Origin of the sequence: Photobacterium sp., from assembly GCF_033720175.1 — a bacterium.
Taxonomy (GTDB): Bacteria; Pseudomonadota; Gammaproteobacteria; order Enterobacterales; family Vibrionaceae; genus Photobacterium.
In genome coordinates this window covers 1-57,671 of sequence record NZ_JAWWDA010000022.1, presented here as the reverse complement: position 1 = coordinate 57,671, position 57,671 = coordinate 1, and the positions used below count along the sequence as shown (strand labels likewise).

Here is a 57,671-nt window from a genome sequence, read left to right as displayed (position 1 = left end):
GTGATCCGCAGTAGCCATGTCGAGCAGGCATTAATGAACCAGGAAAAGCGTGTCAGCCGATTAAAAGATCAGGTAATGCAAAGTTTTATGAACGGTACGACCTTGATCGATACCCAAGGTGATGCCGTCGGTCAGATCAATGCATTATCGGTGATTGCAACCTCAGACTATCAATTTGGCGCACCGAATCGCATTACTGCCACTACGGCGTTTGGTGAAGGTGATGTGTTTGATATTGAGAGAAAAGTAAAGCTTGGTGGCAGTATCCACTCGAAAGGAGTCATGATCTTATCGGCCTATCTAGCATCGATTTTTGGTAAAACCGCCAAAATACCATTGTCCACGCACCTTACATTCGAACAATCGTACGGTGGCGTTGATGGTGACAGTGCATCAATGGCGGAATTATGCGCCATTGTTTCGGCATTTTCTCAGCAACCGTTACGTCAGGATATTGCCATAACGGGCTCGATGAATCAGTTCGGCGATGCCCAGCCTATTGGTGGGGTAAACGAGAAAATAGAGGGGTTCTTCGATGTTTGTACGATTAAAGGACGCCAGTCAACGCAAGGGGTGATTATTCCTGAGTCGAACGTTCACAATCTGATGTTGCGAAAAGATGTGATTGAAGCCGTTGAGAAAGGTGAATTTCATATCTGGGCAATCGGTCATGTGACGGAAGCGATTGAGATCCTTACCTCAAAATCGGCAGGCACGTGGAATGAAGAAGGCGGCTATGCCAGCGGTTCTATCTATGGCATCGCCCAGGCAAAATTGAATGCCTTAAGAAAATAACGCGATAGCGTGGTTGAGGCTGCCTAGCCGGCAGCCTTTTTTACAGTGTAAATTCTATATACCGTTTGGCATTTATTATATAAATTCACAATATTAATGAGCAGTTTCTAGTGATAGGTATTTATGACCAACGGTTATGAATGTCTTGATTATGCTATGACGTCGGCCCCTGCAAAGCAGGGACGGAGTAAAGGAGTATTACTTAGTCAGGTATTAACGGGCATCAGCTGGTAGAAGGAAGAGACCGGTCGGGTTAATCGTCAGGTAGGCATGGTCTGACAGACCGGCATCAAACTGCGAAGAGTTCAGTTGCAACAATAATTCCTGATCATGCCACATTACTGCCACTTCATACATTGAGCCCATATACACGACATTGTTGACGATACACTGCTGACAAGGCTCGCCCTCGTGTGCCAGTAAAATAGCTTCCGGACGCACACCGATCTGATAATCGCCCGTGGGGTTTCCACGGATCACTTCCGGATCCGCCGCAATACGATAGCCATTAATATTCAGCTGCTCACCGTCAAAACTGCCTGAGAAGATATTGGCATCCCCCATGAAGTTTGCCATGAACATCGATGCTGGCGACTGGTAGAGATCGCCCGGTGAGCCTTGCTGCATGATCTCGCCATCATTCATTACAATAACGGTATCAGAGACCGCAAACGCTTCGGTCTGATCATGGGTAACGTATAGTGACGTGATATTAAAACGTTGCTGCAATTCACGAATGGTTTCACGCATACTGCGGCGTAAGTTGGCATCAAGGTTACTCAGCGGTTCATCAAACAGCAGTACTTTAGGTTTAAGCACCAGTGCTCGCGCCAATGCCACGCGCTGCTGCTGTCCACCAGAAATCTGGTCAACAAAGCGATCGCCCATCCCTTCCATGTCAACTAGTTTTAATGCGTCGTCGACCCGCTGTTTAATTTCAGCAGCAGATAATTTCAGCATTTTCAGGCCATAGCCCACATTCTCATGCAGCGACAGGTGGGGGAATAGTGCATAAGATTGGAATACCATACAAATATCACGCTGTTGTATCGAGGTATTGGTAACATCTTCATCGTCAATGAAAATTTGACCGCTGGTGGGCTTTTCCAGCCCTGCCACTAAACGTAGTACTGTGGTTTTACCACAGCCGGATGGCCCTAGCAGGGTTACTAAGCTGCCTTTTTTGATCTCCAGATCAAGGTTGCCAATAACCGTATTGTCACCAAAGCGCTTGCAGACATTTTTCAGAACTACAAAGTTGTCGTTTGCCATAAGAATTATCTCCAATCGTTAGTCTTGGTTGTTGGCTCGTGAACGGGATACGCGGGCTTCGCCCACGAGGGAGTCAAAGATCAAAATAATGGCCAGCATGACAAAGATCAGTACGGAACCATAGGCGATAGCAATACCGTATTCCCCATCTTCAACACGGTTTAAGATGTACGATGTTGCTACTCGGGTTTCAGGCGTAACCAGAAATATGATTGCACTTACCGTGGTCATTGCGCGGACAAAACTGTAGATCAGCGTTGACAGTATTGCCGGGCGTAGCAATGGGATCAGAATATGAGTAATGGTTTTAAAGGAGTTGGCACGTAAGCTCAACGAGGCTTCATCAAGCGACTTATCTAGCTGGCCTAACCCCGCGACACCGGCACGAATACCTACAGGCACGTTACGCATTACCATCGAAATAACGACGATAGCGGCCGTACCTGTGAGGTAAACCGGCGCATCGTTGAACGCAAGAATGTAAGACACACCGGCAACGGTTCCCGGTACGGCAAAACACAGCATAGTGGCAAACTCGATCACTTTCTTGCCATGGAATTGCTGCCTGACAACGATATAGGCAATCAATAAGCCGAAGAGCGCAGTAAGAGGAGCTGCGATACCTGCATAGGTCATGGTGGTCAGCAGTGACGGCCATGCGCCTTCACTCATACCCATACCGAATAGGTTGATATAGTTATTCAGCGTCAGGCTGTAATCTACCCCCCAGTTTACGGTAAAGCTACCGAAGACGATGCTCCCGTAAAGCAAGATGTTGAATGCCATCCATAAATACAACACTCCCGAGACACCATGCTTGAGTGATGGCGGCAATGGCTGTACATCACCCCGGTATGATTTACCTGAAATCGTGACGTAAGAACGCTTACCAATCCAGACATACTGGATGACGAAAATAGCCAGTGAGAACAATAGCAGCACCGCACCTAAAGTACTTGCTGAAGCATAATCGAGTTGCGCGCCGGCGATGTAGAAATAGATTTGGGTTGCCAGTACGTCAAAGCTGCCACCGAGAACCAGCGGGTTACTGAAATCAGCAAGTGACTGAACAAAGATGATCAGAAAAGAGTTTGCCAGTGCGGGTTTAAGCAGTGGCATCACAATCTTAAAGAAGGTCTGGTAGCGGTTAGCGCGTAAGGTATATGATGCTTCTTCCAGTGACGGATGCAGTGATTTCATTGCACCATCAAGGATCATAAAAGACATTGGCGAGAATGCCAGCACCTGTGCCATCCAGATCCCGGTAAAACCGTATAACCAGTTGGTTTGCTGTAAACCAAACCAGTCAACCATCAGCTCAGTAATATAACCTGAGCGGCCGAGCATTAAGGTGACCCCCAAACCGACTACAAATGGTGGTGTAACGATAGGGAGAATGGAGAAAATTCGGGCAAGGAACGCAGAACGTTTAGCAATTCTGGTGGTGTAAATTGCGAAGACCAAACCAAAGAAAGTCGCAGTAATCCCCACGGATGTACCCAGTGTGATGGAGTTGAGGATGATCTGAACGATCTGAGATCGCGTCAGAATATCGACAAACTGCCACATTACAAAATCACCCATATCATCCTGGAACATCGGAACAAAAATGGCGATGCTCGGATAAATAATGAAGATAGCGATCAGTGAGACAATACTGACCAGCGCGCCAATAACAAAGACGTCGCCACCTAAGTATTCAAGGCGAGCCAGTGCCAGGGTCATCACACAGCAGAGGGCGATGAACAAGATAATGCTGGCGTAGCCTAAGCCTTGCTCGGTATACCAAGATGAGAGCAAGGTAAACAACATGCAAAAACTGGCGTAAATAATATCAAAGTGATGGCGTTGCTTGGCGTATTTGTCTTGTGCCTGAAAAGGCCTGATTAATAATACCAGAGGCATGGCAAACCATAGCCACGAAATGTTCATGCCACTCCAGCCCATCGCGTCTTTAAATTCTTGAGACGTCGACTCGAAAACACCGTAATCGAGGGAGAAAGAGGGCAATAACACAAAGGCTCCGATCAGCGCGATAATCCAGTAAAAAATAGGATCTCGTTGCGCTGAACTTTGGAGCTGTCTTGAGGTTGATTCAGCTGCTAAGTCATTCATGGTTAATTACCAAAATCGAGTTATTTAATTGATGTTTCACTAATTTCAGGGTGTAAGCTGCCCCAAGAAAGTTCTTGTTCTATTTAGTGTTACTAGTGTTGGAAATATTGAGCAGCGCCAGGCACTGCTCAATGATTACAAAGGTATTATTCGCCCATCTTAACCACGTTGACCCACTTGTTGATCAGACGCTTACGCTCGTCAGATGAACCATAGGTTTCCATGTCGTAATTGATCAGGGAAAGCTTGGTTGGATCGAGTGCGTTAGGAGATTGCTCGGCCAGAGTATTGGTTAAGATTTGGAAAGACTTACCTTCTTGCCATGCTAATTGCTGGCCTTCTTTCGACAGTACCCAGTCAACAAACAGCTTGGCGTTGTCTATATTGCGCGCGCCTTTAATTATGCTGACACCGCCAATTTCGTAGCCCGTTCCTTCACAAGGTGAGATTAGCTCCAGTGGTGCACCTTTTGATTGTTCCAAAGAATAATCGTGTAAGAAGCCGATACCGATAGCTATTTCGCCACGGGCAGAGTTACGGGAAGGGGTTACACCAGATTTGGTGTATTGCGAGATATTTTTATCGAGCTCTTTGAAGTAATTAAATGCCTTATCTTCATCCCAAAGCTGGATGAAAGTAGCAAGTGCGGTATAAGCTGTACCGGAGCTTTGTGGATCGGCGATTTGAATTTCTTCTTTGTATTCGGGCTTGGTTAAATCACTCCAGCAGCGTGGAATTTCTAAGCCTTTCTCTTCTAAGCGCTGTGTATTGACCCCAAAGCCTAAAATTCCCATATAGACCGCAGAAGAGTAGTTGCCTTTGCGCTTGGCTGGATCTTTGAAGTTTTCCATGATGTTTTCAAGCTGAGGTGATTGATATGCCTGCAGCAAATCCATTTCCCCCGCCTGCGATTGGGGATCCAATGTACCGCCATACCAGACATCGGCACGAGGATTTTTCTTTTCAGCTTCAATTTTCGCAAATGTACTCCCCGAACCGTTGCGAACAAATGAGGTTTTTACATCATATTTTTCAGAAAAGGCTTTGGTTTCAGCTTCACACATGGCGTTAGTTGCACTGCAATAAACAACCAGACGGCCTTCTGCCATTACTTGTGGAGCAGCAAATGTCGATCCGAGTATACAGGCAGCTAACAGGCTGCGTTGAGTTCTAGCTTTCATCATTATTTCCTCTGCTTTTTATTATGAACTCAATGCCGAGATCGGTGGTAGGTGACATTGAGCTATTACCGCAACCCTGCGGTAAATCGAGTTATATTCATTCGGTGCCAGCTACTTATATGCGACAGACACAGAGCGCTGTTGTGCTTTAACAAAAGGCAAGATCAGCAGGCCAATCGAGGCCGCGGCGAAGGTAATAACGCAGAAGAAGCCTTCCCAGCTGAATTGTTCGATAACCAGTGACATCGGGTAACTCGCCAGTGCTGCACCCAAATAGCCAAACAGACCGACAAATCCGGTGGCGGTCCCGGCGACATCTTTATGCGAGCATTCGGCTGCAGCCATACCAATCATCATCTGTGGCCCGAACACAAAGAAACCGATAGAGAAAAAACAGCTTGATAGCACCGCAATATTATCCAGCGGGGTGAGCCATAACGCTGCGACGGAAATAAAGATACCCAGTGCAAAAATCAGGTTCATCGGGGCACGGTTACCGTGAAAAAAGCGGTCGGAGCCCCAGCCGCCAAATAACGACCCGAGAAAACCACCCACTTCAAACATCGACACCGCGGCATTGGCTGAGAACAGGCTAAAGCCATGGCGTTCGGTTAAATAAAGGTTGCCCCAGTCGTTAATGGCAATTCGCACCACATATACCAACAAATACGAACTGCAAAGCAGCCAGATGTATTTATTGCCGATGACATACGTTTTTAATATTTGGCGGAACGATAGCCCATATCCTTCCTGTTCCTGCATCAGCTCTAGTTGATCGTTACGCCATTGTCCGACCGTCGGTAATCCCATGGTGGAAGGTTTGTCTCGCATCCGAAAGCACAAGATCAAACCGACGAAAATGCCAACGGTACCGGGGATAATAAAGCCGTATCGCCAGCCCCATGTAATGGTGGCAAAACCGATGATCAGCGGAACTAAAGCGCCACCTAAGTTGTGGCAGGTATTCCAAATTGACCACCAGAATCCACGTTCAGAACGGGAATACCATGTGGTGAGCAACTTTGCACAGGGTGGCCAGCCCCAACCCTGAAAAAAAGCATTCAATGTCCACAATATGGCGAACATTGTGAGCGATGAGCTTAAGCCAAAAGCAATGTTGATGATCCCTGTGGTTATCAAGCCTAATCCCATAAAGTAACTCGGGTTGGATTGGTCGCTGACCATGCCAGAGACAAACTTGGATATGCCATAGGTGATATAGAACAGGGTGCCGAGAAACCCGATGTCTGAATGCTCTAAGCCAAGATCGGCCAACATAGCTGGCATGGCAAAGTTAAGACTTTTACGGGTGAAATAAAAAACGCCATAGCCGATATACATCGAAAACATCAAATGCAGTCGCCAGTGTTTATACGTGGCATCTATCTGCTGTTGATCGGTAATCGCTTTTACAGGTTGTTCTGATACTAGAAAACCCATCATTCGGCGCAGTCTCCCTGTTGCACTATACCCAAGTGACCTCACTCTGAATCCTGCATCTTGAGGTCACTTGGGTATAAATACTACGGTAAGAATTGGCAGAAAGAATGAGACAGGTTTTTAAATGACTAAGAAGAATTCCTAGTTTGGCTAACTGGGGTTTATTTTTGTGGGCAAGGTAACAATAATCCGCGTGCCTTTGTTTGAATTGAGTTCGCTTCCAGCCCGGATATGGGCGTTGTCATTGCTTTCTATTGAAAGGTGACCACCCAGCGCACTGACACGTTCTTCAATGCCTTTCAAGCCTTGCCCTTTGGTGCGCCAATTTTCAGGCAAGCCGCAACCATTGTCACGCAATTCAAGGCTGAAGCTTGTACCGGGCATCAGACTTAGCTGCACTTCAGTTGCCTGTGAGTGTTTAGTGGCATTGTTCAGTAGCTCTTGCACTATGCGATATAGGGTGACGGCGGTGATGTCATCGAGTTTATCGGCGGCAATTCCGATATTGATCTTAAAATCGATCTGACGCTCTGCAAACTTCATTTCATGTGCAAGCTGCCGTAGCGCATTTTCTAACCCCAGCTCATCGAGAATATGTGGTCGTAATTGGGTTAATAGCTGTTTGGTTGCGCTGTGTATTCGCATTGATAACGTATTGATGGCATCGGCAATAGTTTTGGTATTTTCTTCCTGGGTGGTGCGATCGGCCAGCATGGCCTGGATCTGAATCGCGGTAATATTCTGGCCAATTTCATCGTGTAATTCACGAGCGACAGATTTACGAATATTTTCTTCAACCTGAACCAGCTGCCGAGCGAGATCCTGTTTGTTAGTGAGCTCAGCGGCGAGATCCTGATTCGCTTGCTGTAATTTCTGTGCCAGCAAATACTGACGGCTGATCGCGATCCCCAGCCCTAGCCCGACCAGTGCTTGCGTGGTCATGAATATTTGTAGTTCTTGGTCGGTAGCAAACGATCCCGAGATCTGACGGGCGGTGGTCAGCAAAATACTGTTCATTACGGTGGCTAATACGCCCCCTTGCCAGCCATATTTATAGGCCATGAAAATGTTCGGTAGCAGTATGATCAACAAACCTAAAGGTTCCATTTGATCAAGCAACGTCAGCTCGGCAACCAGTCCGACCGTGAAAAAAGTGATGGCCCACAGTAATGCCGAAGGACGAAGCGTGACTTCCTGGTGTATCAATGCCGGGCTTAGCGGCACCCAGACTTTATGGTGGAGGTAGTCGTAAAGCAGATACAAGAAGGGCGTCAGCAATACTCCGCCAGTAATCGCGGCAATAGCACTGGAAAATGCGTAGTTAAGAGGGAGATCCAGCGGCTTGATCAACAGTAATATCATGCCTCCCAGCAGGATCCCATGTACCAATACCAATGACACCAGCGCCAGTAATTTTTGCCAATAGGTTTTCAGCTGTTGCCAGATATCCGCAAAGGGAATGGCGAGCAGATAGCTTAGAAAAGGGCACAATAAAAGCAAGATGTCTTGTTGTTGATCCCCTATCAGGTAGATCAGCCAACCCGAGATGATCAATTCACTGATGACAAACAATTTCCAGTAACGGCGTGCTGTCAGTACTAATACCGCGAGCTTAAGTCCGGTCGGCAGAAATAACCCGGCTAGCAATAAGTCGGGCGACAGGTAGCTGCTGATGCTCCACAGGCAGAACCAGCTGATGCTGTAGATGACAAAACTAAAGGCATACGAGAAATAGCTGCCGGCAAAAGGGTTGGCTTTATCCATTAGTAATGGATGCTCTTTTCACCAGCCTGATGGAAGCGGTATTCATGATTCTGCCAGTAACTTATGTTGAATGGCGAAGCGGATCAGATCGACGTTATTGGATAGTTCCAGCTTACTGAGAATATTGGCGCGATGAACATGAATGGTTTTATGACTAATGGAAAGCTCGACACCGACTTCTTTGACATCTTTACCCTGAATTAAGTAGTTGAAGACCTCTTGTTCCCGTTTGGTGAGTGCATTGAGGGCTTGCGGTTGGCTAGGGGCATTACTGAGGTTAAACAAGGCATCGGCACAGAGATAACGATCGCCTCGGGCGACGGTGCGAATAGCGGTCACCAGCTCGCCGGGGCCACATCGCTTTGACAGGTAACCACATGCTCCGGCTTCGATGGCTTTACTGACAAAAGAGGCCGAATCGTAAATACTCAGGATAATGGCGCGAAAGGCCGGTTTTGATTTGCGGAGTTTTTCTAATAATACCAGACCGCTTTCATCAGGCATGGAGATATCAATGACGGCAACATCAACGTCTGATGCTGACAGTGCGGCAAACGCCTCGCTGGCACAACCGAACTCCCCTCTGACTTCAATGTCATGCTCTACATTGAGTAACTGAGCAAAACCTGAACGTACCATGATGTGGTCGTCGACTAAGGCTACTGAAATCATTTTCACATCCTATGCTGTTATATCCGCATCGTCGCAAAACTGGCTGCAGCATTCAATTTACTGATGACATGATGTGATGACAATCGCGAAATCAATTCAATAACCTAAAGAAAAGCCGCGCTGTAAAGCGCGGCTTTTTTCGGTCTATTGTATAAAGCTCCGCGAGAAGATTTTAATCTTCGCTGGTTGAGCCAATTTGGTGGATAGACAAATCAGCCCCGTTATATTCTTCTTCGGCAGTTAATCGCAGGCCGACGGTTTTCTTAATCACGCCATAGACAATGAAGGCGCCAACCAACGCAACGATGATACCAGCGATGGTTCCGACTACCTGACTGGCTAGACTCACACCGCCTAATCCGCCAAAAGCTGAACTACCAAAAATACCGGCTGCAATTCCGCCCCAGGCACCGCAGACACCGTGCAGTGGCCAGACTCCGAGTACGTCGTCGAGATGTAATTTGTTTTGAATATAAGTAAAGAGCCAGACAAATAGCGCACCTGCAATGGCACCGGTGATAAGTGCTCCAATTGGGTGCATCAAGTCGGAACCCGCACAGACCGCAACCAGGCCAGCCAAAGGGCCGTTGTGAATGAAGCCGGGGTCGTTTTTACCGACAAACAGTGACGCGACAATACCGCCGACCATCGCCATCAAGGTGTTAACCGCCACAAGACCGCTGATCCCATCCATTGTTTGCGCTGACATAACGTTGAAGCCAAACCAGCCGATGGTCAGGATCCATGCACCCAGTGCCAGAAACGGAATATTAGACGGGGCAAAAGCAATCAGACGGCCGTCGCGATAGCGGCCATTCCGTAAGCCCAGCATGATCACGGCAACCAGTGCTATCCAGCCACCTACGGCGTGGACAACAACTGAGCCCGCGAAGTCATGGAACGGAGCGCCGAAAGTGGCGGTTAACCAATCTTGAAAGCCGTGGTTGTTATTCCATATCACGCCTTCAAAGAAAGGATAGACAAGGCCAACGATAAAGAAAGAGGCAATCAGCATCGGGTAGAAGCGGGCACGTTCGGCAACGCCACCCGATATGATTGCCGGAATGGCTGCGGCGAAGGTCATTAAAAAGAAAAATTTAACCAGTTCATAGCCATTGTTGGCACTTAGCTGCTCGGCACTGGCGAAAAAGGTGGTGTCATAGGCGACCCAGTAACCAAAGAAAAAGTAGGCAATGGCCGAAAATCCAAAATCAGCAATGATCTTAACCAGCGCATTGACCTGGTTTTTTTGCCGGACGGTACCGAGCTCAAGAAAGGCAAAACCGGCATGCATCGCCAGTACCATAATGGCACCCAAGAGAATAAAAAGGGTGTTTGAACTCTGAATTAATGTTTCTACTGCACTGTTAATGTTTTCCACAAACGTCTCCACATCCTTGGGGGTATATACCTATTACGCTAAATTATTCGTCATTTTAACTTGGCATTATTCCTGTTGAGCAACATTAAGCAGTTTTTATGCCATTGTGAACCAATATTGGGTGCGGGTATGGTGCAAATTGATTTTTTAGCATTTAAATCATTGTTTTATAATGATTTGCAGTATTACATATTGCACGTTTTTCGTGCGGTAGAAGATGGCGTTTCTGTTAAATCGTTATGGGTCAGAAAGCATTGATAAATTTTGGTGCAATATATTATTAGGTTGCACCGATTTAGTGCTTAATTGTTAGAGGAAGATTACCCTTCAATATAAAAACAATGTTGAAAAAAGTATTTACAGGACGGCGGATAGGGTTTACTGTCCATACGTCTGCAACTCAGACCTGATTATGTGATTTTGTAAGAACCCTTCGCACGTCCTGCTTCTCGCCAAAGCCAGCTGTAAAGAAGAACCCAAAAAATCATGGAAGAGATTTCTGTTCATTGCTGTCGTTACAAAAGAAAAACGATATTAAGCAGTGACGAGCTATTGAGTTAAGGTGATCACTCATAGTTGTGAAGAGATAAAGGTCAATGAGCTAAAAAGATACTTGCCACAAAAAAGTGACATTCACTGTTGTGGCCGGAAATAACTATTTACTCAATTTGATAGCCGCAAACCTACCGCACTCGATGCATGGTTTGGGTATAAGGAATAACAATGACTTCAGAAACCGGTATCATCCGCAGTTTTAACCCTAAAGAAAAAAAAGGGTTGATTACCAGCGATTTAGGTGGTGACATTTGCTTTGATATATCCAGTATTAGCAGCAATAACCAGCCAGTATCAGGCAGCCTTGTTGAATTCATCATGGATGACTCATCAAACAAGCTACAAGCGGTTGAAGTTCGCTTTATCTAACATAGATGTTTAGAAATAGCGGCGTAAATATAGAATGAAACGCACCACGTTTATTTTCTTTCAGCCGCTATCAAAAAGCTAAATAACGATTAACCGTTATTTAGCTTAAAGTCATTAAAAGGCTGCCGGAGCAAAACCTGTCACTTTCTTAATACCCATTTGACGACCAAGTGCTGTCATCGGGTGTACAACAACCAATCCTTTAACTGATTTTTTCAATTTACCCATATCAGCCTGCTCAGCTTTAGTCAGCTCACGCTTAAAGGGCAGTGATTTTAGATCAGCACCTTGGTCGTTTATCTGACGAGTTTGCTGACTTTTCATACTTGCGATCAGCTTAGTCGTTTTTGCTATCTCCAGCTTAGCTTGTCCCGCGATAGCCTTATCACCACGCTCTTCCGCACCTGCCAGTTTACGACGGAACTTATCTAATTTGTTGTTTAGCTGCTGAAGTTCTTGCTTTAAATTCATGTTGTTACCTTAAAATACACGCACACAACACCAAGCGATTCCGACATCATCTGTCGGCGTACTGTGTTGACCTTGTCGTTATTATAACAGAAAGTCTATCGCTCTCGTTACTGCAACATGATGTCATCTGGGAGTATTTAGACTTTTATCAGACATCTATATTCATTTAAATCAGAGGCAACATACTTTTTGTCACCATTATCTTCATCGTTTAACTAATCTGGAGTTGTTTACTCGTGAGGTTTTTCTAACAGAATGGTTAATTTTCAAGTGAGTTATCCGTTTAGATTGAACCTCGAACAACCTCTCCTTAATCGTATCATTCTTCGCTATGTTAATTGCTTTAGTTACAAGATCTTGGCTTGATGTTTTTTTTGGTTATTGTCAATTATTCAGCGGGTGCTTTTTCCACTTAGCTACCCGCAGGAAAAAATGCTCAAAGATCACCGCTTTTAATAAATGTTTTATGATTTTGTTAATAATCTCTGCACTGTTATAAGCAAAATAAGAGCAACCTAATTGGTTCACCTGTTGCCTGCTGGATAATCTATTTCCGTGATATAACGTGCAGTTTTATGTTTTAATTTGTTTTTATTATGGTATTTGTGATCTGGTTATCCAGTGTTAACTTTTTGGTTGATCTCTGTCGCTACTTTAACGCCAGGTGGTTAACCAATATTGCTGTGTCATATATAGTCCCTGCGTAAAATAACTAAGACTTACACGGAGGTTACATATGAAAAATACGATGAAGAGAGTATTCACTTTTACCCCTGTCGCTTTAGCCGTCTTTTTAGCCGGTTGTAATGACGACACAACAACAGAGGTTATCGCTCCTGAGTATCCGCAGGCACAGCTTAGCGCGCGCGCAGTAAATCTTATTAACTCTAGCGGATACCAATTTAAAGATCTCAACAAAAACGACAAATTGGATGTTTACGAGGATTGGCGTAAGCCCGTTGACGAGCGTATCGACGATCTGGTTTCCCAAATGACCCTAGAAGAAAAAGTCGGTATGATGCTTATCGATACCATGAATTCTGCGGCCTATGGCAGGGTGACCAGCAGTCACGTTGATTATATCGAGAAGCAGATGATGAACCGCTTTATCTTCCGCAACCCGATCCTGACTAAAAATGAGCTGGATGCGATGGATCCGGCTCTGCGTGATCCGGCGTCTGCCTCTGTCGGTGGTCGCGCCAGTGCCCCCATCTCTCCTTATGAAGCCGCCCAGTATATGAATATGGTGCAGGAGTTGAGCGAGGCCACTCGTTTGGGGATACCGGCGCTGTTCAAATCCAACGCCCGTAACCATAACGACCCTAATGCCAAACCTGGGATCAACGTTTCTGCCGGCGCATTCTCCGAGTGGCCGAAAGAGGCCGGTCTGGCATCTGCCTCTCTCGGCGAAGGTAATATGGAGCTGATCGGTGAGTTTGCCGATATCATGAATGCGGAGTGGAAAGCGATCGGCCTACGTGGCATGTACGGTTATATGGCGGACCTCTCGACTGAGCCGCGCTGGTACCGAGTTCATGAAACGTTTACCGAAGACTCAGCTCTGGCCGCTGATATTATGACCAGCCTTGTGACTCACCTGCAGGGTAAGAAAGTCGACTCCAACAGCATTGTGCTGACCATGAAGCACTTCCCCGGTGGCGGCCCGCAGTTCCTGGGTTTGGATCCGCACTATCTTGCCGGTCAGCACCAGAGCTATCCGACTGGGAATTTCGACTATCATGTTAAGCCCTTTAAAGCGGCCATCGACGCTGGGGTAGCGGCGCTTATGCCTTACTACGGGGTTGTCGGTGGCGGTGAGTGGAAGTTGGCTGATCTGGGACAAGGCGAGACCGTGGCGTCAGACGGAACCAATTTGTATGTAGGTACTGATAAGAATAGTGGAATCGATCTGTCGCTTGTCGATGTGACGTCTGAACGCGTTCAAAATACAGCACGTGTGCCGTATAACAAATACAGCACCACTGTCGGCACACCGGCAGGTAACGTTGGAGTCGCCTTCTCCAAAGGGATCTTGGATGATCTGTTGCGCGATGAGCTTGGCTTTACTGGTGTGATCAATTCTGACACCGGCATTATCAACGAGCCGAATGTGGGATTGCCTGATACCCAGACTATCCAGAATAACCGCGCCTGGGGTCTGCAAGACAAGACTAAAGACGAGCTGTTCCAGACCGCTATCAATGCCGGTACCGATGTCTTCTCCGGTTTCCACAAGAATGCTGATATCCTCAACGTGGTCAAGCAAGGCCTGGTCTCCGAGGACCGTATCGACGAATCAGTTAAGCGCCTGCTGAAAGTACAGTTCGAGCTGGGACTGTTTGAAAATCCATATGTGGATCCGGTGCGTGCAGAATATATTGTGGGCAACGAAAAGTTCCAGGATAAAGCCCGCGAGGCACAGCGCAAGTCTGTTGTACTGCTTGATAATAAGGATTCCTTGCTACCTCTGCCTGCTGGCGACGCCGCCGCGAGTAAGAAGCTCTATACACTAGGTGTGAATGAAGGTGTAGCCGAGCAATATGGCTACCAGACTGTAACCACAGGCGATGCTTCAGATCTTGATGCCCGTCCGAGTGCGGCTAATCACGACTATGCGCTGATCCGTGTTCGCGTGACTAACAAAGATACCGGCTTGTTGGTTTTCGGTGGTGCCGATTTCAAAGAAGTGGATGTGCTCGACTTCACCAGTATGGCGGCATCGAATACCTGGGAGATCAGCCCATCTCTGGCAGATATCCAAGCGGTGATGAGCGAAGTCGGTGCCGAGAATACTGTTCTCTCCGTCTACTTCCGCCAGCCGTTTGTTATGGATGGAGTCAGCGGACTGAAAGATGCCGGCGCTATTTTGGCTACCTTCGGTTCTAAGGATAATGCACTGATGGATGTTGTAACTGGTAAATTCAACCCGTCTGGTAAACTGCCATTTGCACTTGCTAATAGTGCCCAAGCAATTATTGACCAAGCGTCTGATGCTCCGGGTTATGCAGCGGCAGATACCCTGTATCCATTCGGTCACGGCCTGAGCTACTCCGAGTAACTATCGCCTTACACTGGAAGAGAATCGTGAATACCAGCGGCGCCAGAAATGGCGCCGTATTTTTATTAGGCAGAGTTTGTATCATCATAGCTGTTAAATAAGAGTTATTCCTCTGTCAGTTATCTATAGTGAAAATATTTTTTGAACTAGATCGACTTTTCAATTGTTTTTTTGGTCAACCAATTTGGTGTGTAGCTATAATACATCCAATGTTTTCAAACTGTACTAATCAAAAAAGTGGTTAGTATTACCATAGCTTAGCTATTGCTTTTAAATGTTAATATATTAGGAGTCAACTTGTTTTCAGGAAACCTGAACCAATTATCATTAATTTCAAGCTTGTCACCTAAGTTAATAGAAATTATTTCCCGTGTGAAAAATAGACTGGAAAGTAACGTTCATAACGGTACTTATCCTTTAGATGGGAATAACGTATTTTTTTTTGTCGTCAATGACAGAACAGAACACTTAGAAAAAAGACGGTCGGAAATACATCAACAATATATTGATGTACAAATCGTTCTTGAAGGTGAAGAAATGTTCGGTTATAGCCTCCATCCTTTTAATGAAATTGAAGATGATCTTTTGACAGAAAAAGATGTGGCGTTTAGTGAGGCCGTTGTCGATGAAAAATATATCACATTAACTAAAAATGACTTTGTGATTTTCTATCCCGGCCAACCACATCGACCATTGATTGCAGTGAAACAACCTGGACCAGTTAGAAAAGCGGTAATAAAAATAGATAAGTCACTAATTAACTAGGTAATAATATGAACCAAGAAATTTCTATTCTAAGCTGGAATGACAAGAATATTCCTCATAAATTATGGACAGAGAAACACGGCTCAGGTACACGCATTTTTATGAAAGTGATTAAAGATGTTGAACCGGAAATGTTAACACTTGAATTACCGTTCAAGCAGCACATTGTGAATGAGAGCTGGTCTGGTCAAGCAATGGCCGTGAGCAATGCTTTTGATGATGGTCAGTTATTTGCTCAAACAAGGGTACTGTTCAATCTGAATGAGGGGTGTGTAATATGGGCTGTAACTCATATTAAAATGCCTGATGGTAATAAAATGTCAGCGGATAAATTAACTTATGTTCCTGGAATGAAAGCATACAAAAATAAGTTGATAGCTAAATGATATTATAAATTAGGCTTTATATGAATGTTTGATTTATGATGACTATGCTAATTTAGAGTTCATGTTTAATTATTATCATGAACTCTTTTTTCTTTTGTTTGAATTTTTGGCTAATCATTTTGTGTTACCGCTAGATTACGCCTAAGTAACTTACTAATGGTAATAATATTGACTACGATAAACGTGGCCTCCATCAAGCTACCGCCGATAGAGCCGAGCAATAGGTTGTTAGTCAACCAACAAAGTGAATTAAACAAAATGAGTAAGCGCATATGGACGCCCTGAGCCTTAAATAAACCCCATGTGGCGACTGAAGCACCAACGAGTGTTAGCAGTTCATAATTGTGCTGGAGGTTAGAGACTCCCATTATCCACAACAAAGCAATAAACCCCCACATGACTTTGCTAGAATCAGTCCGGGTTGACACATAGCTTCTTACGGCACTTATTGCGCAACCAAAGGCTGCGGTCATCGCACCCATAAAGATAAAATGGATGCAAATAATGACCTGAAAAAAGGTTAAGTGAAGGCGGAATTTATTTCCATCCTGATGAAAGAATGCGGTGACACCAACAAAATAAGCAACTAAGCCTATACTTTGTGCAAGGTTGAGTTCGGGCATTTCAGGCATTGTTTATTACCTGATGCAGAAGGTATTGGAGACAGGTTTCAGGGCTTGTTAATATTGATGCAGAGGAAGGTTGGCAATAAGCTACAGCGGGTGTCATGGACGCCTGAGCAAGCATAATCACATCATATTTTGCTTCGATCGTACTAATATAGCGAGCAATGGTACGCGCATAGTTTTCGTAGTCTTCGGCAAAATAAAAAGCCCAGGCATCAGGGACGAGAGCTGAGTCGATGTGTGTCGAATGTGATCCTCTGACTTGCTCTAATAAATTCAGAGAGGGATCCAGCGTGCTGGCCACTGCTGCCAGTACTAATACGCGCTGATATTGGACTGTGGCTTCAGCCATCGGACGGTCAACACGCAATATACGGCAGCCATTTATCTGCGTTTCTTCTGCCATTGCGCCAATGGTAGAGCAGGTGCATACAATAACATCAACGCCTTGTTTCGCGATTGTTTCAATCGATCTAATGACATTGTTGCGAAGTTCCGGAGTAATACCCGTGGTCATCGCCTCTTTTAACAATTCTTCATGTAGATGATGGTTTACTTCTACGGTAAAGCTTCTATCCGTATTAGATAAATACTGGTTTATATAAGGTTTAAAAAGATTGATATTTGACGATAGAGTATGAAGAAAAGCAATTTTCATTTATTGCCCTTGCATTATTTTTATTGAGATTACGAGTAAGGCTTCCTGTAGGAAGCCTTACGGTTATTTTAACTGGCTAAGGTATATGTTTATTTAACCAGGTCAGCAGCTTCTCGTGCTAAGCGACCGATTTCGTCCCAACGACCTTCATTAATAAGCTTTTTATCAACCATCCAAGTGCCGCCGCAAGCAAATACGCGATCAATCGCAAGGTAGTCTTTCACATTATTAATATTCACCCCGCCTGTCGGCATAAATTGCACCTGTGTGTAAGGAGCAAGCAGGGATTTCAGCATATTGATACCGCCAGATGCTTCAGCAGGAAAGAACTTCAGCGTGGTAATGCCCATTTCAAGTGCAGCTTCAACAGTTGAAGGATTGTTAACGCCCGGTACGATATCAATGCCAATCTCTTGGCAGGCTTTTACCGTATTGGGGTTGAAGCCCGGTGACACGACGAAGGTCGCTCCGGCTTCTTTAGCGGCAATGGCCTGCTCACGGTTTAGCACCGTACCGGCACCAATTAACATATCTGGCTGAGATTCACGAAGGAGTCGAATGGCTTCAGCGGCAGCATCTGAACGGAAGGTGATTTCAGCCGCAGGCAGACCATTCTCGGCCAAGGCCTTGCCCAGAGGAACGATATCTTCTGCACGGTCAATGGCAATTACAGGGATTACTTTAATGGCAGCTAGTTGTTCAGAGACAGTACTCATTGTGTTACTTCCTTGGTTGTCTTCGTTGTTATGTTGAAATTGATTGATTCAGTGGCCGATACGGGAATAATTGCCCCTTTATGCTGAATCACAGTACCAGCAAGTTGATGGCCCTGAAGAGCGGATTCTTGCGGTGTTCTATTGGTGAGATACCCCGCTAGAAAACCCGCATTGAATGAATCACCCGCCGATGTTGTATCCACAACCTTAGCGACGGGGGTGGTGTCGATATGTACGGATTCGCCGGTTGCAAAGTTGACGTAGTGACAACCTTGCGCACCCATCTTGAGCACAACCTGGCCAACACCGGCACGCTGTAAGCGGCTCAATGTGCTATCGGACGTTTTGTCTCCCCATAGCGCCTGCTCGTCGTCATCGGTAACCAGAGCAAGATCCGTGATGCGCAGCAACTGCTCGTAGCAGGTACGGGCCTCTTCAGCATCTTGCCATAAAGCGGGGCGGTAATTGGAGTCAAAGGCTATCTCTGTGCCATTCTTTTTAAGATCTTCCAACAGTTCTAATAAGCGTTGACGATCGGCTGGAGGCAAAATAGCGAGGCTAATGCCACTGACATAAACCATATCAACACTGTGCAGATGCTCTTCTACCGTAGCAAACAAAGGGTGCTGGAGCATAAAACGAGCAGCCGATTGATTGCGCCAGTATAGGAAGGTACGTTCACCTTCATCGTCCAGCTGGATGAGATACAAACCTGGCTGACGGGCAGGATCGCGCAGTACACACTCGGTATTGACGCCTTCTTGCTGCCAGCGTGCCAACATGCCGTCGCTGATGGCATCAGATCCCAGCGCGCTGACATAATCGATCGCTACCGATTGCCCCGCGGTCCGCGCCATGTATACGGCGGTGTTAAGCGAGTCGCCACCGTAGCCCTGCTCCATGGCACCGAAAGGGGCACCATTGAGCTCAATCATGCATTCGCCAATAATTGCGATGCGTTTCATGCTACTTCTCCTGGCAACCTAAAGTAGGTTTTTGCGTTGTTGCAACAGATATCCTGTACCAGTTTGCCAAGCATAGCCAAGTCATTCGGCACTTCGCCATTTTGCACCCAGCCACCAATGGTATTACACAGAATACGGCGGAAGTATTCATGGCGAGTGTACGACAGGAAGCTACGAGAATCTGTCAGCATTCCGACAAACTGGCTAAGCAGGCCCAGCTGGGAAAGCTGCTCTATCTGGCGCTCCATACCGTCTTTTTGGTCATTGAACCACCATCCTGAGCCAAACTGGATTTTGCCGGCAATACCGCCACCCTGGAAATTGCCGATCATGGTCGCCATCATTTCGTTATCGCGAGGATTGAGGCAGTACAGAATCGTTTTCGGCAGTTCATTGGTGACGTCCATGTCATCCAGCAGCGAGGCGAGTTGGAAGGCAAACGGGCGGTCACCAATAGAATCAAAGCCACAATCCGGGCCAAGTAGCTTGAACATGCGGGTGCTGTTGTTACGCTGTGCGCCAATGTGCAGCTGCATCACCCAGCCGCGTTTGGCATATTGCTTTCCTAGCCAAACTTGCACCGCCGTACTGAACTGGTCAACTTCCTGCTCTGTTAGTCTCTCGTTGTTTAATCGACGTGTCAGCATGGCATTCAATGCGGCTTCAGCAGGTACTTTGCCGTAGCGGACAATTTCAATACCATGGTCAGCAGCACGACAGCCGTGAGCAGCAAAGTGATCAAGGCGACGGTCAAGTGCCGTCAGCAAATCAGCAAAGCAGGTAATGTGAACATCGGCGGCTTCACTTAGAAGTTGCATGTACTCAGCAAAACCCTCGAGCTCTATTTTGTACGCACGATCTGGACGCCAGCTTGGTGCCACTTCGACATCGAAGCTTTCGTCTTCGGCAATCGCTTTGTGGTGTTCTAGCGTGTGGATTGGGTCATCGGTTGTACCAGCCATCACCACATTCATTTGCTTCATGATGCCTCGGGCAGAGAACTCAGGGCTGGCAAGCATCTCATTACACTTGTGCCAGATACCTTCTGCGGTTGCGGGACCGAATAGCTGGCCGGTAATGCCAAACGGGCGGCGTAACTCTAGGTGAGTCCAGTGATAGAGGGGATTACCTAACGTCTGAGGAACCGTTTTGGCCCATGCCATGTACTTGTCAAAGTCCGTTGTATCTTTGCCGGTGATCAGTGCTTCCGGAATACCGGCGGCGCGCATTCCACGCCATTTATAGTGATCGCCTTCCAGCCATATTTGACCAAGGTTATCGAAGCGACGATTTTCCGCGACTTCCTGAGCATTCAGGTGGCAGTGATAGTCGTAAATTGGCATGTCTTTAGCGTAATCGTGGAATAAGCGACGCGCGACTTCGTTAGAGAGAAGAAAATCTTCACATAGGAATGCTTTCATACAAGGCTCCAATAAATTCCCCTCAACAAGACGGCGTCTCGCTGAGGGGAAGAAGAAAATGATTACAGAGAGGCAACCGCAGCACGAGCGCCTTTAATGATGATCTGCTGGTATGCTTTTGTAATTTCGGTAACAAGGCTATCGTTGCTGATCAGGTCGGTACCGAAGATGGCTTCAATACCGAGCAGTTCTTTAACGACCGAGGTATTGATACCGTGTTGTTGGTAGATGGATTTAAATTGATCGGCCATTGGATCGCGCACATCAATCGGTTGTGCTTTTTCATCAACACCACTGATGTAGGTCATCCAGCCTGCGATGCCCATTGCCAGCCACTTGTAATCAGTCTCTTTTTCTAAGTGGAAGCGCAGCGAACCACCCATCCGCTGAGGGATCTTCTGGCTGCCGTCCATCGCGATTTGCCAAGTCTGGTGTTTCAGGCTTGGGTTGGTGAACCGTTCGATAAGCAGTTTGGCATACCCTTCTAAGTCGGTACCTTCAGGCATGTTAAGCGTTGGGGCTTGTGCCTTCATCATCATGTCGAAAGCGGCCTTGCGGTAGCTTTCATTGGTCATGGTATCTGAAATATGGGCATAGCCACCAAGATAGCCAAGGTAAGCGAGGAAAGAGTGACTGCCGTTTAGCATACGCAGTTTCATTTCTTCAAAAGGTACCACATCGGTAACAAATTCAGCGCCAGCAACATCCCAGTCAGGGCGGCCGTTGACGAAGTTGTCTTCGATAACCCACTGGCGGAAAGGCTCGCAGGCAATACCACACGGGTCTTCAACACCAACCAGGGTCGTAATTTCTGCTAATGTTTCAGGCGTTGCCGCAGGAACAATGCGGTCAACCATGGTGCACGGGAAGGTGACACTGGCTTCAATCCAGCCTGCCAGCTGTTGATCAACAAGCTTGGCGAAGTCCAACACGGCAGAGCGGGCGACGTGGCCGTTTTCTTGTACGTTATCGCAAGACATTACAGTAAACGGCTTCAAGCCGCGGTCTCGACGCAAACGTAATGCCTCGACGATATACCCAATTGCGGAGTTAGGCGCTGTTGGGTTGGCTAAATCGGCTTTGATCAGGGCGTTGTTCTTATCAAGGCGCCCGGTACTCGGGTCTGCACAGTAGCCCTTTTCAGTGATAGTCATTGAAACAATGGCGACTTGTTCCTGTGCCATTTTTTCTAAGATGGCTTGCTGGCCATCAAACTTCGGATGCAGGGACTCAGTAACAGAGCCGATCATCTTAACCGCTGTGGCGTCAGCGCCTTTTTCCGCTACCGTGTATAAATGGTCTTGTTCACGAAGTTGAGTGATCAGGTCTTCGCCACCAAACAAATTAATTTCACAAATGCCCCAATCACTGCCGGTTTTTTCCAACATTTCATTGGTAAACAATGCTTGGTGGGCACGGTGGAACGCACCAAAACCCAGATGAACGATACGGCTCTTAAGGGCCGTTCTGTCGTAATTTGGGCGAATAACCCGAGCATTAACGTCTGTATTTGCAATGTTTGTCATTTTTACTTCCTTTATCTCGCCGGCAGTTACCCGCGAGATATGTATTGGTGAATGGTGTGGTGTTTAATTCAGGCCTCAGTAGCCAAGTGCTAGCCTCGGAAGGAACAGGCTGAGTTCTGGTATGAAGGTGACTGCGAGCAGGGCGGCAACCAGGGCTGCATAGAATGGCAGCAGCGGCTTGATCACTTTCTCGATAGATATTTTTGCTACTGAGCACCCGATGAATAGGGCGCTGCCTACCGGCGGAGTGCAGATACCGATCGCCAGGTTAAAGGTCATCATGATACCGAAGTGGACTGGGTCAATGCCCAGGTCCAGTGCAATCGGCAAGAAGATTGGCGTAAAGATCAGTACCGCAGGCGTCATGTCCATGAAGATGCCAACAATCAGCAGGATCAGATTGATGATAAGGAGGATCATCACAGGGTTTTCTGACACAGCCAGCAGAGCATCGGCGATCATATAAGGGATATCGGCGTTCGCCATTGCCCAGGACATCCCCATTGATGCGCCTACCAGCAACAGCACAATCGAAGTTGTTACCGCCGATTCGAGAATGATGCCCGGCAAGTCACGCAGCTTTACTTCACGGTAGATCAGTACCGCCAGTGCGAACGTGTAGACGACGGCAATCGCTGAGGCTTCGGTAGCAGTGAAGATCCCGCCGATGATCCCGCCCATAATGATAATGACCAGCAGCAGAGAAGGCATGGCTTTGATAAAGGTATTCCAAACCTCTGAAAGACTTGGCTTTGGCGCCAGTGGGTAACCGCGTTTCTTGGCGATAAAACCCGCGACCAGCATCAGGCTCAGCCCCATCAAAATACCAGGAATATAGCCGGCCAGGAACAGGGCGGCAATAGACGTACCACCGGATACCAATGAGAAGACGATAAGTGTATTACTTGGCGGGATCAGCAGGCCGGTCGGGCAGGAGGTAATGTTCACGGCCGCAGAGAAGTGTTCATCATAACCGTCTTTTTTCTGCAGGGGTGACATGGTTCCGCCAACCGCTGCCGCAGAGGCAACCGCCGAACCGGAAATTGAACCAAACATCATGTTAGCCATGATATTTACGTGCGCCAGCGAGCCTGGCAGACGGCCTCCCAGCACTTTTGCAAAGTTGATCAGGCGAATCGCGATGCCGCCCTGATTCATGATGTTACCGGCCAGGATAAAGAACGGGATGGCCAGCAGGGCGAAGTTATCAAGGCCTGCTGCCATACGCTGTGATACCACGGCGATAGCGGGTTCAAGCGGTAAACTCAACATAATCGTTGCCAGTGAAGAAAGACCGATAGCAAATGAAACCGGGATCCCCAACGTGAGAAGAACTGCAAAGCTGCCAAATAAAGTAAGAATGACTTGCCATTCCATGATGGAATTCCTTTTTTAATTAGTTTTGTTGAGTATCAGCGGCGAGTGAATTACCGGATACGAGCTGCTTGCATTTTTCAACGGTGAAAGTTGCCGAGTAGAAAATCATTAATGCACCGCTAATCGGCAGACAGAAATAGATGTAGCCCATTTCAAAGCCTAGTGCTGGTGTCACCTGTCCGGTCGTCAAGGTTTTCAGGGCGAGGTTGGTACCGCCGTAGACCAGAACAACGAAAGCAAAAGCAGCAATGGCCAGCTGGATAAATATTTCATTAATGAGTTTTCGTTTGCCACTTAGCTTCATGGTAAGCAAGTCGATCGCCAGATGGCGTTTGAGGCCAGTGGTGTATGCCGCTCCAATTAATGCGACCCACATAAACAGGTAACGTGCCAGTTCATCCGTAACTGTGCTTGGTTTGCCTATGACATAGCGAGAAATTACCTGCCAAATAACACAGAAAACCAGGAAGGTAGAGAGAGACACGGTGAACATTGCCAGCCCTCTATTTACATATCCAACCAATTTATTCATCTTTAGTTCCTTTATATGAGGGAGTGTACTAACTGAATTTTGGTTAACCAATAAGTAAAGGGGGTTACTCAGCTATACAGTCGTTACACTCTTTTCTGGGATGGATTATAAGAAACGTGGATGATTTGTCATGTGACGTGGTTCACATTTACATTGGTCGACCAATTTTAGGGGGTTTAATGTGATTTAGGTCAACCAATTGATGTTTTTGTTTTGACTGCTTGCCGTGTTGACGTCAATATTGGCCCCGTATTCAAATGTACCCTACAAAATGGACAACCAATCTCACGGAGATATAACAATGATGACGCGTAAAAGAGTACTTACTGCTGTAATCGGTGCAGCGTTAACAATTGGTGCCTCAGCTTCAGCGTTTGCTGCAACCACATTGAAGCTAAGTCATAACCACCCACGTGACCATGCTGTGCATAAAGCGATGGATCATATGGCAAAAGAGGTTCGTAAACTGACTGATGGTGACGTACGCATTCGTATTTATCCGGATGCTCAGCTTGGTACCCAGCGTGAATCTATGGAGCTGATGCAGAACGGTGCGCTGGATATGGTTAAGACTAATGCGGCAGAACTGGAAGCATTTGCACCGGCTTACTCAGCCTTTAACTTACCCTATCTTTTCCGTGACAAAGCACATTACTCCAATGTAAAAGAAAGTGCTGTCGGTGAAGATATTCTGGCTTCATCCCGTGACAGTGGCTTCATTGGCCTGACCTATTATGATGCCGGCGCACGTAGCTTCTATACTTCAAAGCCAATCAATACGCCTGCTGATCTTAAAGGTTTGAAGATCCGTGTCCAGCCGAGTCCATCAGCAATTAATATGGTAAAAGCACTTGGCGGTAGCCCGACTCCACTTGCATACGGCGAGTTATATACCGCGCTTCAGCAAGGTGTTGTTGATGCTGCTGAAAACAATATCCCATCGTTCAGCCTGAGTCGTCACAGCGAAGTGTCTAAATACTACAGCTTAGACGAGCACACGATGGTTCCTGATGTGCTGGTTATTTCGACCAAAGCATACGATGGTTTGTCAGAAGAAAATCGCAAGGCCCTAAAAACGGCAGCAATGAGCTCTATGGAATTGATGAAGTCGCTATGGACTCAGTCTGAAGAGAAAGAGCGAGCGAAAGCTGAAAAAATGGGCGTGAAATTTATTACGCCAAACAAAACGGCATTCGTCGAGGCCGTGCAACCGATGTACGACACGCTGGATGAATCTAATCCAGAGCTAAGCAAAGTTGTTGAGCGTATCAAAGCCGTTCAATAACATTGAGAATTGCTTTATTTAGCAGAAAAAAATCAAGGTGTTGTAACACTTTAACATATACAGGTTGACCAATTTTATTTGGTCATTATGATGGCGTAAGAGTGCAATGGAAAATAGTGACAATATCATCATGATGCCTTTTGAACCAAAAAGACCCTACCAAGAGTTAGGGTTGGTAATGAGACGGGAATTAATCGACGGGCACTACAAAGTGGGTGATCGCATGCCGCCGGAACGTGACATTGCTGAAAGACTGAATGTCAGCCGTACGGTCGTGCGCGAAGCCATCATTATGCTTGAGCTTGAAAATCTCGTTGAAGTAAAGAAAGGTTCGGGTGTGTATGTCCTGAATATTCCGAGTGATAACAATAGCCGCGAAAATGTGATAAGTGATGATGCAGGTCCATTTGAAATGCTCCAGGCGAGGCAGTTGCTGGAAAGTAATATTGCAGAGTTTGCAGCGATTCAGGTGACACCGGGAGATATTGTTAAAATGCGTGCAGCCCTGGAGCTTGAGCGAAATGAAATCGCTTGTGGTTCGGTAAACTGTAACGGTGATGAACAATTCCACCTGTGTATTGCTGAGGCAACCCAGAACTCAGTACTGGTGGATATGCTGAAGCATTCCTGGGATCGTCGTGAGCAAAGCCCTATGTGGAAGAAACTGCATTCCCATATTGTCGATCAAGCTTATCGCGAAGAGTGGCTAGATGACCATGCTCGTATCCTTGCTGCGATGCAAAGGAAAGATCCAATTGCTGCCAAAAACGCCATGTGGCAACACCTTGAAAATGTAAAACAACGATTATTAGAACTGTCCGATATTGATGATCCTAATTTTGATGGTTATCTCTTCAGTTCTAATCCTGTCGTCCTTCTTGGGGATGAAAAATAATATCGATACTGCGATGTAGCGGTAAATAAAATTAGGCCAATATCCTTATTGGCCTTTACTTAGGACTGTCACATCTAAGTGGCCGTTAATTAAAGTCGTTAAATACTTAACTTGAAATATTATTCGAGCGGGTTAGGTATGTTTATAAAAGGTGATTATCATGGAACAAACCTGGCGTTGGTATGGCCCTAATGATCCTGTATCGCTAGATGATATTCGTCAGGCTGGTGCAACGGGTATTGTTAATGCGCTTCATCATATTCCTAATGGGGATGTGTGGACGAAAGAAGAAATACAAAAGCGTAAAGCATTAATTGAAGCGAAAGGACTGACGTGGTCAGTTGTCGAGAGTGTTCCTGTTCACGAAGAAATCAAAACTCAGACGGGGAATTTTCAGCGGTGGATTGATAATTATAAACAAACACTACATAACTTAGCTGAATGCGGTATTGATACAGTATGTTATAACTTCATGCCGGTTCTAGATTGGACACGTACTGACTTAGAATTCGAAATGGCAGATGGCTCTAAAGCATTACGTTTTGATCAAATTGCTTTTGCGGCATTTGAATTGTATATATTGAAACGTCCCGGAGCAGAACAGTCGTATTCGAATGAAGAGCAGATACAGGCAAAAATATATTTCGATAATATGTCGGAAGCCGAAATTGCCAAACTGACCAGCAATATTATTGCAGGGCTTCCTGGTGCAGAGGAAGGCTATACACTGGAAGAGTTCCAGGCGCAGCTCAATCGATATGAAGGGATCGATAAAGATCAACTTCGCCAGCATATGGTATATTTTCTTAAGCAACTGATGCCTATCTGTGAAGCAAACGGGCTGAAGATGGCGGTTCACCCTGATGATCCACCGCGTCCAATCTTAGGGCTGCCGCGAATTGTTTCGACTATAGATGATATTGACTGGCTGACCAAAGAAGTTCCGAGCCAGATGAATGGTATTACTATGTGTACCGGATCTTATGGCGTCCGTGGTGACAATGATTTAGTCAATATGATTAAACAACACGGGGATCGTATTTACTTCACTCACCTACGTTCAACGCAACGTGAAGATAATCAGCTAAGCTTTCATGAAGCCGCCCACCTAGATGGCGATGTTGATATGTATAATGTGGTGATGGAAATTCTAAAAGAAGAGCAGCGCCGCAATGAAGCCGGTGATCTCCGCTTGATCCCGATGCGTCCAGATCATGGCCATCAGATGCTGGATGATCTAAAGAAGAAAACTAATCCGGGGTATTCTGCGATAGGTCGCTTGAAAGGGCTTGCCGAAGTTCGCGGCTTGGAAATGGCATTAAAGCGAACTTTCTTCCATAAATAAGTTATTCACAATTAAAATAACAATTAGTAATCTCGTATTTATAAAATAAACATTAACACCATGCTAGCATGGTGTTAATGTTTGCCTTCACAAGATTAAAAACTGTCACACTTGATAAATCCTTGTAGTTCCTATCTTTGATTACGTCTAGACCTTAAACCATTAATGTTCGAATCGTGATGTTGTAATTATTTTTAAATACGTACCTTAGTTAACGATAAATATCTTCAGAAAGATGAGTTATCTATTCGGTGGGTAAAAAGGATCACTAGCCATGAAGCAACTATCTTTCAAAATGAACATATTTTCCATGTTCATTGCTATTATTTTGATTACAATTGTCACATCCTATTTCAGTGTCAATTATTATATTAGCAATTATATCTATAAGACCGATACGACAAATATAAAATCTCAGGTTAACTTAATAAAAGATAATTTGATTGAAGACATAAACAATAAAATAATTTTAACTGAAAGCTTAAACTTTGGTCTGGCAGCAATAAAAAAAACACAAGAAAAAACGGGGTTTAATAATATAGTAAAAGTGGTCAGTGACTTGGTTTTTACACCTGATGGCAGTGTTGATGATAGCAATGAGGCCCAGTCATATATTGATCAAGTAGAAAACGCTAACGGGTCCGTTGTTGTAAGCGATGTCTTCTATGATGAAGATAAGCCACTGATCACTATCACTGTACCGAGACAAAAAGGGATCGGAGACATATTTTTTATCGATCTCAGCCAAACTCAGGCATTATTGGAAAAAACAGCAATAGATGGTAGCTATATGGAACTGCTTGACGCTAATAATAATGTACTGTTCTCAAACAAAAAAGCGGGTGATCTTATTCCCCTGCCAAGTGAATTTGATGTTGGTGGCCAGAAGTGGAGCTTGACCGGATATATTGACAAGGCTTACATTCAGAAAAACACTGACATCCTTAACAATTCCATTACTATTGCCTTGCTAGTTGCTGTCCTAGCGATTATTCCACTCAGTATTGCTGCTATTAACATGGCATTTAAACCGATTGTTTCCCTGCGTAATATCGTGACTGAGCTTTCGCAAGGCAACGGCGATTTGTCCCGTCGTTTGGATGTCTATACGCAGGACGATCTTGGTAAAATTGCGGCCGGTATTAACCAATTCATTGCTAATCTTCAGGAAATGATGCTGGATGTAGCCCAATCCAGTCACCTTATTAGTTCTGAAATCAATCAGTTGCGTGAGCAGACCGATTCCAACCAGACATTGTTAACCGCCCATTCTGAAGAGACCGAACAGGTAGTAACTGCAATCACCGAAATGAGCTCAGCCGTTGACTCTGCTGCGCAAAGTGCGGCGAGTGCGGCTAAGCTGACACAGAAAACAAACAATGAGGCCGAGCAGTCAAAAATTGTAGTGCAAGAAGCAGTGCAAAGTGTTTCAGCTTTAGTGGGCGAAATGGAGAGTATGTCAGAGTCTATTGTGATCATGAATAATGATGCGTCGCAGATTGGTTCTGTGTTGGGGGTTATTGGTGATATTGCTGAACAAACCAACCTGTTAGCACTGAATGCCGCGATTGAAGCTGCTCGAGCCGGTGAACAGGGCCGTGGTTTTGCCGTTGTCGCTGATGAGGTACGGGCATTGGCCGCGCGCACACAGCAGAGTACGACTGAAATCAACCACATGCTGGCTAAACTGCAAAATGGGACCAGCAAGGTTGTCAGCGCCATGGAAACGACAAAAGCCAGTTGTCAGCACACAGCAGAAAATACGACTCGGGTAATGGATTCACTCGATTCAATGACCGGATCCGTAGTTGAGATTAACGATTTAACGGCACAGATCGCGGCATCTGCTGAACAACAAAGTACAGTGACGGTTGAAATTAACCGCAATATGACGGCCATTCGGGAGATGATTAACAACATTAATCACAATGGGCAGGAAACCGTAAACAGCACTCATCAGTTAAACCAGACCAATACCCAGCTTCATGATGTTGTCGGTCGTTTTAAACTGAGTTAGCTGTTTTAACAACAGATTATAAGCAGCTTCAAGAGGCTCGTTTCAGCGAGAGTGGTCTTCTTCAGGCTTGCCTGCAGCCTGCGATAAAGGGATTGCGCATCAGCTATCTAAGCGAAACAAGATAATCAACCATTCGAGTCATGTTTTCTGAAACACCGATCCCCAATTGAGTCATCTGCTGGGGATTTTTTTCGATGGCATATGTTTTTTTGTGTGTGATACCTCATGATTTATTATGTGAAATGAAGGATAATCCCCCCGATTTTTTACTTGAAATTATTCTTTAGAGAGAGTCATGAGCAATAATAATTTTGTTAAAATTTGCTTGAAGAATGGCGTAAAAGACCTTTTTGAAACGCCTGAGGCCGAGGTTGAAGACCTCTTCGAAGTACCTGCGCGCGGGATTGAATACAGTGTAGATCGAGAGGCTTATATTGATAAAAGTAAGCTTGTTTGGTTTAAGGTTGATGAAGTAAAAATGACAATCGCCATGAGCTTTGGTGATGCCTGGTCGACATTACAATTCCCAGATCATAGTGGTGAATTTCAGCGGGTCAAAAGCGAGCTTACCAGTCAGTCGTAAATGCAGTTTATATGCTTGATATAGCTCCCTAATCAGCGGAGCTATATCATGGCCTACAAAGGTTGCGTACGTTATTTATCGACATCCAACGCTACGTTATAGTGTTCAGTGCGACCTAGCCAGCAGGCATTGGCAGTTGGCGCCATAATGCCTAGAGCCAGTAGAGGGTACCGGAACTCCAATCAAAAGTGCCATCTCCATTGGTATCGGCTGTAACCTCGAATGTGTCGGCTGTCAGTGCCACCAACGACGCCTTAGTCTCTCCGATGCCTAAGATAATGAGTTCGCCGGAAGACGGACCGACGTTGTTATCATATTGCATAAACGGTGTACTTGATTCGACTTCCACGTAGCCATAGTCGGGGTGATAATACCGGCCGGAAGAAAAAGTCATTTCAATCCACGTTTCTCCCTCAAGCAGAGATACATCATAATTTGCTACTTTATAGACCTTGCCCGTATCGTTGTTCCGGATCAGGCCGTTCATTGTCAGTGAGAGGGTGGAGGAGGAGAAATTAACGCTGGTTGTACCGCTCATTGTGACCGAACTGCTACTATTCTCCAAGGACAGCTGGCTATAAGCCATTTCGATAGCAATAATATCAAATGTCACAAGGTTGGCAGAGCCTGAAACAGTGATAGTGCCGTTAGCCGTTTCGCCATCTTCACAGAACTGGTCATACTGTTGAGTACCGGTAAAATTGCCGTTTGTATCGTCCAGATTGATCGTTATAGTTAAGCGGCCTCCACAGTTACCATCAAATGTATTAGTTTCCGTGAGAATGGTCCGTGGTTCAGGTGACGTCTTCGCCGAGAATGTGAAATTTTCAAGTCCTGACATCGTCGGCCAAAAGTGCAATAACGCGCTACTCTGTAAGAAGCTCTCCTTTTCATCACTATTGGCAATATCCGTCCTGCTCGCTGAGGTGATCTTTATCGCCGGGCCACCCATTAAGGCACCTACCGCCAACTCGGTTGCGTTGTCGGCACTGATAGTCGCCATTTCGGTCGAGCCGGAATAGATGATATTACCGTCACCACCACCACCACCGCCGCCACTACTAATAATCATGACCAGACCGATGACGATAATGAACCCTGTTATAAGGTAACGAAGCGGTTGCTTCGCTGTATTATTCAGTTTCATCGTTGTGACTCCTTCTCCGGGTTATTTGATACGTTAGCCATGCGGCAAAAGCGCCGATAAGTGTTGCAAATAGATCAAGTGGGTCGAAGGTTCCGCGTTGAAAATAGTTGGCACTGTTCTCCAAGAACGGTATTTCTGAGAACCATGGAGGAATATGCTTCATCAATCGAGCGGAGATAGCCGGATGTTGGCCGAGTTCAAATATCCAGCTAACTCCCACCCAAAAAAGAGAGCTGATGAAGATTATCCGTGGGCCATTGCCAACAGTTATCACCGTAAGCAGGATAAAGGCATAGGTGTGAACAAGACTGGGTAGCCACTGGCCGAAGACTCCAAGCAAATTGTAATCTGGGAAGTGGGAGTAAGAAAACAGAGCGAAAAGGTAGATACTTTCTGCGGGGCGTGCGAATAGATAGAGTATCAGCCCTCCTAACAAGGCGGATAGCGCTGCTGCCAGTTGGTATATTTCTGCTTTACATGGCATTTACCATCGCTCTTTTTGTTATTTTATCGCTGTCATACCAGTACACTGTATGAAGTCTTATTTATAACTATAGACATACTTTTTGTAAGTGTATGTGATGTGTACTGATGACGGGGCCTGGTCGTTAGCGCTGGTAATGAAAGAGAAGAAAGGGCAGTGAGATGCGGGCCAAATGGAAATGGTTAGAGTCCTGCTGGCTGCTGAGTCGTCGCTTGCCGTCCAGGTAGAGACAAAGAATGGAATGGTTCAGTGCCATCAATTGACCATAGAGAACGAAATACATTAAGTGTTGCGTTTTTAATTGATGGCATATACTTGATTTGTACTTGAATGATAATCCCAGTAAGTCTTTGCTTGGTAGTATTTTTTAGGGGAAGTGATGATTGATAATACTGTGATGAAAATCAGTTTAAAGAATGGGATTAAAGATCTTATCGAAATGTCTGGGGGAGTAAGAGGAATCGAATATAGTCCAAGTCGTGAGGCCTATATAAACAAAAGCCAGCTTGTTTGGTTTTATATTGACGAAGAAAAAATGACAATCGCAATGAACTTTGGTGATATTAGGTCGGAACTGAAATTTCCAGATCATGGTGGTGAATTTCAGCGAATCAAACGAGAGCTTATAAGGTAGTCATGGATGCTGTTTTATAGGCTTGATATAGCTCCCTCATCACCGGAGCTATATCATGACTGATGAAGGTTGCTGACGTTATTTCTCGACTACGACACGTGCATTTAACGGTTGTAGCGGACGGTTGTTAGCTCCCATTGCCTCTCTTAGCATAGAAATTCGTTTTGTCGAAGCTGCCACTGGCTCTTGTAGAACAAACCAGCGAACACCCTCACTGCATGGCGGCGTAGTTAAAGAACCATTGAAACGGTAGTAATAATCAGTACTCGGCAACAACTCGCTTGGCTTAACCTCTGCATCCAACTCTACTTCATCGTGTTCCGACGGAATTTCGGTCAGTAAGTTAGATAAGTTCTTATTGAAGGCTGGATCTGCTTCAAACATTACCGCCACTACAGCCAGATTACCTTGCTCATTGGCATGAACAAAGTGCGCTTCAAGTGGGTACTGTTTGTTTTTAATATAGTTCTCTGACGGTGTATGGAAATGGAACTGCTTCAGGTCGAAAGACTTCCCATCAACTAGCAGCGTATTTAGCCCTTCAACATTCGCCTGTACAGTATGGCCGTTGTTGATCAATTCCGTCACTTTACCCTGATATTGGATATTTAGCGGCGCAAGATCTACTTCAAGAGGTTGGGTTATGTTAATTGGAGATTGGTTATTTCCCGCTGCACATATCGGGTGCGTATCCCCCCAGTGCTCAACACCATGCTCGCCTGTATAGCTCCACTTACCTTCAGCCAAGGCAGAAGAAGAAAGCAGAAAACCTAACGCCGCTATAGCCAATTGTGTCTTTTTCATTTTTATACCTATGAGTTCAATGTTAAAGCTCATAATAAATTATGAAAAAAAATGCACCTGTCAACTAATTCCATGCAGCAACTAGGGGTTTCTTCCATTCAGGCTATATTGTAGCCATTGCTTCAGTGTAAGTGGGTCCCACGCCAATAATGCTTTTCTAATACTCGGAATTGTTCGGGAGTCGCGATTGGCGGAGCAATCACAACCAAACCTGCATGCATTGCTAATGCAGTAGTCGACGAAATTGAACAGAACGCAGAGGTGGATGTAAGCAGCGGTAAAGTGAGTTAACCACCCACCACCTATAACGGACGTTTTTTTGTCTGTCGCCACTGGCCGTTTTTAGGCACAAAAAAGGCCACTAAAAAGTGGCCTCTAATTACTCGCAAATACCGAGTTTATTCTTTACCGTATACGTTGTTTTCCTGCTCGAGAACACGGATGAAAGTTGCTCTCTTCGTCAGCTCTTTCAAGTGCGCCGCGCCAACGTAGGTACAGGTTGAGCGGATTCCGCCCATGATATCCTGGATGGTATTGTCAACTTCACCACGGAAAGGCAATAGCACGGTTTTACCTTCAGCGGCGCGGTAGTTAGCCACTCCGCCTGAGTGCTTGTCCATCGCGCTCTGAGATGACATTCCGTAGAATTTCATGAAAGCTTTGCCGTCTTGATGAATTACTTCGCCGCCACTTTCTACATGGCCCGCCAGCATACCGCCAAGCATAACGAAATCTGCACCACCACCAAAGGCTTTAGCAACATCGCCGGCACATGCACAACCACCGTCACCGATGATACGACCGCCCAGGCCGTGTGCCGCATCAGCACATTCAATGATGGCTGAAAGCTGCGGGTAACCAACACCGGTTTTAACACGAGTCGTACAGACAGAGCCCGGACCGATACCGACTTTAACGATATCGGCTCCGGCAAGGATCAGTTCTTCAACCATGTCACCGGTCACGACGTTACCTGCGCTGATCACTTTGTCTGGGAATTCAGCACGCACTTTTTGTACGTACTCAACAAGGTGCTCAGAATACCCATTGGCAATATCAATGCAGATGAAGATTAAGTCATCTGTCAGCGCCATGATGTCTTTGGTTTTTTGGAAATCAGCTTCTGATGTGCCGGTCGATACCATCGCATTGTTTAACACGGTAGCTTCATTGGATTCGATGAAACCAGCCCAGTCTTCAACGGTATAGTGCTTATGTACGGCTGTCATTACCCCGTGTTTCGCAAGCGAGGCGGCCATTTCGAAGCTACCGACTGAATCCATATTTGCCGCAATAATAGGAACGCCAGACCATTGACGACCGCTATGCTTGAATGTAAAATCGCGGGTTAATTCGACTTGAGAGCGGCTTTTCAGGGTAGAACGTTTTGGACGAAACAGTACATCTTTAAAACCCAATTTCAAGTCTTGTTCGATACGCATAGTATTTCCTTAGTATTATCGAATATTGCTCTCAGCCTTCCGGTTATTGGCAGATAACCGATTGCGTCAGATGAGCAGGCACAAAAAAACCGGAGCGTTGGCAGACGCTCCGGTTTTCAGCATTATAGGCCCAGAAAGTTAATTAACAAGTCTGATAATATGTTTTTTTTTGTGTTATCCTTTCGAAGATTGAACCCGCAGCATCCTGAATTTTAGTAAAATATTCTTCTTTCTCTTCCTGTCCTCTTCCATTCTCGCTGGAACATTGCATAATTCCCTCTACCAATAGTATTAAACAATGAAAGGGTCGATTTTTTGACCTGATTGGTATCAAGAGCTTGCTATGTGGATAGGTTACCTTGTTAAGCAAAAGAAAAATTAAAAAGATATTCCCGCTTGATTTTTACGGGGAAGACGGAAGTTGGCGCTTCATCATTCGGGCAGATCATCCAGACGAAATCATCGATGCCATGTATTGGCGGGCATATATTTCATGCCACCGGAAGGATTTTGATTTGTTGCATATAGCAACGGATAAATTTAACTATAAGTATAATTATTCGTCATCTGACTCATCAGAAGTTCATTATGGTTTAGGCGGTGCGCCTCTGCGGGTGAATATGATGGGGCCTATCGTGCCGATCTCCGTGATCTTAAAAAAATGGCGGCGGTAAAAACCACCCTTGTTTTATCTAAGCCTGTGTTTAGCTAATAGCTGACCGTGATGGTAATAAAATAAAAACGGAGTGTCCGACTTGTGGCCACTCCGTTTTTTTATGCTGGCTATCGTTGCGTCGCGAGATTCAAGTCATTTTAAGATGCAGGACTGAGAGTGGTTTGGGTATACAATGATTGAGTTCGCTGAGCAAGTTAAGCTATTGTTAGCAGAATGTACGAGAGAATACTAAAAGGACATAGGAATGAAGCAAAGACTTTTACTGGCTGCAGGGTTAATGTTTCCGGTTATGGCTATGTCATCTTCGTTGCCTGACATGGTGGGGCTGTGGCAGTGCGTACCGGAAGAGGTTGCTGCTGCAGGTGAACAAAGCTGGGTAAGGTATGATTTTCGTCCGGATGGCACGATAAAGTCGCAAGAATGGATTCGCTATCAGGAAGAGAAACAGACGAAGTTGGAATATAACCTGTTTGTCGATTACAGCTATAAGCAAACAGGGCAGGATTATGTACTCAAGCCAGTGCTGTTGAACCGCAAAATAATTACTGATACTTACAATACCAACCCATTTGATTATGACCAGCGTCGTGACTTAACCGGCTACCGTATTTTCTTTAAACCGAACTTACTGAGTGAAAATAAAGCGCAGTTTGATATGTGGTATCACATTACGCCCGCTGAGCATTTTACTATGCAGTGTCAGCGACAAATAAGCTGAAATCACGGATTCACTGAACTCGGGGCGGGGATCTCCAGATTGTGTGGGAAGGCTTTATTAAAATTTCACACCTTTTCTGTAACCGAGTCTGGTTGATAGATTTGACAGACTGCTGACCTGAAGCTGACATAGCCAGAGCACTCAAAGATACAATGTTCACTATCAATAACAACATAAAGTAGCTTATGAAATTACTCATCACTTGTTTATTAATGGTGTCATTTGTCCTGCCTTCGTTTGCCTGGGCAAAGAAAGGCCATCACGGCGGTCATCATCATGATGTTGTCGTCGTGAAACATAAAAAGAAGCGTCACCATCATCACCACGACGATCATCATTATTCTCAGAATGTTGTTGTGGTAAATCAACCCCAACACCATTATCACCGCTCTCGATTACCTGAGATTGCAACTTTTGCGGTGATCGCGGGTGCCTCTTATGCCATTGTTGAAAATGTGTTTTATAAGAAATCGGGTGATAATTACGTTTACGCAGAGAGACCCGCGAATCGCTAGCATCGAGCCATTATGATGGCCGTTTCTCTGTGTGAAACCATGTTTGCAAAGGCGGTAATGTCTTGTTCTAGTAATGAGTGCATCCGCCTTTTTTTACCGGTCATATTCCTAGACCAGTAAATTGTTAGTTTTGAGACAGATGGCAGTATGCCATTTCACCTGTTTCCGATACTATGAATCATCAAGGAAATGATAAGAGATGGATCGATGTTGAAATATATCGTAACAATGCTGCTAGGTATGTGCATCGGTGTTTATATTGGTGTGACTTACAAAGATCTGATCGTAGATGCGACTAACGCGAGTCCACTAGAACAGATTCAAAATATGTATGAAGGCGCTAAAGAACAAGCATCTGATACCGCCGATGAGCTAGCCGAAAAATTGGAAGAACTGCAGAGTTAAATGATTGAGTAAAACCGATTGGTACACCGTTACCAATTTGGATTGTTTGTACTCGGCCTAGCAGGCTCCTGCTACACGATTCCCCATTATATGCTTTCACCAGATGCGATTTGGAAGTCTAAGTCGATAATTGGTTCTTTAAGCATTTCTCCTTTTAAACGTGCTAATAATTGTTCTGCGGCTGTTTGGCCGATGCGTTCGCGTGGCGTGATCACCGTGGCTAACTTAGGCACCATTATCTGGCTGATATCATGACCGTGGAAACCGGCAATACCAATCTGCTGCGGAACGTTGATCCCCAAACGCTGGCACTCATAAATAGCCCCGACGGCAAGATCGTCATTGGTACAAAAAATGCCGTCAGCATCAGGGTAGTCTCTTAACATTTGATGTAACAAGGCTGCCCCAAGAGTAAAGGAAGAGGCATCTTCAGTCTGTAAACTGATCGGCTTTAAGCCATGCTCTAACATTGCCTGTTCGTAACCCTGCATTTTCAGTCGAGTGCGGGCATCCAGTCGTGCTGCGAAATAGACAATGTTCTTGCGCCCTTTGGCGATCATTGTTGTTGTCATTGCTCTGGCTGCAGCCTGATTATCAATTCCTACCGCTTGCTCGATTGCCGGCGATACAGAGTCCATGATTTCAATGACAGGAATACCCGCTGTTTTGAGCATCTTCCGGGCTCGGTCGGTGTGATAGCTTTCCGAGAGAATGATGCCATCCACATTGTATGACAGCAGCGAAGCAATACTTTGTTCCTCGAGAGTCTTACTGTAGCCATAGTGGGCAAGCATGGTTTGATAGCCTGCGGGCCCCGTTATCTTTTCAATTCCGCGTATTACTTCAGCGAAAACCTGATTGCTCAATGACGGAACCAGTACGCCGATCGCATTACTTTTTGCATTAGAAAGGATATCAGGTGCGCGATTGGGGATATAACCTAGCTCTTCGACGGCATCAGAAATTTTGGTTTGCAGAGGCTCGGAAACCAGAGTGGGGTTACGCAAAAAACGACTGACTGTCATCTTGGTTACACCCACTAAATTCGCGACATCCTGAAGGGTCGGCCGTTTCTTTTTAATTACCATTTTTCCACATCGTCACTGTACTTGTTACTGGTAACATTAACACAGTTTTTGCAGGAATATGAATGTAATAACAAGGAAAGCGATTGCAAGAAAAAGGCCCTCGCTATTAAGGGCCATTGACCGGTTAATCGCTAATCTTTACTTCTGTTCTTGGTGATTGATTCCACATAAAGTGGAATTTTTCGTCTTCGGGCCGATCGATGCGAGAATAAGTATGTGAGCCGAAATAATCCCGTTGTGCCTGAAGCAGATTGGCCGGTAAAGTTTCGCTGCACATTGCATCAAAATAGTTCAGCGCGGAACTAATGCCCGGGCAGCTGACACCGAGCAGACTGGCGTTAGCGACAGCCTTGCGCCAGTTGAGCTGGCGCAGTTCTAATTCATGGCTGAACGTTGAATCTAACAGCAGGTTATTCAATTCTGGCTGAGCGGTGTATGCATCCGCGATGGATTGCAAAAAGATTGCCCGAATGATGCATCCCGCCCGCCATATCTTGGCGATGCTGGCAAAATCCAGCTGCCAATCTTGTTGCTGTGCTGTGGTTTTCATGAGTTCGAAGCCCTGGGCGTATGCGCAGAGTTTGGCGCAATAGAGGGCATCGTGAAGTTGCTCGATAGCGGTGTCTTTATTGATTGAGATTGCCGTGTCCGTGATCACCTGCAGTGATTTTGCGGCCAGCGTTCGTTGATCTTTTAAGCCACTCAGTGAACGAGCATACACTGCCTGAGCTATTGTCGGGGCTGGGCAGCCGGCTTCCAGGCTGGTGACTGCCGTCCACAACCCAGTCCCTTTTTGACCGGCTTTATCGAGGATCATCTCGACCAGAGGTTTCTTGGTCGCTGGATCTTGCTGCTGGAGAATATCAGCACTGATTTCCATCAGGTAACTGTTCAGTATTCCTTTATTCCATTGTGCAAATACCTGGCCAATTTCACGGGCGGGCATATTCAATACCTGATGCAGGAATTGGTACACTTCGCAAATAAGCTGCATATCGGCATATTCAATACCGTTATGGACCATTTTGACATAATGACCAGAGCCGCTTGGGCCGATATAAGCTGCGCAAGGCTCTCCGCTGCTTAGCGGTGGGAGCTGTAAACCGCTCTGATCAACCTTTGCCGCGATAGCTTCCCACATCGGTTGTATATGCTGCCAGGAAGCGGCACAGCCACTGGCCATGAGTGCGGGGCCAAACCGAGCACCTATTTCACCGCCTGAAACGGCTGTGCTGAAAAACTTAAATAGCGTGTTGTACGTTTCATCGCGAGCAATGGTGTCAGTCCACAGGCTATTGCCGGTATCAATAACGATGTCATTGGCTTCAATCCCCGCATCGATTAACGATGCGATGACACTGTCGACGGCCTTACCTGCCGGAACTGACAGGGCGATGATCCGTGGTTTTTCCAAACTGCTTAATATTTCAGCTAAAGACTGGCAGGATAGAAACTGTCCTTTACCAAGCTGGCTCGCTTCATCCTGAGCCTGCTTTACGAGCTTGGGATTCAGATCAAAACCGGCAACCTTGAACTGGTTATCGAGCAGATTGAGCGCCAGGTTTCTGCCCATGACACCCAGACCAATCATGGCGATATTACACAAAGTATCAGTCATTATATTTTCCCTTTTTTTCAGTCTGGTATGACTGATTGATAGCCAGTTTTTCTAAGATGTCGGTTAATACCTGATCTGCAGAGTGGCAGATATCGATAAAGATAGCTTCGTGTTGTTCCGGCTCAACTAACGTGGCGAATTGACTTTTAAGCATCGTGTGGCCATTGAAGTAGTGATCGGATCTTTTCTTATGCCTGTTCCAGATGGTCTCGAAATCACCCTGAAGATAGATGATGGTCAGTTCGGTATTGTTTTGACGCAGCATATCTCGGTATTCTGGTTTTAACGCTGAGCACGCGATCACTGCGGTTGGTTCAGAACAAAACACCTGATTCAGTTTTGTTAACCAGTCAAAACGGTCATTATCGGTGAGTGGAATACCTTGTTTCATTTTTTCGACATTTTCCTGAGGATGAAAATCGTCCCCGTCAAAAAATTGTAGATTTAAAGCTGTGGCCAGATTCCGGCCAATAAGGCTTTTTCCACAACCAGATACTCCCATAACTAATATTTTTTTATTGTTCATAAGGCGTATTTTCCTGGCCCTGCCTTACAGCAGGGCAATATTTGATCAATCTTTTAAATCACAAATCTCTTTTGAACTGCGGGCACTGAATATATCTGTCAGCAATAAAGCAAATATATTCAGATCAGTTTATTGCCACCACAGAGCAAGCTGCGGGAAGATAATAACCAGAGATAATGTAATGATTTGTAACCCGATAAATGGCAGTAGCGAACTGAAAATCTCACCCAGACTGATGTCTTTAGGCGCAACCGATTTCAGATAAAATGCTGCGGGTCCGAATGGTGGTGAAAGGAATGAAACCTGCATGTTTAGGCAGAACACGACACCAAACCAGATTGGGTCCATGCCAAGGTTGGTAATTATCGGTACGAAAATTGGCATGGTCAGTAGCGCGACACCTACCCAGTCGAGGAACATGCCCAGAACCAGCAAAATGGCCATCATTATTAACAATGTCGTTGTCGGGCTACCACCGCTTAACGCGAAGATCGTTTGCTCTACAAAATGGATTCCCCCCATCAGGTTGTAGACGCCGACCAGTGCGCTGGCTCCAATACCAATCCACATGATCATGCCGCAGGTTTTCATGGTAGCGACGGCACTTTCTTTAAGCATTTTTGTGTTCATTTCGCCACGGATCACCGCACTAATCATGATACCAACAACCCCTAATGCCGAAGCTTCAGTGACTGATGCGACGCCTGTGTAGATACTGCCGAGCACGGTGGCTACCGACAGCATGGGGAAAAACAAGGCTTTAAAGTAACTAGGATGTTGTTTGGCATCTTGAGCCAGTTCTTCTTCGGTAGGAAGAGGAGCTAAAGCCGGATTCAACTTACAGCGTACTAACACGTAAATGATGTACAGCAGCGCCAAAAGTAGCGCAGGTAAAAACGAGGCTTTGAAGAGGTCACCAATAGAGACGCTGGCAGTTAAACCGTAGATGATCAGGACAATACTGGGTGGCAGCATGGTACCTAATGCGCCGCCAGCACAGGTGGTGCCAATTGCGAGCTTGCGGTCGTAACCTAAACGAAGCATCTGCGGTAAGGCCAGAATGCCGAGCAGAACAGTTTCACCGCCTATCACGCCTGACATGGATGCCAGTACCACGGCAACCAGCAAGGTTTGGACGGCGACACCGCCACGAAGACGGCGACCAAAGACTTTCATGGCATCAAATAGATCGCGAGCGATACCTGAGCGATCTAACAGTGCTGCCATTAATACGAACATCGGAACGGCAAGGAAGATGTAGCCATCGACAAAGCCATACATGCGACTGGTTACCAGAGGAAGGGCATCTACGCCGAACCAGCCCAGAGTAAAAAATATAGCCACAAAACCGGTAACAAATGCCAGTTGCATGCCCGTTAGCAAAAGGGCAATCATCATAACCAGCATTAGCAAACTGCCGTAGCCAAGACCTAACGCTGATAAATCAAACATCTTTTTGTTTCCTCAGGATATTGATTTCAAAAATAAGGTGAAGAATAAACTGAACCACTAATACACAAAATGTTATAAAAATAATGGCTTTAAGCAGTGCTGGAAAGGGCGGGTTCCAGGCAGAGCCTGAGGAGTCTAATCTCAATTCTCCCCATGGTGAAAACCAGGATTCGTGAGCCATTTGGTAAGAAGCCCAGGTCATCATGCCAGAGAAGGCTAATCCTACAAGATGGTGGAAAATGTTCAGGATATGGCGTGTTTTAACCGAAACTGCGTCGTAAATAAGTACCACCCGAACATGTTTGTTGGTGGCAAAGGCATAAATACCACCGAATACAAAGAGTGAGCCGCCGATGAACGAGGCCGTTTCATGGACCCAGATAGTCGGAGAGTTGAAGACGTAACGCATCAGGACTTCGTAAAATGAAATCGCAACAGTAAAAATAAAAAAGAGGCTAAGGAGATTTCCAAGTTTGATGATAAAAGCGTCCAGCAGATTACGAGGCTTTTCATCGTCAGGTTCTTGAGCTGATTTGTTGGTATTCATCGCAGGATGTCCATGTGGAGCTGAGGGCTGAACTAGCCCTCATAATGAAACCGCTATTGAGCTTGCTGTTGTAAGTAACCTGAAAATCAGGTGTTATAGCAGCGCATTTTCTTCTAAGAACTGAGTCACTGAGTCGTAAACTTTCTCCGCATTTGGTGAACGTTTTGCAAATACTTTCCATTGCTCACGGGCAATTTCGCGGAATTTCTTACGTTCGTCTGCAGACCAGTTGTGAATCGTGATGTTTGGATTTTCTTCAGCTTCTTTTACCGCTTGCTGATCGGCAATTTTAAGCTGAGTGGTAATATCGTATGAAAGATCACGTACAGACGTTGTCAGAATCTCTTGCAGATCTGCTGGTAGTTTGTCCCATTTCTTCTGGCTGACAGAGATATCGATCAAAGGCAGTGAGTGGAAACCCGGTTGGACGGGATGTGTTGCAATGTCGTTCATACCGGCTTTCTGGTTGGTTGAGAACACCGTATAGTCAGCAGCATCAATAACGCCTTTACTCAGGCCGGTGAATACTTCAGAACCAGGCAGGTTAACAGGAGATGCGCCGGCAGCCGCGAAGACTTGCTGTACCAGCCCTTCAGGGGCACGTAGCTTAAGACCCTTTAGATCAGCCACGCTATTAAGTGGTACTTTTGATACAAATGATTCAACCCCGGTGGTGGAGCCTCCAACAAACTTCACACCGTAGGGTGCATATAGTTCCGTCATTAGCTCATAGCCGCCACCGTAGTTGATGTACTGCAGTAACTGAGTCGTGTCAGACCAGGCGCCGACCATATTACCAATCAGGCCAAAAGCGGGATCTTTACCAGAAAAGTAACCGGTTGCAGTGATGTGACCGTCGATGATGCCCATCTTTATCGCACCTAATGTTTCAGTATGTTTTACGATACTTCCGACGGGTAACAAATCAATATCAATGCGGCCCGCTGACATTGTTTCAATGCGGTCAGCCCAGGCCTGCTGAACCTGGAAGTTCTTATCACCTGAAGGATCAGAAGATTGAATTTTGAAGGTAAAATCAGCAGCGTATGCTGTTGTTGATAACAGGCTTGCGATCGTTCCGGCGATTAAGGTCTTCGTTATTTTTTTCATATTGGTATCCTTTGGTTGTTCACGTCGTTATAGGGCATTTCTATTGCTAATAATAATATGTTACCGGTAACCTTTGTGGGTGCATGTTACCGGTAACGTTGATTGCTTGTCTTTGAATTGGATCACAAATATTCACATGTCAATAACAATAGGGGGGAGTGAAGGGTCAGCCAAGGACCTTTTGATCAAGTGCAGTGTGTATGGATTGGTGCAATATCAAGCATGATTAAAAGAAAATCACACACTTATTATTTTTCTTGATTATCAATTATTTACATAGTCTTTGGGGTGAGTGTAAAAAAAAGCGGCAACCTGTTGGCCGCCGCTTTTAATGTTAGGAGAAATGGTGTTAATCAGAGAATTAAATTCTAGTCTGCGCTGTTACCATCTTTGCTTCAGCGGCCTTACAGGCTGCTGCTGTGAAGATAACGTCCGTAGAGCTGTTCAGAGCGGTTTCCGCTGAATCCTGAATCACACCAATAATGAAGCCAACGGCAACAACCTGCATGGCCACTTCATTTGGAATACCAAACAGGCTACAAGCGAGTGGAATAAGCAACAGTGAGCCACCGGCAACACCTGATGCGCCACAAGCTGATACGGCTGCTACAACACTCAGTAATATAGCTGTCGCAATGTCGACCTGAACACCCATAGTATGTACGGCTGCAAGAGTCAGTACGGTAATAGTGATCGCGGCACCTGCCATGTTGATAGTCGCACCTAGCGGGATAGACACTGAGTACGTATCTTCATGCAGATCCAGATCTTTACATAACTGCATGTTCACGGGAATGTTTGCCGCCGAACTACGGGTAAAGAAAGCGGTAATACCACTTTCGCGTATGCACTTAAATACTAGCGGATACGGGTTTTCTTGGGTTTTCACATAAACAATGATTGGGTTTACCACAAAGGCAATGACTGCCATTGAACCTAGCAGTACCGCAAGCAGATGTGCGTAACCAGCCAGTGCGGCAAAACCAGTTTCTGCGAACGTATTCGCAACCAGGCCGAAAATACCGATTGGTGCCAGACGAATAACAAAGCGAACGATCGAGGTTACGCCTTCAGACATGTCGTGGAACACTTGTTTGGTTGCGTCGCTTGCTTTGTGCAGGGCAAAACCAAGTGCGATAGCCCATGCCAGAATACCGATGAAGTTACCTGTCATGAGCGCGTTGACTGGGTTGTCTACGATCTTAAATAGCAGGGTATTCAGTACTTCTGCAATGCCTTCAGGTGGCGTTGCATTTGCGCTGCCAGCAACAAGAGTTAAAGTGGTTGGAAAAAGAAAACTCATGACTACTGCGGTAAGTGCCGCCATCAGTGTACCGAAAAGATACAGCATAATGATTGGCTTCATATTTGTATGGGCACCTTTCTTCTGGTTGGCAATCGAAGAGGCAACCAGGATGAAAACCAGGATCGGAGCGACGGCTTTCAATGCACTAACAAATAATCCACCCAAGAAACCAACATTAACTGCTGACTCGGGTGCTATGGACGCAAGGAGGATACCTGCAATGATACCAACGAGAATTTGGAGAACCAAACTTCCGTTGGCGACTCGGGCTAAAAAAGGTTGTTGTGTTTGATTCATAATACATCCTGCATAATTATTATATATGTATTGAAGCGTTATATTTCGCTTCAGAAACATTTTTTAACAGGATCTGCGACAGATTACCAGATCTCTTTTTAGAAACTATTGTGTCACATCTATTTAACCTTATTTTTGTGATAGCCGACCAATATCACAAAACGGTCTTAGTCCTGGTTTGTGGTGTTAACCTTACTCATAAATAACGGCTGCTATTTGTTAAAAAAGCTCATACCACAGCATGAGCTTTTCAGTCGGATTTTCATTCACCTATTGAATGATTTTCACCCTTTTGGTGGCACCAATGATTGCAATGCTGGAGGCTTAATTGTGTAAGCTTTGTTTTTTTGTGCCTGTTGCAAAAGAGCCAGCAGGGCCGCTTTATCCCATGTTCCTTTTTCTTTGCCGTAAGTGGCAGCCATCATTGCGGCAACCTCTTTCTCTAATTGGCTGACGAGTGCGTTGTCCAAATGCTGCTTCGGCCATTGCTGGAAATAGGTTTGCACCCGGAGCGGCTGTCCGGATTTTACTGCTGCAATCAGCTGTTGAACCGGGTTCATAACTGCCTGCGCTTGACTTGATTTTTCTGTTGGCCTTGTTGCTTGAGCATTGTGCTTTGCCCTTAGCCATAGTACCAGGGTGATAAGCCATAAAGTGGCAAATAAGGCCGTCGCCCATGGCCACCATCCGCTACTTGTCACTACTTTGACTTCGGTCGGGGTGGCGTTTTCTGTTGGGCGGGGATCTGACAACGCCGGTAGCAGTGGCATGCTGACAGTATTGCTGCTATCACCTGGCAGTACATTAATGGACAAACCATCGAGCTTGCTGGTTTCCTGCTGGCCTGTGGTCGTATTCCACCAGTTTATCGGCAGGGCTGGTAAGGTTAACTGACCTTGCTCTCGGGGAATAATCACCTGCTTGACGGTCATGCTGGTGAAGCCATCGTTACTGCTGTACACCGGTGTTTCGTCATACACTCGAACGGAGGCCGGATATTGCAGCGACAGATTGGGCATGCTGCTTTGGGCCGCATTTTTAATACGTAGAGTAATAATACGGGTTAAAGGTTCACCAATACGTACTTCATTTGATTGTGGTTGCCATTCCTGTTCAAGCTGTAGCTCCGGGGTAGGAAGCCATAAGCCCTGATAACCAGCAGGCTTGCCTTTGACATCAAGTGACAGGTTTTGAGCTTGTTTATCGACCGGGAAACTGACAGTGGAGCCAAAACCTCGACTGCCTTTTATTACGTTACCTTTAAATTGTGCACCTTCCAGCAGGATCGAACCGGCTTTATTGGCGGTGATTTGATAGTAACGGGTGATCACGATATAGCGGCGGCCGTTAATAACGGTTTCAGCTTGTCTGTCATCACCGTCTTGGACAACATCGAGTCCGTCGCCCTGAGGAGCAATCAAAGCGGCCTGATCCATCTTTTCGCCAATGTGGATTTGCACCCGATAGCGCAGACTTTCGCCGATATAGAGCTGCTCTTTATCGATCTCGGTATCAAGTTTGATATCCGGCTTGGTGGAATCCGTCGTGTTGGTTTTGCTGCTCTTTAAGGACTGAATAACGATTGGCTCAGTCGTTGAGCTGCCAATGCGAAAACTCGGGATGGTAAATTCCCCGACAGCGTTGGTTGCCATTGCCACTTTCCATTCCGTGTTGCGGGTGATCACACCATTGACCATTGAGGTGTTAGTACTGACGCTCGGGCGTCCATAAGTGAAGCTATTGGATAATGGAGATAAATCCAGTGCATTGGTATTGATGCTGGCATCCACTGAAACGGTCAGCTGGAATACCTCATTGACCCCGACAATATTCTTCGATACCGTCGCCACAGCCTGTGCAGCCGAAGCAATGGCTGGCATGAAACCGGCGATAATCAGCATTGTTGCCCACAGGAATGCAGTTGTTGGGCGTTTTGACTGAGACAAAATATTCATTTTCCTTTTCATCGTATCACCATGAATTCTCGGTAGACTGTGGTGCTTGTTTCTGACGAGCCTGTAATAGTAGCTGAGCACGGATCAAACCGCTGGTGTCATCGGGTACCTGTTCCAGCTTCTTAAGGATCGGGTCACTGGCTGACAGCGGATTGGTATTGTCATCATTGGCCGCAATAGCCTGAGACGGTTGCTCGGTGTTTTCAACCCCCTCGGAAGATGCTTGTTCGGCGGATTGCTGAGCTGATTGTTGCTGGTTGGGATCTTGTGGTTGATCCTGTTCCTGCTGTTGCTCCGGATTTTGTTGCGGATCAGCATTGTCAGCGGATTGTTGTTTATCGCCGCTATCCTGTTGTGATCTGTCACGATTGTTCTCGGAATTGTGCTGATCTTCTGACTGACTGTCGTTTTGCGGTGAATCTGATGATTGCTCTTTATTGTCTGAGCTATTCTGCTCAGATTGTTGCTGTTGCTGTTGCTGTTGCTGTTGCTGTTGCTGTTGCTGTTGCTGTTGCTGTTGCTGTTGCTGTTGCTGTTGCTGTTGCTGTTGCTGTTGCTGTTGCTGTTGCTGTTGCTGTTGCTGTTGTTCTTCTTCTTTCTGCTCTTTGGCCTTTTTGACGATATCGAGATTTTTTTGTGCATCGGTATACTCCGGATTGCTCGCCAGCAAATCTTGATAGGTCTTGATGGCTTCATCAAGCTGTCCGGCCTGGGCGTAAGCGTTACCAAGGTTATAGCGAGAAGTCGGATCAGTAAGCGGTGCTAAGGTTTCGATGGCTTGTTGATAGTTACCGGCTTTGTACTGAGCAATGCCTTTCCATTGAGGATCCGAAAATTGCTCGGCTGCGGCAACATAATCATTTTGCTGGAAGGATTGGTATCCTTGCTGGTCGCTGTTTTCCCATGGTGATGCAAAAGCGTGGTCAACAGGCATCAATACCAGCATGGCTGCAATCACCACGCCACGACGGAACCCGAGCAGTGCAAATAGCATTAGTGGGATCAATAACCAAAAGCCGCCATTAATACGATCTTCCAGCTCTTTCTCTTTATCCTTATTGGCTTGTTCTCTCGGTGTGGCCGTAGCAGCAATGATAGCATCGACATCCCGGTTGCTTGTTTGCGATAACTGTAAGCTCCCGCTGGTTGCGCGCACCAGTGGCAATAGATTATCCAGTTCAACCCGAGCGATAACCGGTTTCCCCTGACTATCATTGAGCAGTCTGCCATCCGTCAGTCTTATTGGCGCCCCTTGTTGAGTGCCTACGGCAAGAATCGATAAACGGTATGCCTGATCCTCGAGTAAATCCATTACCTGTTCCGATTCTCTCTTACTCATGCCATCGGTGACCATAACAATGTCACCGCCAGCGTGACCCGCCTGCTTTAATAAGCTGATCGCTTCTCTTATTCCTGCTGCGGCATCACTGCCCTGAATCGGCATGATCTCCGGCGACAGGTTGGGGATCAGGGTTTTCAATGTACTGCTGTCTTCGGTCAGCGGGCTGACCATATAACCGTCGGCGGCATAAACGACCAGACCGGTACTGCCTTCTTTCCAACCGGGCAGCATATCCAGTGCTTTAAAGCGTGCCTGGGTTAAGCGGTTCGGGGTTATGTCGGTGGCGTACATTGAACGTGACATGTCCATGACTAAAACCCGTGCACCTGACAGACTGTATGCGGGCAGGGTTGTTTTCTGCCAGCTTGGCCCAGCCAGGGCGATGACTGCCAGTAACCAACCGATCCCTAACAACCAGAAAGGTTTAGCTGTTGTTTTGCCACGCTCAAATCCGAGCTGTTTAGCCAGATGGGGGGCAATTAGTCCCGAATGGTGAGCTTTGCCTTTTAACCACGGCAAAAGCAGTGCCAAGGGCAGTATGGCGAGTAACCAGTATGGGTGGAGAAAGGTGAAATCAACCATGACGTCTCCTCATCATTGCGATGACAACGGAAAGGGTCAAAACAATGGTTAACGGGAAACGGAATAACTCGTCACGAGGGCGCCAGGTTTGTTGCGCAGTATTAATAGGTTCCATTTGATCGATTAACTGATAAATATTTTTTAGCTCTTGCGGGTTACGGGCACGGAAATACTGACCACCCGTCATGTCGGCGATTTTGGTTAAGGCTCTTTCGTCGAGATCCTGTGAAGGATTGACTTTACGGGTCGAGAAAAAACTGCGTTGAAGCATCTCCTCGGCACCCACACCGACGGTATAAATGGTCACACCGCTTTTCGCCGCCAGTTCTGCCGCTTCTAATGGTTCGATAACGCCGGCAGTATTGGCTCCGTCGCTGAGTAAAATGATCACCCGCTGCGGAGCTTCGCTGTCAATAAAGGTTTTGGTAGCAATGCCTAAGCCTTCACCGATAGCGGTACTTTGACCAATCAAACCTAAGACGGTCCGGCTCAGTTGCTGTTGAACGGTATTGCGGTCAAAAGTCAGTGGTGTCTGCAGGTAGGCATGATCGGCAAACAGTACCAAACCAAGTCGGTCACCATTCCGGTGCTCTATAAAGTCAGACAGTACCTCTTTTACCGCGGTTAAGCGGTCAATACTCTCGCCGTCAGTGGTCACCATATCTTGGATCGACATCGATCCCGACAGATCGACGGCCAGCAGCATGTCTCGGTGATCCGGCTGTATCACGATAGGATCGCCATACCAGACCGGGCGGGCGAGTGCAGCAACCAGACAGATCCAGCTAATGACCATCATGACTTGGCGCCAGATAGTTTTCGGCTGCTGTTGCCCGATCCCTTCGGGCAGTTTAGGCAGCTTAATGGCCGCAGGCTTGATAACTGGCTTGCTAAAACGGTAGACCAGCCAGGCCAGCGGAAGTAGTGCCCAGGCCCAGATCCAGATGAATTCAAACATCGCGGTTCTCCTTTTTGTCGCCAGATGAGCCAATGGATAAATGACTATCTACTAAGGAGTAAGCCGTTTTTTTCGGTGGCAGCGCTTTTGTCAGCCAGACAGATGCAAGCCGTTTGCACTGTTTGAAGTCGTCACCGTTGATCCCTTGCGGGGAAAACAACCCTTGTTGCCATAGTTCAGCATGATCTTGAAAGCCTCGGTGTTTAGCCGGCAACTGTTGATCAAGAAATACCAGCCAGCTTTCACCGGTTAACCCTGCGACTTGTGGGCGAGGGAAATAACTCAGAGCTGCTTGGCGTAACAAGTCATTGATATCGCCCAGACGATCTGTCTGGCGAAGAGCTTTGAGTTGTTGCAAGGCTTCTTTCCGTGCTTGCTGAGTTGTGCGGTACTGTTTGAGATGACGAACTGCAACAAATACACCACCAATCATAAAGAGAATACATAACCACCATCCCCAAGCCAGGGGCCATATGCCCGGAATAGCTTGAAGATGAATATCGGCGATAGGAAGAGGAGCAAGAGTTTGATCAGCCATAATGAATGCGTTGACCTCCTAACTGCTGAAGTAAAGGTATAGCTGAAGATAAGTCGTGGAGTGGGATCGCCAGCGTCCGGGTCATCTCCCGGATAAAGCATTGATGCGCTTCATACTGCTGGCTGAGTTTTTCCCGGGTTTTCTTTGAGGAGAAATCGAGCCAGAGTGATTGCTTACTATCAGTAACATTTTCATTCCCCCTGAATGCAGTTTGGCCTTGCTCTAAGGGATCATGAATCCGCACAAATTGGATCCGGTTGTGATAGCGCAACTGGCTCAGGCGACGTTTATCACCATCTTCCAGCTGATAGAAATCACTGATAATCACAATTTCACTGCCTTTCGGACATAAGTGGTGCAAGTGCTTGAGAGCAGCGGAAAATGGAAGTGAGTGTCCGTTTTTTGCTTGCACCGTGGTACTTTTTTGCTCACCGAAAGTCTGATGTGCTCCGATTAACGCGTTGATAACACGGAGCGGTCCTTGCTGGCGTGCTGTCGGTTTACACTCTATAAGCTGGTTACCGTCATAAATGATGGCACCGACTCGGTCCTTCTCACGTACCGCAAGCCAACTTAATAAGCTGGCGAAGTGCGCAGCCTGAACCGATTTTAACATCAGTTGCGAGCCAAATTTCATGCTGTCACTGATATCAATCAGTAACATAACAGGCTGTTCACGTTCTTCGGTAAATAACTTGGTGTGGGTTTTCCCGGTTCGCGCTGTAACCCGCCAGTCAATTGCCCGAATATCATCGCCGGCCTGATATGGGCGAACTTCTGCGAAGTTCATTCCTCGGCCTTTCTGGCGACTCATGTGCTGGCCATTAAGTTGTGACCAGATACTTTTCGCCGGTGGCAACCACCGCATGGCTTGGTTTTTATATTGCATCAACTCTGCCAGCGATAGATTAACCCCATCGCTGTGGGCGGGCAGGGAGGCGGTCATGTCGCTTTGTGTCATGCGCAGGCAACCTGAGCGATTAGCTGGCTCACCACGGAATCTGCCGCAATACCTTCGGCCTGTGCTTCATAGCTGAGTAACAGGCGATGACGCAATACCGGGTAGGCCATCTGCTGAACATCTTCGGGGGTAACAAAATCACGGCCATTCAACCAGGCATTTGCCCGGGAACAGCGATCTAAAGCCAGAGAAGCCCTTGGGCTCACACCCATCTGTAACCAACTCGCCAGTTGTTTGCTGTAGCGTTCAGGCTGGCGTGTCGCCATGGTCAGGCGAATAATGTAATGCTCGATATCTTCTGCCATATGGATGTTCAATACATCGGTTCGGGCTGCAAAGATTTCCGCCTGGCTGATTTGTACAGGCTTTGATTTTACAATCCCCAGGGCTTCGCCGCGGTTTAAGCGCAGAATTTCCAGTTCACTGGCCTCATCCGGGTAGTTCACATTGAGCTGCAGTAAGAAACGATCGAGCTGTGCTTCAGGTAAAGGATAGGTGCCTTCCTGCTCAATAGGGTTCTGGGTTGCCATCACCAGAAATAGTTCAGGTAAAGAATAGGTTTTGCGACCGGTAGTGATCTGCTTTTCTGCCATTGCTTCTAGCATCGCCGCTTGTACTTTCGCGGGGGCGCGGTTGATCTCATCGGCCAGTAATAGTGAATTGAAAATCGGACCTGGCTGGAAAGTGAATTCAGCGGTTTCCGGACGGAAGATATCCGTTCCAGTCAGATCGGAAGGCAGCAGATCGGGCGTAAATTGAATTCGGTGAAAACTGCCTTCAATGCAATCAGACAGCACCTTGACAGCACGGGTCTTAGCAAGGCCAGGGGGCCCTTCTACCAGAATATGCCCGTCAGCAAGCAAGGCAATCAATAACTGTTTTACGAGATCAGGCTGTCCAATTACCTGGCTTTCCAGGTAGGTTTTAAGACGTTGAAAAGTTGTTGCTAACATAGATTGGTCATGTCCTTGGAATACAAACAGTCCAACAGGAAAGAGTGAGAGTCAGACTAAGAAAATACAATAAAGTTCACGCAGTATGATTTTTATAATATTCAGCGATTGGTGTCCAGTGATGGCTCGATCATGATGCCACCTTGTTGAATTATAGCGTATTCAGATGTTCATTCATGAAGAAGTGCTATCTGGTATGAAGATCTCTTCCACCTTGCGGCATGAAACTATTTACCAGTCTCTTTATAGCCAGACACTGCCTGGCTCGTTTCTTATGTCCAGGCTCGCTCAATCATCTTAGTGAATAAAACGAGGGCATAGATGCACGAGGCCATGGAATATAATGCTGCCAGATGTTCGTTAACCTTATTGTTTCTTCTTTGGTATAAATCCGCACCTTGCTATTTAACATATTATCAATATTACATCTTAGAACCCATGCTTATAGCATAAATGTATCATTTGCATAGCAAGAAAAATATTTGTGATTCTATTCAGGTATATTGGTAAGACCACCAATGCTGTGTATTGATGTTGATATGTGTATGTGTTCTTATAATTCTTGTGCAACAAATGGAACATAAATGTGTCATGTTAAATCGCTACGATGGAAAGATATTCAAGGATAAAGCTTAAGTTCTATCTGGATTGATATTCATATTTATAACGTGTTTTCTGACGGTAAATATAGTGATTACAGGCATATAGTGATTTGTATTGATAGGATGGAGTCTGATTTAATGAGTAAGAAAGTATTAGTGACTGGTGCAAACGGTGGAATGGGTTCTGCAATTACAGAAGCTTTAGTGAAGGCCGGTTATCGTGTAATTGCTTCGTATTACCCTAAAATTGAAGCAGAAGCAAAAGAATGGTTTAAACAGAATAATTATTCAGATGAGCAGGTTCGCTTGTTCCCGCTTGATGTTACAGATACGGCCTATTGCAAAGAGGCGATTGCAACATTGTTGCAGGAAGAAGGTTACATTGATGTGCTGGTTAATAATGCTGGAATTACACGTGATACGACATTCAAACGTATGTCGGTTGAGCAATGGAATGATGTGATTAATACAAATCTGAACAGTCTCTATAACGTGACTCATCCTCTGTTCGGTGTAATGTGTGAACATGGCAATGCCCGCATTATCAATATCACTTCTGTCAATGGCTTAAAAGGTCAGTTTGGTCAAACCAACTATTCTGCAGCTAAAGCAGGCATGATTGGTTTTACAAAAGCGCTCGCCGCAGAAGGTGCTCGATCCGGCGTTACGGTAAATGCGATAGCCCCTGGCTATACCGGCACAGCAATGGTTGAAGCGATTAAACCAGAGATACTTGAAGGGATTAAAGCTGAAGTTCCAATGAAACGTCTGGCTCGCCCTGCTGAAATTGCAGCTGCAGTGACTTTCCTTGCGAGTGACGAAGCCGCATATATTACAGGTGAAACATTATCAGTTAACGGCGGCTTATACATGCGCTAAGCCTGTATTAAATACGTTTGAAGAATGGACGCAAAAAGATCATGACTAAAGTATTTATTGTTGCCGCTAAACGTACACCAATTGGTAGTTTTAACGGTGCTCTTAAAACGGTTTCCCCCGCGAACCTTGCAGCTGTAGCGATCAAAGCTGCTTTAGCCCAGGCCGATGTAGCTGCTGACGCAATTGATGAAGTTGTACTCGGTAACGTAGTGGGGGCGGGGCAAGGTATGGGGCCGGGTCGTCAGGCCGCTATTTATGCCGGTATTCCCAATGAAGTGCCGGCTTATAGCCTGAATATGGTATGTGGTAGTGGCATGAAAGCCGTGATGGACGCCGCTGCACATATTAAAGCGGGCGATGCCGACCTAGTGGTTGCTGCTGGCTCGGAATCTATGTCACAAATTCCTTTCGCTGTCTCATCACAAATTCGTGATGGTCAGAAAATGGGCAGCATGGAGCTGACCGATCTATTGATTGCGGATGGTTTGACAGATGTTTTCAACGATTATCACATGGGTATGACCGCAGAAAATGTGGTTGAAAAAGTTGGCCTCACTCGCGAACAACAAGATAACTTTGCTTTATCTAGTCAGCAAAAAGCAGTGGCTGCCATCGAACAAGGGAAGTTTGTTGATGAAATCGCACCTGTTGAAGTGACCGTTCGTCGTAAAACCAGCTTAGTTGATACCGATGAATACCCTAAAGCCGATGCCACTATTGAAGGTCTGTCGAAGCTACGTCCGGCCTTTAAAAAGGATGGATCAGTAACGGCGGGCAATGCGTCCGGTATTAATGATGCCGGTAGCGCAATTATCGTCGCTTCTGAAGCTGCGGTTGAAAAATATGGCCTGACTCCTCTGGCAGAAATTAGAAGCTATGCGCAAGCTGGCGTTGCGCCAGAAGTCATGGGGCTTGGCCCTGTTCCTGCGGTTGTAAAAGCCTTGGGTAAAGCTGATTTGGATATTCAGTCGGTCGGTCTGTTTGAATTTAATGAAGCATTTGCTGGGCAGGCGTTGGGTGTGTTGCATGAAGTGGCTAATAAATTAAACACTTCGGTTGAAGACCTTGCCGAACGTACTAATGTTAATGGTGGTGCCATTGCACTAGGTCATCCTCTGGGCGCATCAGGTAACCGCATTATTGTCAGCCTTCTACACGAAATGCGTCGTCGTAGAACGGAATATGGCCTGGCCACACTTTGCGTGGGTGGTGGTATGGGTACTGCCATCGTATTGAAGAAGGTTTAACCCTCAGTTGCTCCAGATAAAGAGCAGTTGTTCCCAGATTGTACCAGCCTGAATTAAAAACTAATTCTTGGACAGGTACTTCGTTAATTACTTTTTGTTATTTAAGGAATTATGATTATGTATACGGAAATGTTTAAATCTTTCTCAGAGCAAACAGAAAAGACACTTGCACCTTACGTCAAGTTCAACAAACTCTTCACTAAGAATGTCGAAGATCTTACTGAACTTCAGCTTGCAGCTGTACGTGCTTATAGCGATCTTGGTTTATCTCAGCTTAAAGCTGTGGGTGAAGTGAAAGATCTTGAATCGTTGACAGCATTCAATAGCCAGCAGCTAGAAACATTAACTAAACTTTCCCAGCAGCTAATGGATGATAGCAACAAATTTTCTGCAGTGGCTCAGACGTTTAAAAATGATGTTGAAGAACTTGTTGCTGAAAATGTAAAGCAAGTGAATCCAGTTTAAGTGATATGACCACTCTGCCGCCCCTTTCTGAGGGCGGCATTATTAGCCCAGGTACAGAGGTCATTGTAATGAACTATAACTTCTTTTCTGACTATTTTGCCAAGCTCCAGGACATAAACCAGCTATGGTGGAAGGAAAACTCTGGCAAAACAGTCTATAACAGCCCTCTTAATCAAGCGCTAAACGAAGTAAGTCTTAATGATACAAAACAGCTGATTGAGAAAGCATCCGCACAACCTGCCGTTCTTGCAAAAGTGCAAATGGAGTGGTGGGATAACCAAATGAAAATTTGGCAGAATGTCGCCATGAATGGCGGTGAAGACAACGATCTAGTTAAGCCGGCAAAAGATGACAAGCGTTTCAGTGATCCCGCATGGGCAAACGAAGCGTACTACAACTACATTAAACAATCTTATCTGCTTTTCAGTAATACGATGAGAGAAAGCATCGACTCGATTGAAGGATTAGATGAAAAAGCTAAAGAGCGACTAGGGTTCTTTTCGCGCCAGGCAATTAATGCCCTTTCACCAACCAACTTTATAACGACCAACCCGGAACTCGCAAAACTTACAGTTGAAACAAATGGCGAGAACTTAGTCAAAGGCATGGAACTGCTACAGGAAGACATGAAGGCAAGTGCCGATGTGCTCAAAATTCGCATGACCAATGATAATGCCTTTAAGCTGGGTGACAATGTTGCGAATACGGCGGGTGATGTGGTGTTCAAGAATGAGCTATTCGAGCTGATTCAATATAAGCCTCTCACTGAAAAAGTAAATCAAACACCGCTGCTTATTGTTCCTCCGTTTATTAATAAATACTACATCTTGGATCTTCGTGAGAAGAATTCGATGATGCGTTGGTTGGTAGAGCAGGGCCACACGGTATTCATAATGTCGTGGCGCAATCCTGACGCAACGATGGTTGATATTGATTTTGAGCATTATGTACTTGATGGGACTGTAAAAGCGATTGATGTTGTTACAGATATTACGGGTGAAAAGCAAATTAATACTGCTGGTTACTGCATAGGTGGTACCTTGTTGGCGACAGCGTTAGCGTATTTTTCTGCCAAGCGTATGCGTAATCGTGTTAAGTCTGCTTCGCTATTTACAACATTACTGGACTTTTCACAACCAGGTGAAATTGGTGCTTACATCAATGATCCAATTATTACTGCAATTGAAGCGCAGAATGAAGCTAAGGGTTACATGGATGGTCGTTCACTGAGTGTAACCTTCAGCTTGTTACGTGAAAACAGTTTGTATTGGAACTACTACATCAATAATTACCTTAAAGGTAATAGCCCTATTGATTTTGACCTTTTATATTGGAATGGTGATAGTACCAATGTGTCAGTCGCTTGCCACAGTACATTGCTTCGCCAGTTTTATCTGGAGAACAAACTAGTCGATCCTAAGGGTTATAAAGTGGGGGGCGTATATATTGATCTGACGAAAGTTAAAGTTCCGACCTATTTTATCTCTACCCAAGAAGATCATATTGCCCTTTGGCAAGGTACTTACCGTGGAGCTCAAATGCTGAATGGTAATTCAACCTTTGTGCTTGGTGAGTCCGGTCATATCGCAGGCATTGTTAATCATCCGGATAAAAATAAATATGGTTTCTGGACGAATAATAATCAGGTTGAAGACGCTGAAGAATGGCTAAATGGAGCAAACCGCCAGGATGGCTCATGGTGGACTCACTGGAATAGCTGGTTGGCGAACTATAATACAGGTGAACAGGTTGATGCTCGAACATCAGGAAATGCCAATTATCCTGTGATAGCAGCGGCACCGGGCTCATATGTGTTACAAACATTGCCGATTGAAGCTTCGACGGTGTAAAAGAGCAGTAGTGTAAGCAGTTATTTAACCGGCTTAGCGCTGCTTAAATAACTAGATAGAAAAAAGCTGGCAAACATTTGTCGGCTTTTTCTATGTTAGGGTTACACGAACGCCAAAACAATATTGTTTATTCCACGCCATTCTTACCTTGTTATGCTTGATTATTGAGCTATTGGCAGGTGAATTGTAAAAAACGATTGTTATGTTTGAATATCTCCCTATAATTCGATTCCGTTGTCACGACAAACTACCGAGTAGGTAGCCGAGGCAATAACGTTCTTTAACAATTTGACCATGCAATCTGTGTGGGCACTCGTGAAAAAGTTAAGTCGAAAGATTTATCAATGAACTGAGTGACCGAACAGTATGATTCCTGCAGAGGAATGATATTGGCACAGTC

The 57,671-nt window shown here is 45.9% G+C and carries 52 protein-coding genes (1 of these 52 running past the window's edge); 19 read left to right on the top strand and 33 right to left on the bottom strand.

The genetic code is table 11. From position 1 onward, the window contains the following. On the top strand, positions 1 to 795 hold the 3' end of the coding sequence (locus R3289_RS19000) for an ATP-binding protein (protein ID WP_318927426.1). 1,581 nt of this gene lie to the left of the window's left edge; 795 of the gene's 2,376 nt are visible here — the last part of the coding sequence; its start codon lies off the left edge, out of view; its stop codon occupies positions 793 to 795. A gap of 213 nt (positions 796 to 1,008) precedes the next feature. On the opposite strand, the gene fbpC is transcribed toward R3289_RS19000, so the two are convergent. The 7 genes from fbpC to R3289_RS18965 form a co-directional block, all read right to left on the bottom strand. After that, entirely contained in the window at positions 1,009 to 2,067 is a 1,059-nt protein-coding gene (gene fbpC, locus R3289_RS18995; RefSeq protein ID WP_318927425.1) for a ferric ABC transporter ATP-binding protein, read from the bottom strand. An 18-nt stretch (positions 2,068 to 2,085) separates the two neighbouring features. Continuing rightward, positions 2,086 to 4,182, bottom strand: coding sequence for an iron ABC transporter permease (locus R3289_RS18990; protein ID WP_318927424.1), 2,097 nt, complete (start codon positions 4,180 to 4,182; stop codon positions 2,086 to 2,088). A 146-nt stretch (positions 4,183 to 4,328) separates the two neighbouring features. Further along, positions 4,329 to 5,363, bottom strand: a complete 1,035-nt coding sequence (locus tag R3289_RS18985) for an ABC transporter substrate-binding protein (RefSeq protein WP_318927423.1) — start codon at positions 5,361 to 5,363, stop codon at positions 4,329 to 4,331. Between the two features lie 111 nt (positions 5,364 to 5,474). Next, entirely contained in the window at positions 5,475 to 6,806 is a 1,332-nt protein-coding gene (locus R3289_RS18980) for an MFS transporter (protein ID WP_318927422.1), read from the bottom strand. A gap of 147 nt (positions 6,807 to 6,953) precedes the next feature. Continuing rightward, positions 6,954 to 8,567 carry an MASE1 domain-containing protein gene (locus tag R3289_RS18975; protein ID WP_318927421.1) on the bottom strand — a complete coding sequence of 538 codons (1,614 nt, stop codon included), beginning with the start codon at positions 8,565 to 8,567 and terminating at the stop codon, positions 6,954 to 6,956. Between the two features lie 42 nt (positions 8,568 to 8,609). After that, positions 8,610 to 9,239 (bottom strand): response regulator, encoded by a 630-nt coding sequence (locus R3289_RS18970; RefSeq protein WP_318927418.1) that lies wholly within the window; start codon positions 9,237 to 9,239, stop codon positions 8,610 to 8,612. Between the two features lie 172 nt (positions 9,240 to 9,411). Further along, entirely contained in the window at positions 9,412 to 10,620 is a 1,209-nt protein-coding gene (locus R3289_RS18965; RefSeq protein WP_318927417.1) for an ammonium transporter, read from the bottom strand. 723 nt (positions 10,621 to 11,343) lie between these two features. Between R3289_RS18965 and R3289_RS18960 the strand changes: the two genes are divergently transcribed. Beyond that, positions 11,344 to 11,544: a cold-shock protein gene (locus tag R3289_RS18960; protein WP_318927416.1), complete on the top strand. Its 201-nt coding sequence runs from the start codon at positions 11,344 to 11,346 to the stop codon at positions 11,542 to 11,544. A 114-nt stretch (positions 11,545 to 11,658) separates the two neighbouring features. On the opposite strand, the gene R3289_RS18955 is transcribed toward R3289_RS18960, so the two are convergent. Continuing rightward, positions 11,659 to 12,015 carry a YibL family ribosome-associated protein gene (locus R3289_RS18955; RefSeq protein ID WP_318927415.1) on the bottom strand — a complete coding sequence of 119 codons (357 nt, stop codon included), beginning with the start codon at positions 12,013 to 12,015 and terminating at the stop codon, positions 11,659 to 11,661. Between the two features lie 736 nt (positions 12,016 to 12,751). On the opposite strand from R3289_RS18955, the gene R3289_RS18950 reads away from it, so the two are divergent. The 3 genes from R3289_RS18950 (at position 12,752) to R3289_RS18940 (ending at position 16,224) form a co-directional block, all read left to right on the top strand. After that, positions 12,752 to 15,073: a glycoside hydrolase family 3 protein gene (locus R3289_RS18950; RefSeq protein ID WP_413466724.1), complete on the top strand. Its 2,322-nt coding sequence runs from the start codon at positions 12,752 to 12,754 to the stop codon at positions 15,071 to 15,073. A gap of 297 nt (positions 15,074 to 15,370) precedes the next feature. Beyond that, entirely contained in the window at positions 15,371 to 15,838 is a 468-nt protein-coding gene (locus R3289_RS18945) for a YhcH/YjgK/YiaL family protein (protein WP_318927414.1), read from the top strand. Positions 15,839 to 15,846: 8 nt separating this feature from the next. Then, positions 15,847 to 16,224, top strand: a complete 378-nt coding sequence (locus tag R3289_RS18940; RefSeq protein ID WP_318927413.1) for a hypothetical protein — start codon at positions 15,847 to 15,849, stop codon at positions 16,222 to 16,224. Between the two features lie 110 nt (positions 16,225 to 16,334). Here R3289_RS18940 and R3289_RS18935 read toward each other — a convergent pair whose 3' ends face one another. The 8 genes from R3289_RS18935 to R3289_RS18900 form a co-directional block, all read right to left on the bottom strand. Beyond that, positions 16,335 to 16,847 carry a YgjV family protein gene (locus R3289_RS18935; protein ID WP_318927434.1) on the bottom strand — a complete coding sequence of 171 codons (513 nt, stop codon included), beginning with the start codon at positions 16,845 to 16,847 and terminating at the stop codon, positions 16,335 to 16,337. A 1-nt stretch (position 16,848) separates the two neighbouring features. Continuing rightward, a complete protein-coding gene (locus R3289_RS18930) occupies positions 16,849 to 17,508 on the bottom strand; it encodes a hypothetical protein (protein WP_318927411.1) in 660 nt (219 codons plus the stop codon). Between the two features lie 89 nt (positions 17,509 to 17,597). Continuing rightward, the gene (locus R3289_RS18925) at positions 17,598 to 18,224 is read right to left on the bottom strand and encodes a bifunctional 4-hydroxy-2-oxoglutarate aldolase/2-dehydro-3-deoxy-phosphogluconate aldolase (protein WP_318927409.1); all 627 of its coding nucleotides are present in this window, start codon (positions 18,222 to 18,224) and stop codon (positions 17,598 to 17,600) included. Further along, a complete protein-coding gene (locus R3289_RS18920) occupies positions 18,221 to 19,189 on the bottom strand; it encodes a sugar kinase (protein WP_318927408.1) in 969 nt (322 codons plus the stop codon). The genes R3289_RS18925 and R3289_RS18920 overlap by 4 nt, the downstream gene beginning before the upstream one ends. After that, positions 19,186 to 20,610, bottom strand: coding sequence for a glucuronate isomerase (uxaC, locus tag R3289_RS18915; RefSeq protein ID WP_318927407.1), 1,425 nt, complete (start codon positions 20,608 to 20,610; stop codon positions 19,186 to 19,188). Before uxaC ends, R3289_RS18920 begins: the two co-directional genes overlap by 4 nt. 62 nt (positions 20,611 to 20,672) lie before the next feature. Then, on the bottom strand, positions 20,673 to 22,136 hold the full coding sequence (locus tag R3289_RS18910; RefSeq protein ID WP_318927405.1) for a fructuronate reductase: 1,464 nt from the start codon (positions 22,134 to 22,136) through the stop codon (positions 20,673 to 20,675). A 75-nt stretch (positions 22,137 to 22,211) separates the two neighbouring features. Continuing rightward, positions 22,212 to 23,513 (bottom strand): TRAP transporter large permease subunit, encoded by a 1,302-nt coding sequence (locus R3289_RS18905; RefSeq protein ID WP_318927404.1) that lies wholly within the window; start codon positions 23,511 to 23,513, stop codon positions 22,212 to 22,214. Positions 23,514 to 23,532: 19 nt separating this feature from the next. Next, positions 23,533 to 24,045 carry a TRAP transporter small permease gene (locus R3289_RS18900; RefSeq protein ID WP_318927403.1) on the bottom strand — a complete coding sequence of 171 codons (513 nt, stop codon included), beginning with the start codon at positions 24,043 to 24,045 and terminating at the stop codon, positions 23,533 to 23,535. 301 nt (positions 24,046 to 24,346) lie between these two features. Between R3289_RS18900 and R3289_RS18895 the strand changes: the two genes are divergently transcribed. The 5 genes from R3289_RS18895 to R3289_RS18875 all read left to right on the top strand — a co-directional run bounded on the left by R3289_RS18895 (position 24,347) and on the right by R3289_RS18875 (position 30,170). After that, the gene (locus R3289_RS18895; RefSeq protein ID WP_318927401.1) at positions 24,347 to 25,330 is read left to right on the top strand and encodes a TRAP transporter substrate-binding protein; all 984 of its coding nucleotides are present in this window, start codon (positions 24,347 to 24,349) and stop codon (positions 25,328 to 25,330) included. A gap of 106 nt (positions 25,331 to 25,436) precedes the next feature. Continuing rightward, a complete protein-coding gene (locus R3289_RS18890) occupies positions 25,437 to 26,225 on the top strand; it encodes an FCD domain-containing protein (protein WP_318927400.1) in 789 nt (262 codons plus the stop codon). A gap of 160 nt (positions 26,226 to 26,385) precedes the next feature. Further along, a complete protein-coding gene (uxuA, locus tag R3289_RS18885) occupies positions 26,386 to 27,570 on the top strand; it encodes a mannonate dehydratase (protein ID WP_318927399.1) in 1,185 nt (394 codons plus the stop codon). A 274-nt stretch (positions 27,571 to 27,844) separates the two neighbouring features. Continuing rightward, positions 27,845 to 29,587, top strand: a complete 1,743-nt coding sequence (locus tag R3289_RS18880; RefSeq protein WP_318927398.1) for a methyl-accepting chemotaxis protein — start codon at positions 27,845 to 27,847, stop codon at positions 29,585 to 29,587. Between the two features lie 295 nt (positions 29,588 to 29,882). Continuing rightward, positions 29,883 to 30,170, top strand: a complete 288-nt coding sequence (locus tag R3289_RS18875) for a hypothetical protein (protein WP_318927397.1) — start codon at positions 29,883 to 29,885, stop codon at positions 30,168 to 30,170. Positions 30,171 to 30,321: 151 nt separating this feature from the next. Here the strand turns inward: R3289_RS18875 and R3289_RS18870 are convergent, their stop codons facing one another. Both R3289_RS18870 and R3289_RS18865 read right to left on the bottom strand, forming a co-directional pair. Then, positions 30,322 to 31,317, bottom strand: coding sequence for a hypothetical protein (locus R3289_RS18870; protein ID WP_318927396.1), 996 nt, complete (start codon positions 31,315 to 31,317; stop codon positions 30,322 to 30,324). Then, a complete protein-coding gene (locus R3289_RS18865; RefSeq protein WP_318927395.1) occupies positions 31,304 to 31,801 on the bottom strand; it encodes a hypothetical protein in 498 nt (165 codons plus the stop codon). Before R3289_RS18865 ends, R3289_RS18870 begins: the two co-directional genes overlap by 14 nt. A gap of 379 nt (positions 31,802 to 32,180) precedes the next feature. Between R3289_RS18865 and R3289_RS18860 the strand changes: the two genes are divergently transcribed. Further along, positions 32,181 to 32,435: a hypothetical protein gene (locus R3289_RS18860; RefSeq protein ID WP_318927394.1), complete on the top strand. Its 255-nt coding sequence runs from the start codon at positions 32,181 to 32,183 to the stop codon at positions 32,433 to 32,435. 78 nt (positions 32,436 to 32,513) lie between these two features. Here the strand turns inward: R3289_RS18860 and R3289_RS18855 are convergent, their stop codons facing one another. After that, entirely contained in the window at positions 32,514 to 33,239 is a 726-nt protein-coding gene (locus tag R3289_RS18855; protein WP_318927393.1) for a carbonic anhydrase, read from the bottom strand. 398 nt (positions 33,240 to 33,637) lie between these two features. Beyond that, positions 33,638 to 34,681, bottom strand: coding sequence for a GMP reductase (locus tag R3289_RS18850; protein WP_318927391.1), 1,044 nt, complete (start codon positions 34,679 to 34,681; stop codon positions 33,638 to 33,640). Between the two features lie 359 nt (positions 34,682 to 35,040). Here R3289_RS18850 and R3289_RS18845 point away from each other — a divergent pair, with 359 nt between their 5' ends. From R3289_RS18845 to R3289_RS18830, 4 genes are all read left to right on the top strand, one after another. Continuing rightward, on the top strand, positions 35,041 to 35,355 hold the full coding sequence (locus tag R3289_RS18845; RefSeq protein ID WP_318927390.1) for a hypothetical protein: 315 nt from the start codon (positions 35,041 to 35,043) through the stop codon (positions 35,353 to 35,355). 246 nt (positions 35,356 to 35,601) lie between these two features. Further along, the gene (locus R3289_RS18840) at positions 35,602 to 36,075 is read left to right on the top strand and encodes a hypothetical protein (RefSeq protein ID WP_318927389.1); all 474 of its coding nucleotides are present in this window, start codon (positions 35,602 to 35,604) and stop codon (positions 36,073 to 36,075) included. A 185-nt stretch (positions 36,076 to 36,260) separates the two neighbouring features. After that, a complete protein-coding gene (locus tag R3289_RS18835; RefSeq protein WP_318927387.1) occupies positions 36,261 to 36,590 on the top strand; it encodes a hypothetical protein in 330 nt (109 codons plus the stop codon). A gap of 207 nt (positions 36,591 to 36,797) precedes the next feature. Next, complete coding sequence (locus R3289_RS18830) at positions 36,798 to 36,995, top strand: YtxH domain-containing protein (protein ID WP_318927386.1); 198 nt, start codon at positions 36,798 to 36,800, stop codon at positions 36,993 to 36,995. Positions 36,996 to 37,081: 86 nt separating this feature from the next. Here the strand turns inward: R3289_RS18830 and gntR are convergent, their stop codons facing one another. The 13 genes from gntR to R3289_RS18765 all read right to left on the bottom strand — a co-directional run bounded on the left by gntR (position 37,082) and on the right by R3289_RS18765 (position 52,228). Next, positions 37,082 to 38,083: a gluconate operon transcriptional repressor GntR gene (gene gntR / locus R3289_RS18825; RefSeq protein ID WP_318927384.1), complete on the bottom strand. Its 1,002-nt coding sequence runs from the start codon at positions 38,081 to 38,083 to the stop codon at positions 37,082 to 37,084. 124 nt (positions 38,084 to 38,207) lie between these two features. Then, on the bottom strand, positions 38,208 to 39,701 hold the full coding sequence (gene gndA / locus R3289_RS18820; protein ID WP_318927383.1) for an NADP-dependent phosphogluconate dehydrogenase: 1,494 nt from the start codon (positions 39,699 to 39,701) through the stop codon (positions 38,208 to 38,210). Beyond that, positions 39,694 to 40,227 carry a gluconokinase gene (locus R3289_RS18815; RefSeq protein WP_318927381.1) on the bottom strand — a complete coding sequence of 178 codons (534 nt, stop codon included), beginning with the start codon at positions 40,225 to 40,227 and terminating at the stop codon, positions 39,694 to 39,696. The genes gndA and R3289_RS18815 overlap by 8 nt, the downstream gene beginning before the upstream one ends. 129 nt (positions 40,228 to 40,356) lie before the next feature. Beyond that, on the bottom strand, positions 40,357 to 41,679 hold the full coding sequence (locus R3289_RS18810; protein ID WP_318927378.1) for a TRAP transporter large permease subunit: 1,323 nt from the start codon (positions 41,677 to 41,679) through the stop codon (positions 40,357 to 40,359). Continuing rightward, the gene (locus R3289_RS18805) at positions 41,672 to 42,226 is read right to left on the bottom strand and encodes a TRAP transporter small permease subunit (RefSeq protein WP_318927376.1); all 555 of its coding nucleotides are present in this window, start codon (positions 42,224 to 42,226) and stop codon (positions 41,672 to 41,674) included. Before R3289_RS18805 ends, R3289_RS18810 begins: the two co-directional genes overlap by 8 nt. A gap of 93 nt (positions 42,227 to 42,319) precedes the next feature. Beyond that, on the bottom strand, positions 42,320 to 43,336 hold the full coding sequence (locus R3289_RS18800) for a TRAP transporter substrate-binding protein (RefSeq protein ID WP_318927374.1): 1,017 nt from the start codon (positions 43,334 to 43,336) through the stop codon (positions 42,320 to 42,322). Positions 43,337 to 43,697: 361 nt separating this feature from the next. Further along, positions 43,698 to 44,939: a serine/threonine transporter SstT gene (gene sstT / locus R3289_RS18795; RefSeq protein ID WP_318927372.1), complete on the bottom strand. Its 1,242-nt coding sequence runs from the start codon at positions 44,937 to 44,939 to the stop codon at positions 43,698 to 43,700. Between the two features lie 284 nt (positions 44,940 to 45,223). Beyond that, a complete protein-coding gene (locus tag R3289_RS18790) occupies positions 45,224 to 46,906 on the bottom strand; it encodes a BatD family protein (protein WP_318927370.1) in 1,683 nt (560 codons plus the stop codon). Between the two features lie 4 nt (positions 46,907 to 46,910). Continuing rightward, the gene (locus R3289_RS18785; protein WP_318927368.1) at positions 46,911 to 48,818 is read right to left on the bottom strand and encodes a VWA domain-containing protein; all 1,908 of its coding nucleotides are present in this window, start codon (positions 48,816 to 48,818) and stop codon (positions 46,911 to 46,913) included. Continuing rightward, a complete protein-coding gene (locus R3289_RS18780) occupies positions 48,811 to 49,776 on the bottom strand; it encodes a VWA domain-containing protein (RefSeq protein ID WP_318927366.1) in 966 nt (321 codons plus the stop codon). The genes R3289_RS18785 and R3289_RS18780 overlap by 8 nt, the downstream gene beginning before the upstream one ends. Continuing rightward, positions 49,769 to 50,314, bottom strand: a complete 546-nt coding sequence (locus R3289_RS18775) for a DUF4381 domain-containing protein (protein ID WP_318927365.1) — start codon at positions 50,312 to 50,314, stop codon at positions 49,769 to 49,771. The genes R3289_RS18780 and R3289_RS18775 overlap by 8 nt, the downstream gene beginning before the upstream one ends. Beyond that, a complete protein-coding gene (locus R3289_RS18770; protein ID WP_318927363.1) occupies positions 50,307 to 51,275 on the bottom strand; it encodes a DUF58 domain-containing protein in 969 nt (322 codons plus the stop codon). The genes R3289_RS18775 and R3289_RS18770 overlap by 8 nt, the downstream gene beginning before the upstream one ends. Further along, positions 51,272 to 52,228 carry a MoxR family ATPase gene (locus R3289_RS18765; protein WP_318927362.1) on the bottom strand — a complete coding sequence of 319 codons (957 nt, stop codon included), beginning with the start codon at positions 52,226 to 52,228 and terminating at the stop codon, positions 51,272 to 51,274. Before R3289_RS18765 ends, R3289_RS18770 begins: the two co-directional genes overlap by 4 nt. Before the next feature lie 740 nt (positions 52,229 to 52,968). Between R3289_RS18765 and R3289_RS18760 the strand changes: the two genes are divergently transcribed. From R3289_RS18760 to phaC, 4 genes are all read left to right on the top strand, one after another. Further along, complete coding sequence (locus tag R3289_RS18760; RefSeq protein ID WP_318927361.1) at positions 52,969 to 53,709, top strand: SDR family oxidoreductase; 741 nt, start codon at positions 52,969 to 52,971, stop codon at positions 53,707 to 53,709. A 41-nt stretch (positions 53,710 to 53,750) separates the two neighbouring features. After that, positions 53,751 to 54,956 carry an acetyl-CoA C-acetyltransferase gene (locus tag R3289_RS18755; RefSeq protein ID WP_318927360.1) on the top strand — a complete coding sequence of 402 codons (1,206 nt, stop codon included), beginning with the start codon at positions 53,751 to 53,753 and terminating at the stop codon, positions 54,954 to 54,956. A 117-nt stretch (positions 54,957 to 55,073) separates the two neighbouring features. Beyond that, complete coding sequence (locus R3289_RS18750; RefSeq protein WP_107285271.1) at positions 55,074 to 55,421, top strand: phasin family protein; 348 nt, start codon at positions 55,074 to 55,076, stop codon at positions 55,419 to 55,421. A gap of 68 nt (positions 55,422 to 55,489) precedes the next feature. Next, positions 55,490 to 57,271: a class I poly(R)-hydroxyalkanoic acid synthase gene (gene phaC / locus R3289_RS18745; protein WP_318927358.1), complete on the top strand. Its 1,782-nt coding sequence runs from the start codon at positions 55,490 to 55,492 to the stop codon at positions 57,269 to 57,271. The last annotated feature ends 400 nt before the right edge of the window (positions 57,272 to 57,671 follow it).

Excerpts from the sequence above, each read along its gene's own strand:
- R3289_RS18910 (WP_318927405.1), bottom strand. The coding sequence starts at position 22,136 with ATGACAAACATTGCAAATACAGACGTTAATGCTCGGGTTATTCGCCCA.
- R3289_RS18930 (WP_318927411.1), bottom strand. The coding sequence starts at position 17,508 with ATGAAAATTGCTTTTCTTCATACTCTATCGTCAAATATCAATCTTTTT.
- R3289_RS18750 (WP_107285271.1), top strand. The coding sequence starts at position 55,074 with ATGTATACGGAAATGTTTAAATCTTTCTCAGAGCAAACAGAAAAGACA.
- R3289_RS18960 (WP_318927416.1), top strand. The coding sequence starts at position 11,344 with ATGACTTCAGAAACCGGTATCATCCGCAGTTTTAACCCTAAAGAAAAA.
- R3289_RS18805 (WP_318927376.1), bottom strand. The coding sequence starts at position 42,226 with ATGAATACCAACAAATCAGCTCAAGAACCTGACGATGAAAAGCCTCGT.
- R3289_RS18855 (WP_318927393.1), bottom strand. The coding sequence starts at position 33,239 with ATGAAAAAGACACAATTGGCTATAGCGGCGTTAGGTTTTCTGCTTTCT.
- R3289_RS18850 (WP_318927391.1), bottom strand. The coding sequence starts at position 34,681 with ATGCGTATCGAACAAGACTTGAAATTGGGTTTTAAAGATGTACTGTTT.
- R3289_RS18895 (WP_318927401.1), top strand. The coding sequence starts at position 24,347 with ATGATGACGCGTAAAAGAGTACTTACTGCTGTAATCGGTGCAGCGTTA.
- R3289_RS18900 (WP_318927403.1), bottom strand. The coding sequence starts at position 24,045 with ATGAATAAATTGGTTGGATATGTAAATAGAGGGCTGGCAATGTTCACC.
- R3289_RS18865 (WP_318927395.1), bottom strand. The coding sequence starts at position 31,801 with ATGCCATGTAAAGCAGAAATATACCAACTGGCAGCAGCGCTATCCGCC.
- gndA (WP_318927383.1), bottom strand. The coding sequence starts at position 39,701 with ATGACTGATACTTTGTGTAATATCGCCATGATTGGTCTGGGTGTCATG.
- R3289_RS18780 (WP_318927366.1), bottom strand. The coding sequence starts at position 49,776 with ATGTTTGAATTCATCTGGATCTGGGCCTGGGCACTACTTCCGCTGGCC.
- R3289_RS18925 (WP_318927409.1), bottom strand. The coding sequence starts at position 18,224 with ATGAGTACTGTCTCTGAACAACTAGCTGCCATTAAAGTAATCCCTGTA.
- R3289_RS18875 (WP_318927397.1), top strand. The coding sequence starts at position 29,883 with ATGAGCAATAATAATTTTGTTAAAATTTGCTTGAAGAATGGCGTAAAA.
- fbpC (WP_318927425.1), bottom strand. The coding sequence starts at position 2,067 with ATGGCAAACGACAACTTTGTAGTTCTGAAAAATGTCTGCAAGCGCTTT.
- R3289_RS18870 (WP_318927396.1), bottom strand. The coding sequence starts at position 31,317 with ATGAAACTGAATAATACAGCGAAGCAACCGCTTCGTTACCTTATAACA.
- R3289_RS18835 (WP_318927387.1), top strand. The coding sequence starts at position 36,261 with ATGAAATTACTCATCACTTGTTTATTAATGGTGTCATTTGTCCTGCCT.
- R3289_RS18785 (WP_318927368.1), bottom strand. The coding sequence starts at position 48,818 with ATGGTTGATTTCACCTTTCTCCACCCATACTGGTTACTCGCCATACTG.
- R3289_RS18815 (WP_318927381.1), bottom strand. The coding sequence starts at position 40,227 with ATGAACAATAAAAAAATATTAGTTATGGGAGTATCTGGTTGTGGAAAA.
- gntR (WP_318927384.1), bottom strand. The coding sequence starts at position 38,083 with ATGGTAATTAAAAAGAAACGGCCGACCCTTCAGGATGTCGCGAATTTA.
- R3289_RS18890 (WP_318927400.1), top strand. The coding sequence starts at position 25,437 with ATGGAAAATAGTGACAATATCATCATGATGCCTTTTGAACCAAAAAGA.
- R3289_RS18755 (WP_318927360.1), top strand. The coding sequence starts at position 53,751 with ATGACTAAAGTATTTATTGTTGCCGCTAAACGTACACCAATTGGTAGT.
- R3289_RS18810 (WP_318927378.1), bottom strand. The coding sequence starts at position 41,679 with ATGTTTGATTTATCAGCGTTAGGTCTTGGCTACGGCAGTTTGCTAATG.
- phaC (WP_318927358.1), top strand. The coding sequence starts at position 55,490 with ATGAACTATAACTTCTTTTCTGACTATTTTGCCAAGCTCCAGGACATA.
- R3289_RS18970 (WP_318927418.1), bottom strand. The coding sequence starts at position 9,239 with ATGATTTCAGTAGCCTTAGTCGACGACCACATCATGGTACGTTCAGGT.
- R3289_RS18905 (WP_318927404.1), bottom strand. The coding sequence starts at position 23,513 with ATGGAATGGCAAGTCATTCTTACTTTATTTGGCAGCTTTGCAGTTCTT.
- R3289_RS18800 (WP_318927374.1), bottom strand. The coding sequence starts at position 43,336 with ATGAAAAAAATAACGAAGACCTTAATCGCCGGAACGATCGCAAGCCTG.
- R3289_RS18830 (WP_318927386.1), top strand. The coding sequence starts at position 36,798 with ATGTTGAAATATATCGTAACAATGCTGCTAGGTATGTGCATCGGTGTT.
- R3289_RS18950 (WP_413466724.1), top strand. The coding sequence starts at position 12,752 with ATGAAAAATACGATGAAGAGAGTATTCACTTTTACCCCTGTCGCTTTA.
- R3289_RS18840 (WP_318927389.1), top strand. The coding sequence starts at position 35,602 with ATGAAGCAAAGACTTTTACTGGCTGCAGGGTTAATGTTTCCGGTTATG.
- R3289_RS18760 (WP_318927361.1), top strand. The coding sequence starts at position 52,969 with ATGAGTAAGAAAGTATTAGTGACTGGTGCAAACGGTGGAATGGGTTCT.
- R3289_RS18935 (WP_318927434.1), bottom strand. The coding sequence starts at position 16,847 with ATGCCCGAACTCAACCTTGCACAAAGTATAGGCTTAGTTGCTTATTTT.
- sstT (WP_318927372.1), bottom strand. The coding sequence starts at position 44,939 with ATGAATCAAACACAACAACCTTTTTTAGCCCGAGTCGCCAACGGAAGT.
- R3289_RS18990 (WP_318927424.1), bottom strand. The coding sequence starts at position 4,182 with ATGAATGACTTAGCAGCTGAATCAACCTCAAGACAGCTCCAAAGTTCA.
- R3289_RS18985 (WP_318927423.1), bottom strand. The coding sequence starts at position 5,363 with ATGAAAGCTAGAACTCAACGCAGCCTGTTAGCTGCCTGTATACTCGGA.
- R3289_RS18765 (WP_318927362.1), bottom strand. The coding sequence starts at position 52,228 with ATGTTAGCAACAACTTTTCAACGTCTTAAAACCTACCTGGAAAGCCAG.
- R3289_RS18980 (WP_318927422.1), bottom strand. The coding sequence starts at position 6,806 with ATGATGGGTTTTCTAGTATCAGAACAACCTGTAAAAGCGATTACCGAT.
- uxuA (WP_318927399.1), top strand. The coding sequence starts at position 26,386 with ATGGAACAAACCTGGCGTTGGTATGGCCCTAATGATCCTGTATCGCTA.
- R3289_RS18975 (WP_318927421.1), bottom strand. The coding sequence starts at position 8,567 with ATGGATAAAGCCAACCCTTTTGCCGGCAGCTATTTCTCGTATGCCTTT.
- R3289_RS18770 (WP_318927363.1), bottom strand. The coding sequence starts at position 51,275 with ATGACACAAAGCGACATGACCGCCTCCCTGCCCGCCCACAGCGATGGG.
- R3289_RS18860 (WP_318927394.1), top strand. The coding sequence starts at position 32,181 with ATGATTGATAATACTGTGATGAAAATCAGTTTAAAGAATGGGATTAAA.
- uxaC (WP_318927407.1), bottom strand. The coding sequence starts at position 20,610 with ATGAAAGCATTCCTATGTGAAGATTTTCTTCTCTCTAACGAAGTCGCG.
- R3289_RS18790 (WP_318927370.1), bottom strand. The coding sequence starts at position 46,906 with ATGAAAAGGAAAATGAATATTTTGTCTCAGTCAAAACGCCCAACAACT.
- R3289_RS18920 (WP_318927408.1), bottom strand. The coding sequence starts at position 19,189 with ATGAAACGCATCGCAATTATTGGCGAATGCATGATTGAGCTCAATGGT.
- R3289_RS18955 (WP_318927415.1), bottom strand. The coding sequence starts at position 12,015 with ATGAATTTAAAGCAAGAACTTCAGCAGCTAAACAACAAATTAGATAAG.
- R3289_RS18775 (WP_318927365.1), bottom strand. The coding sequence starts at position 50,314 with ATGGCTGATCAAACTCTTGCTCCTCTTCCTATCGCCGATATTCATCTT.
- R3289_RS18880 (WP_318927398.1), top strand. The coding sequence starts at position 27,845 with ATGAAGCAACTATCTTTCAAAATGAACATATTTTCCATGTTCATTGCT.
- R3289_RS18940 (WP_318927413.1), top strand. The coding sequence starts at position 15,847 with ATGAACCAAGAAATTTCTATTCTAAGCTGGAATGACAAGAATATTCCT.